Below are 57,671 nucleotides of genomic sequence, written 5' to 3'. Positions count from 1 at the left end.
TCGTCATGTGTGGCTGCCTGACGAATTTGTACTACCGCGTTCAGTAGTGGCGCCGCAGCCTGAAGTAATAGATTCTCATTGCCTGAGGGGGGCGCCTCACGCGCAGGGGATTCCACAGTCATTAATTAGTGATCTTCCAGCCAATGGCTAATCCCTGTACCCACAGCCCGGGACGGTGCTGCAGGCAATATGCGCCGGATTTCATATTCAGTCTAAGATCCATGTCGCGGTATCGTTAGTCCGACAGGCTTTGCTGTCACCGCCAACGGCTACGCAGACCTGCTTGGTTTTGCGGGGACGGGGACGGTCGCTCTGCACGGTAGCATCATAACGATCGCTCGCGACGCCTGCTTTTAGCGGCACATAGCCGATCAGTGGACCGTCAGCCTGGTCAGCAATGGCCAGCCAGTTGTGTTCCACATTACCCAATACTTCAAAGGGTTTACCCGTTTCGAGATAACGAACGACTTTGCCACCGTAGTCAGGCGAGGTCATCACTGATGCACCATAGAGCGCGCGCCAGGTCTGGTTAACGGGTTCAAATTCAGTCGGTGCCGCGACAGCGTGTCGATGGACCAGTTTGACGCCGTTAATTTCGCTGGTGACCAGCGTATCGTCAGTGACGGGCGGCGGCGGGGCCTTACAGCCTGCCAGGGTAAGGACCGCCAGCAGTGTTAACGCAAGACTCTTTTTCACCATGTTCCTCGTGATCTCATCAAAGTAACTGCATGTTGCCGGACCCGATGTCATGAGGCGCTGTTTGTCGCGCGGCATCGTGCCAAAATTCTGTGTTTCAAAAAAAGGTCAGTTTACATCGGGATAGTAACGCTTTTAGTCTACCTAAGACTTTTGAGAATTCAAACCATTGCACCCACTGCCGATGCGTGATAGTGGGCACTTTACGTGCGGGTTTTGAAGCCAGAAAAGCGCCAGCAGATATGATAGTTAAAACTAACTGAATTATCGCGGCAACAAACTGCCTGAGAACAGTGTCGCGCATTCTGACATGCAATTAATCCGATTGGAAACTATTAAGTTTTACTAATAACTTGTTGTCGAAAAATTTTATCGATTTGCGTTAAGAATATTATCAAAATCAGAATTTACGCCCTGTTCGGGTCCGCGTTTTTGCCGAAAGCGGCACGCCTTTTGCTTCTCAAAGCTTTTAACCGCACCGAGGTGAGCAATGAGTAATGCCATGACATGGCTGCAGGCATCGCGTGACAGTGATAATGCCAGTCTGCAACGGTTGCTTGAGACAGGCGAGTTGATAACCGCTATCAGTGAACTGGTTCATCGACTGCAGCGGGAACGTGGCGCAAACAACCTCTGGATCTGCTCAAATGGCGCGCTCTTCAGCGCCGAACGTCACGCCCGTCAGCAGGAGGTCAGTGCCAGCCTGCAGCATTTTTACCGGGCGCTACCGCCCGCCGTTGCGCAGCCCGGCTTTAGCCGCTTTTGCAATCTGATTGCTTCGGCGCTGCAGGCGCTGGACGGATTACCCGCGCTGCGTGAGCAGATCAGCCAGCGAGAGCAGGATCAGGCTGCAGCGATGTCCGCTTTTAATCAGGTTATTCGCACCTTACTTAATCTGGTCTTTGAGGCCGCCGACACGGCAAGCTATCCCGCGATTTCCCGTGCGCTTATCGCGCTGTTCAGTTTTATGCAGGGCAAAGAGCTGGCCGGGCAGGAACGGGCTATCGGTGCTGCGGGCTTTGCGGCGCGTCATTTCACACCCGATCAGCGTAGCCAGCTGGTGGCCCTGATTGCGGCCCAGGAGCAGAGTTTTACCACTTTCCAGGAATTTGCTGACAGCGCGACCTGCAAACGCTGGCAGCCGCTGTCTCAGGCCAGCCGGGACATTGAACGTCTGCGGCGCATCGCCTGTACCGGAGGGCCCTGTGATGAGACCGGCGCACTCCACTGGTTTTCCCTGCTCTCCAGGCGGCTCGATCAGATGAAAACCCTTGAGGATGCCCTGACGGCTACGCTGATGCAGCGCTGTCGTGAAGCGATTGCTCAGGCGCACCAACAGCCGATGTTTACGATGGCACAGGGCGACAGCAACTTTTCGCTTTATGTCTCCGGCGCTGACTGGCTGCATGGTGCAGCTGCGCTCAACAGTGACGGCCTTGCCCCGCAGCTCGGGCGCTCGGTGCTGTCGCTGATTGGTGAACAGTCGCAGCGTTTGCAGCAGCAGACGAATGAGCTGGCGTCAATGCGTGCCTCACTCGACGAACGTCGGGTGATCGATCAGGCCAAACACTGGCTGATGCAGCAGCAGGGTTTCACCGAAGAGGCGGCCTGGCAGACGCTGCGCAAAAGTGCGATGAATCAGAATAAGCGGGTACTGGAGATCGCGCAGGCGGTGCTGGCGGTGGCGAAGACTCTGAACACCTAACCCGGATGAGGTAGCTGCACAGCGTTTGTGCGTGATCTGCGTCAGAAACGTGCAAAAACGGTTAATTTATCACCAGTATTTTTCCGCAGAGCGGTATTCACGCGGCTTCGGCGATCTGGCACACCCTTTGCTTTAACCATACAGAGAGTACGCATTGCTCCCGCCAATGGCGGTGGGGTCAGTGCTTTGGATAAAGGCGTCCATCCGCAGGCTTCGGCTTGTCGGAGGACGCCTTTTTTTATTTCTGTTCAGGGGCAACATGATGAGCAAAACGCCTTTTTCACTGACACGACGTCAGGCGCTGATCTCCGGTGCTGCACTGGGTGCGGCCTGGATCGTTCCGGGATTACGAAATGCAGTCTGGGCGGCAGGTTCCGATGCGCCAGAAAAGTCACAGGTGCGGGTAGGCTTTATTCCGCTTACCGACTGTGCGCCCGTGGTCATGGCGTCGGTCAAAGGCTTCGACAAGAAGTATGGTCTGACGCTGGCGGTCAGCAAAGAGGCGAGCTGGGCGGCGGTGCGCGACAAGCTGACCTCCGGTGAACTGGATGCGGCACATGTGCTCTACGGCATGATCTACGCGCTGCAGTTGGGCGTGGCGGGACCGCAGCACGACATGGCGAACCTGATGACGCTCAATCACAACGGCCAGGCGATCACCCTCTCGAACCAGCTGAAAGCCAGTGGCGTCACCGATGCGGCCAGCCTGAAAAAAACCGTAGATGGCAGTCCCAAAGGCAGCCTGACTTTCGCGCATACCTTTCCCACCAGCACGCACGCTATGTGGCTCTACTACTGGCTGGCTAATGCCGGCATTCATCCGTTTAACGATGTGCGCACCGTGGTCGTGCCGCCGCCGCAGATGGTGATGAACATGAAGATTGGCAACATGAGCGGCTTCTGTGTCGGTGAGCCGTGGAATCAGCGTGCCATCAGCGACAACATCGGTTTCACCGCCGCCACCAGCCAGCAGATCTGGCCGGAGCATCCGGAAAAAGTGCTCGGCACCCGCGCGCAGTGGGTGAAAGAGAATCCTAATACGGCCCGCGCGCTGACCGCCGCGGTGCTGGAGGCGGCGCGCTGGATTGATGCCTCAGACGATAACCGCCGTGAAACCGCGCAGGTGCTAGCCGGGCGCGCCTGGATCAACACCAAAGTGGAAACGCTACAGGGGCGAATGCTCGGCCAGTATCAGAACGGGTTGGGGCAGTCGTGGCAGGACGCGCATCCGATGCGCTTCTTCGACAACGGCAACGTCAGTTTTCCGTGGCTCTCCGACGGCATGTGGTTCCTGACGCAGATGAAACGCTGGGGTCTGCTCGCCAGCGATCCCGACTACCTTGCCGTGGCCCGCCAGATCAACCGCATCGACATCTACAAACAGGCGGCCAGCGCAGTCGGGCAGATTGCACTGCCTGCCAGTGAGATGCGCAGCAGCACCCTGATCGACGGCAAAGTCTGGGATGGCAGCAATCCTGCCGCCTACGCCGCCAGTTTCGCTATCAAACGTTAAGAGAGGTTGTTATGAGAACTGACGCGCGCGCGCTGGCTCAGCCGGAGCAAACCCCCGACAGTGCCACCGTGATTCCGTTACAGGTCACCCCGAAAGCCGCCGTTCGTCCGGCACGTCTGCGTCCGTTTTTGCAGCGCTGCATTCCGGCTGCGGGCGGCCTGCTGCTGATGTTGCTGGTGTGGCAAATTGCCGCCTTGTTTGAACCCTCGTTTCCTTCGCCTTACGCGACCTGGCAGGCTGCACAGGTTCTGTTCGCTGACCCGTTCTACAGCAATGGCCCCAACGATCAGGGTATCGGCTGGAATGTGATGGCCTCGCTGCAGCGCGTCGCCATCGGCTTCGGCCTGGCCGCGCTGGTGGGCATTCCGGCCGGTTTTCTGCTGGGACGCTTTACCTTTATGGCGCGGATGTTCAATCCGATTATCGCTCTGCTGCGCCCGGTCAGCCCGCTGGCCTGGCTGCCGATTGGACTGCTGCTGTTTCAGCGCGCCGAGCCGGCCGCCAGCTGGACCATTTTCATCTGTTCAATCTGGCCGATGATCATCAACACCGCCGAAGGGGTGCAGCGCATTCCGCAGGATTACCTCAACGTCGCGCGGGTGTTACAGCTCTCTGAATGGACGGTGATGCGCCGGATTCTGCTGCCCGCCGTGCTGCCTGCGGTGCTCACCGGCGTACGTCTCTCTATCGGCATCGCGTGGCTGGTGATCGTCGCCGCCGAAATGCTGACCGGTGGTCTGGGCATCGGCTTCTGGATCTGGAACGAGTGGAACAACCTCAACGTGGCAAACATTCTGATCGCCATTCTGATTATCGGTGTCGTCGGGCTGCTGCTGGAGCAGGGTCTGATGCTGCTGGTGCGTCGTTTCAGCTGGGAAAAATAAGGAGAACATCATGCAGCAACACATTATTCGCGTTCAGCAGGTGAGCCAGCGTTTCAATACCGCCAGCGGCGAGTTCCTGGCCCTGGACAACGTCAGTTTTGATATCCACGAAGGGGAAACCCTGAGCCTGATTGGCCATTCGGGCTGCGGCAAATCGACGCTGCTGAACCTGATTGCCGGATTAACCCGTCCCAGCAGCGGCGTACTGCTGTGTGATAACCGCGAAATCACCGGACCGGGTCCGGAGCGTGCGGTGGTGTTTCAGAACCATTCGCTGCTGCCGTGGCTGACGGCGTTTCAGAACGTCGAACTGGCGGTGCAGCAGGTGTTTAAAGGGCGTTTCAGCAAAGCGGAGATGCGCGACTGGATCGAACACAACCTCAATCGGGTACAGATGAGCCACGCCATGCACAAGCGGCCTGGCGAAATCTCGGGTGGCATGAAGCAGCGTGTTGGCATTGCGCGTGCCCTGGCGATGAAGCCGCGTGTGCTGCTGCTGGATGAGCCGTTTGGCGCGCTGGATGCGTTAACCCGCGCTCACCTGCAGGACAGCGTGATGCGCATCCAGCAGGAGCTGAATACCACTATCGTGCTAATCACCCATGACGTGGATGAAGCGGTGCTGCTCTCCGACCGGGTACTGATGATGACTAACGGCCCGGCAGCACAGGTCGGCGAAATCCTGACTGTTGATCTGCCGCGTCCGCGCTCGCGGGTAGCACTGGCGGATGAGCCGCGCTACCACCAGCTGCGCCAGAAAGTGCTGCATTTTCTCTATGAAAAACAGACCACGGCGGCATAAGGAGCAGACCATGAGGCAACGGTTGCTGGTGATAGGCAATGGCATGGCGGGGATGCAGATGGTGGAGAGCCTGCTGCAACGTGCGCCGCAGCGTTACGCCATCACGGTCATTGGCCGCGAGCCGCACGGCAACTATAACCGCGTGCTGTTGTCGCCGGTGCTGGCCGGTGAAAAGTCCTTTGATGACACCCTGATCCATGATCAGGATTGGTATCAGCGGCACGGCGTCACGCTCCTGAACGGTGAAACCGTCCTGCAGGTCGATCTGGCTGTGCGAACCGTGCAGACCGATCGGCGCCAGCTCAGCTGGGATCAACTGGTGTTTGCCACCGGTTCGCAGCCTCGTCTGCCCGCGATTCCAGGCATTGATGCGGATTGCGTCCGGGTTTTTCGCAGCATTGCTGACGTCCGGCAACTGCTGTCAGGTCAGGGGCCGGTGGTGGTGGTGGGCGGCGGCTTTCTGGGCATTGAAGCGGCAGCAGCACTCCGCGCCCGTGGCCGGGACGTCACGCTGATCCACCACAAACCCTGGCTGCTGGATCGCCAGCTGGATGCAAAAGCGGGCGAACTCTTGCTGACGGCATTAGCGCAGCGCGGCATCCGCTGTGAACTCAACAGCGGATTTGTGGCGATTAACGAGACGGGCGTGACGCTGACCAGCGGCCACCACGTTGCCGCCACGCAGGTGGTCATCGCCATCGGCGTTCAGCCCGAAATAACGCTGGCGCAGGCGGCGGGTCTGCCGTGTCAGCGCGGCATTCTGGTGGATGGTCAACTGCGCAGCGCCATTCCCGGGGTTTACGCGGTGGGTGAGTGCTGTGAAATCGCGGGCGAAACCTTTGGTCTGGTCGCGCCCTGCCTGGCGCAGGCACAGATTCTGGCGGCGCAACTGGCCGGATCGCCGCTGGCGGATTTTGTCAGTGAGCCGCTGGCGACACGCCTCAAAGTGAGTGGCATTTCGCTGTTCAGCGCGGGCGACGTCAGTGAGGCGCCCTCTATCAGCAGTTTTGACCCGATCTCTGGCGACTATCGCCGTCTTTTTCTTCGTCAGGGCCGCCTCTGTGGCGTGCTGCTATCTGGCGACACCCGGCAAGGGCCTGCGCTGATGGAGCGTCTTCAGCACGCCGAACCTGTCACGTTCGCTGCCCTGTTCGATCACGATCAACCTGAACCGCAGCCACAGGCTGCAGAGAGTCCTGAAATGAGTAAACCGGTTTTAGCCGTGGTGGGTCACGGCATGGTCAGTCACCATTTTCTTGAGCAGCTGGTTGCCCGCGAAATGCATCAGCACTATCACATCGTGGTTTACGGCGAGGAGCGCCAGCAGGCTTACGATCGGGTGCATCTGTCGGACTATTTCAACGGCAAAACGGCCGACGACCTGTCGCTGGTCGACGGGGACCTCTTTGCCCGGCACGGTATCGAACTGCGGAGTGGCTGTTCGGTTGTCGCGATCGACCGCCAGCAGCGCAGCCTGCGTGACAGCACGGGCAGTGAACTGGCCTGGGATAAGCTGGTGCTGGCGACTGGCTCACGCGCGTTTGTGCCGCCGGTGCCGGGCCACGACGGCGATCGCTGCTTTGTCTATCGCACGCTGGACGACCTTGATGCCATTGCCACCTGCGCCCGCCACAGCCAGCGCGGCATCGTGATTGGCGGCGGCCTGCTGGGTCTGGAGGCGGCGAATGCGTTACGGCAGCTCGGGCTCGAAACGCACGTGGTGGAGTTTGCGCCGCGCCTGATGGCGGTGCAGCTTGATGAGGGCGGTGCGCTGATGCTGCGTCAGAAGATCGATGCGCTGGGCGTGACGGTTCACACCTCGAAACAGACCGAACTGATTGAGCGACAGCCTGACGGCAGCGTGGTGCTGCGCTTTGCCGACGGCAGCAGTTTACCCGGCGATCTGGTGCTGTTTTCCGCCGGTATCCGGCCGCGCGATGAACTGGCGCGTGAGGCGGGTCTGACGCTGGGACCGCGCGGCGGCATTGAGATTAACGATCGCTGCCAAACCAGCGATGACGACGTGTTTGCCATCGGCGAATGCGCGCTGTGGAACGGTCAGATCTTTGGTCTGGTCGCGCCGGGTTATCAGATGGCGCGGGTGCTGGCCGGACATCTGGCGGCTGAACCCACCGCATTCAGCGGTGCAGACATGAGCACTAAGCTGAAACTGCTGGGCGTGGAGGTCGCTTCGTTTGGTGACGCTCACGGCCGCACGCCGGGCAGTCAGCATTATCACTGGACCGACGGGCCAAAAGGCATCTACAAGAAAATCGTGGTCTCTGCGGAGGGCACCCGGCTGCTGGGCGGCGTGCTGGTGGGTGACAGCAGCGATTACGCCACGCTGCTGCAGATGATGCTCAATGACTTACCGCTGCCCACCGCACCGGAAAGCCTGATTCTGCCTGCACTTGCCGGTGCGCCCAAAGCGCCAGGCGTCGCGGCGTTGCCGGACAGCGCCCAGGTCTGCTCCTGCCACAACGTCAGCAAGGGCGATATCTGTGCGGCGGTGAAAGGGGGCTGTGGTGAGATGAGCAGCATCAGGAGCTGCACAAAAGCGGCCACCGGCTGTGGCGGCTGTGCAGCGCTGGTGAAGCAGGTGATGGAGTTTCAGCTGGAAAATCTCGGCGTTGAGGTGAAAAAAGATGTCTGCGACCACTTCAGCTATTCACGCCAGGAGCTGTATCACCTGGTGCGGGCTGGCGAGTTTAAAACCTTCGATGCGCTGCTGGCATCGCACGGTCGGGGGCAGGGTTGCGAGATCTGCAAGCCGCTGGTGGCATCATTGCTCGCCTCCTGCTGGAATGACTATCTGCTGAAACCGGCGCATCTGCCGCTGCAGGACACCAACGACCGCTATTTTGCCAACATCCAGAAAGATGGCACCTATTCCGTAGTGCCGCGCGTTCCGGCAGGCGAAATCACGCCGCAGGGGCTGATCGCCATTGGCGAGGTGGCGGCGCGTTACGACCTCTACACCAAAATCACCGGCGGGCAGCGCATCGACCTGTTTGGGGCGCGGCTCGACCAGTTGCCGGATATCTGGCAGACGCTGCTGGAAGCGGGTTTTGAAACCGGTCACGCCTACGGCAAATCGCTGCGAACGGTGAAATCCTGTGTGGGTTCAACCTGGTGTCGCTACGGCGTGCAGGATTCGACCGCCTTCGCCATTGCGCTGGAGAACCGCTACAAGGGGCTGCGCGCACCGCATAAGATCAAGATGGCGGTTTCGGGTTGTACCCGCGAGTGTGCAGAAGCGCAGAGCAAAGATATCGGGGTGATCGCCACTGAAAAAGGGTGGAACCTCTACGTCTGCGGGAATGGCGGGATGAAGCCGCGCCATGCTGATCTGTTCGCCAGCGATCTCGACGACGCGACGCTGCTGCGCTATGTCGATCGCCTGCTGATGTTCTACATCCGTACCGCCGATCGGCTACAGCGTACCAGCGTCTGGATGGACAATCTTGAAGGCGGTCTGGATTATCTGCGGCAGGTCATCATTGAGGATAGCCTCGGGCTGGGCGAGACGCTGGAGCAGGAGATGCAGCAGGTGGTAGATGCATACCAGTGCGAGTGGCAGACCACGCTGGCGGACCCGTCGCGCCGTGCGCTGTTTACGCCAACGGTTAACAGCGACCACGCTGATGAAACCCTGCACTACAGCCGGGTACGCGGTCAGCGTCAGCCTGAATCCGTGGCCGCGCGTCCGTTGCTGCAATTGCCCGCCGAGCCGTGGAGTGCTATCTGCGCACTGGAGGCGATTCCGCCGGAGGCAGGAATTGGCGCGCGACTTGGCAGCGAGCGTGTCGCGCTGTTCCGCTTTGGGGATGCGCTGTTTGCGCTGGAAGATCGCGAACCTGGCAGCGACGCCAGCGTGCTGTCGCGCGGGATCCTGGGCGATGTCGGCGGTGAGCCAGTGGTGATCTCTCCGCTTTACAAGCAGCGGATACGGTTGCGTGACGGCCAGAGTCTGGATAATCCGCAGCACCAGCTGCGCTGCTGGCCGGTGAAACTCGAAGCGGGGCAGATCTGGCTGGCAAATCGTCCGCTCAATCAGCTGGCGCAGGCATCATGAACAGCACCTGTCCCTATTGCGGCGTCGGCTGTGGCGTCTGCGTCACGCCGCAGGGACCTCATCAGGCAACCGTGACTGGCGACCCCCAGCATCCGGCCAATGCGGGCCGGTTATGCGTCAAGGGGGCGGCGCTGGGTGAGACGCTGACGTCGCAGGGGCGTCTGCTGACCGCCGAAGTTAACGGCCATCCGGTCAGCCTTGATGCGGCGCTGGATGCGGCGGCGGCGGGATTGCGTGCGGTGATCGATCAATATGGTCCGCAGGCAGTGGCATTTTATGGCTCCGGCCAGCTGCTGACGGAGGATTACTACGTCGCCAATAAGCTGATGAAAGGCTACATCGGTGCCGCCAACATCGACACCAATTCACGGCTCTGTATGGCGTCGGCGGTGGTCGGGTATAAGCGGGCGCTGGGAGCCGATGCAGTGCCCTGCTGCTATGAGGATCTGGAGCAGACCGATCTGGTGTTGCTGGTTGGCTCCAATGCTGCCTGGGCGCATCCTGTGGTCTGGCAGCGGCTGATGCAGGCAAAGCAGCAACGACCTGCAATGCAAATTGTGGTGGTTGATCCACGCCGCACGGCAAGTTGTGACCAGGCCGATCTCCACCTGCCGCTCCGGCCCGGCAGTGATTCGGCGTTGTTCTCCGGTCTGCTGCACTGGCTGGCTCAGCACGATGGCCTTGATAGCGACATGTTGCCTCACCTTAATGGCGTGAATGAAACGCTGGCTGCTACTGCGCAGTGGGATGTGGCACGGGTGGCTGATACCTGTGATTTAACGGAGCAGCAGGTCGCGCATTTTTTCCAGCTGTTCAGCCAGCATGAGCGTGTACTTACGCTGTGGTGTATGGGGATTAATCAGTCCGTCACCGGCAGCGACAATAACCAGGCGATTCTTAATCTGCATCTGCTGACGGGTAAAATAGGGCGCGTGGGCTGCGGACCTTTTTCGCTGACCGGACAGCCGAATGCGATGGGCGGACGTGAAGTGGGTGGCCTGGCAAATCAGCTGGCGGCGCACATGAGTTTTACGGCAGCAGAATGCGATCGGGTGCAGCGCTTCTGGCGCAGCCCGACGATTGCCCGCGAGCCGGGGCTGACCGCACTGGACCTTTTCAGGGCGATTGCGGCAGGCGAGGTGAAAGCGGTGTGGATTATGGGCACCAATCCGGCGGTGTCGATGCCGGAGGGGAATCGCGTAGCGCAGGCGCTGGCGGCCTGCCCGCTGGTGATTGTGTCGGATGTGATGGCGCAGACCGATACCAGCGCCTTTGCCGATATTCTGCTGCCGGCTCAGGGATGGGGCGAGAAGAACGGCACAGTAACGAATTCAGAACGGCGTATTTCGCGTCAGCGCGCTTTTGCCGCCGCGCCGGGTGATACACGGCCTGACTGGTGGCTGCTGGCGCAGGTGGCGCAGCGGCTGGGCTTTGGTGAGGACTTCAACTGGCAGCATCCGTCGGAGATTTTCCGTGAACATGCCGCGCTGTCGGGCTTTGAAAATCATGGCCAGCGCGCATTTGATATCAGCGGGCTGGCGCAGTTGAGTCAGGCTGAATGGGATGCATTGCGTCCGGTGCAGTGGCCGGTGAACAGTAATTTTCCGCAGGGTTGCGCCCGATTGTTTGGCGATCGCCGCTTTTTCCATCCGGACGGTAAAGCCCGTCTGCTTGTCCCGGCCACGCCTCTCCTGGCGCGGCGAGATTCAGCTTACCCGCTGCTGATGAATAGCGGTCGGGTGCGCGATCAGTGGCATACCATGACGCGCACCGGGCTGGTGCCGCGTCTGATGCAGCATTGCGATGAGCCCTTTGTAGCGCTGCATCCTGCTGACGCCGCGCAGTATGGCGTGACGGCGGGCGGTCTGGCGCGGGTGCAGTCGGCGCAGGGCTGGATCAGTGTCCGGGTGCGCATTGATGCGGGGATACGGCGCGGCGAGCTATTTGTGCCGATGCACTGGAACCGGCAGTTCAGTCAGCAGAGTCACGTCGATATGCTGATCGCCGGTCGGGCCTGTCCGTTTTCCGGGCAGCCTGCGCTGAAGCAGACGCCGGTACGGATTCGTCCGCTGGCGGTGACCTGGCAGGGCTGGCTCTGGCAGCGTGAGATTGCGCCGCTCGCGGGATTACGTTACTGGTCGCGCGCGCCTTATCCGGCAGTGCAGCGCTATGCCGTGGCGGGTCCGGGATCGCCGCAGGCGTGGCTGGCAGAGCAGATTGATCTGTCAGACTGTGACGTGCAGGTCGCCACTGGCAGCGGTGCTGTTTACCGGTTGCTGGCATGGCGCGAGGGTGCATTGCAGCTGGCCTTTTATGCCGGTAGCGCCTTGCCGTCGCTGGATAGTGCGTTTGTTGCGGCGGCGTTTGCGGATGCGCCGCAGGATGCAGCCGGGCGGCACAGCGTGCTGGCGGGGCAGGCGATGCAGCGGCGTGCGGCGGGACGGATTATCTGTAGCTGTATGTCGGTGGGTGAGCAGACGATTTTGCAGGCGATGGCGCAGGGGTGTCGCACTACTCAGGCGTTAGGCGAGAAGCTAAAGTGCGGCACACAGTGCGGCTCCTGTATTCCGGAGCTGAAGCAGTTGTTGCTGTCCGATGTGGTTGTGGAGGAATGATGACGCGAGCAATTGATTCTCTGGATAAGTTACTGGCTCCGGCCGGTGTGGCAAAGCCGCAGGGTGCAGTATGGCTGGTGGGTGCAGGCCCTGGCGATGTGGAGTTGCTGACGGTGAAAGCATTGCGATTACTGCAACGGGCTGAGGTGGTGGTGTATGACCGGCTGGTAAGTGAAGCGGTGATGGCAGAGGTGCCGGAGAGTGCGTTATGCATTGATGTGGGTAAGCAGCCGGGGCAGCATGGGCTGAAGCAGGCGCAGATTAATCAGTTGCTGGTGGATCTGGCGCGTAGCGGGCGCAATGTGATCCGCCTGAAGGGAGGCGACCCGTTTATTTTTGGGCGGGGTGGCGAGGAGATGGTGAGCCTGCAGGAGGCCGGGATTCGCTGTGAGGTGGTGCCAGGGATTACCGCGGCGGTTGGCTGTGCGGCGGCCAGCGGCATTCCGTTGACGCACCGGGATTGTGCGCAGTCGTTGCGGTTGATTACCGGGCATGGGCGGAGTGGCGAGCCGCAGCTGGATGCGGCTGCGTTGTCGGCAGAGAATCAGACACTGGTGTTTTATATGGGGTTGAGCTGGAGTGCGTCGATCAGTGCGCAGTTGCAGGCGCAGGGACGGGATGCGGAGACGCCGGTAGCGATTATCGAGAAGGGAACCCGGCCGGATCAGCGGGTGTTGATTACTACATTGGGCGGGCTGGCGGAGACGGTCGCGCGGGATCAGCCGGTGTCGCCGTCGCTGCTGGTGGTGGGTGAGGTGGTGCGGTTTTATCGGGCGGATTTGCAGGTTACGGGTGGGGAAATTGGGGAGAGGGGCGTCGTACAGGAAAGGCCTGCCTGATCGCAAAGGTGTCCCGCATCCCTGCGGTTTGTTCGGGTGAGCAGGCTGGGAGGGTTTGATGAGCGGGTGAGCCGTGCAGGAAAGGCCTGCCTGATCGCAAAGGAATCCCGCATCCCTGCGGATTGGGCTCGCCCTCCCTGGCTCGCACACTTTGCTCTTCAGGCAGGCCTTACCTGCACTGCTGGCGATGGTGCGGCGTTTTGCTGGAGCAGGTCTGGAGAGTGTGCGGGTTAGTTCAGGTGAGCAGTTGTGTTTAATATCAACCAGGGAGGGGCTAAAGATGCGCAGTGACTATAGGTGATTAATGTCCGTTATGAGCTAAGAGCGGAAGTATGAATGTTTGTTTAACTCTATTGGCTTTTAGCCACTCTTATCTCAGGTCTTCGCGAGTTGGACCTTGAAAGTAGATACTGCTTATATGACAACTACGTGGCTGAGTCAGCACAAAACGAATTGTTTCCCAGACTGAGCGCCCATTCATCAGACGTTCCCCCATTCTGAATTCACTGTCGACAAGCGTATCTAATCCTGTAAGTTCAAAATCAGGTGGATACAACCCGGTCACACGTATATTTTCTTCGGACAACTGCTGTGACAGTTTGGTGATAAACCCGCTAAGCCCATGTTTGCTGGCGAAAAAAGCAGGATGCGCAATTGAATCCGTAAAATTCGGGATCCCACATGAAGATATAATTGAGACGATATCAGCATTGTCTGAACGTCTTAACCCGGGCAGCAGAGCCTGAGTCAGTAGAATCGAACCTGTCAGACCTGAACTAACGGTATTGATAATTTCTGTGTCGGGCTGATCGTCTAATCTCCCTGACAACCACTGAGCTGCATTCAGGATTAAAATGTCTATAGGCTTGTCTGAAATTAACAGCTGTGAAGAAAACTGAGAAAGGGACTCAGGCCGGGTTAAATCACAGATATATCCTTTTGCAATGCCGCTTTCAGCAGTGATGATGCTGCAGGTTTTTTGAATATCTTCAGCCCGCCGTGCGCAAAAATCCACCTCGACGCCCTCTCGTGCCAGCCACACGCACAACGCCTGGCCAAATCCCCCGCCGCCACCGGTAATAACAGCTCTTTTACCTCTCAGCATCTTCATTCTTCCCTTTCCCAGATGACTATGTGTGGATGTAGATATACATGAGGAAGTTAATTGACATCTTTCTGTTAATGCTCTTTTTTACATGAGGAACAGAAATAAGCTGCACTGCAAACTGTTTGGCGTGTGTCAGGGGATTAGCAATGTCCGCTTCTGGCACGTAGCGGACTGACTTGGGTGCAAGGTCCGCTATAAGCGATCTGCGGACATTGTTAACAGCGTTCTGAGTGAACTAATAGGGGGCAGGTCAGAGGATCGGTTACCAGTGGAAGTGGAGATGCTTCCTCGTCAATTATGTATATTGTTTTACTTCTGTTGCATCAGCCTTCATAAGGTTTCAAAGAATTTTCGGCTAGAGTGCAAGGCAGATCGAGTTAGGAGCATAAGGAATGCAATTTATAACAAACGGCCCTGACATTCCTGAGTCTCTTTTGCAGGCTCATGAGGAAGGTCGAGTGGTATTTTTCTGCGGTGCGGGCATCTCATATCCTGCGCGTCTGCCGGGCTTTGAAGGGTTGGTTAAGGAAATTTACCGACTGAATGGAACAAAACCTTCGGAACTTGAACAAGCTGTATTGGATCGGGGGCAGTATGATGCCACATTAGATCTTCTTGAACGTCGTTTGCCCGGTCAGAGACTTACCGTTCGCCGCGCACTTGTGAGTGCACTGAAACCAAACACCCGCATCAAAGGTGCCGTAGATACTCAGGCAGCGCTGTTACGTCTGGCACGTAATCGTGAAGGGTCACTAAAACTGGTCACAACGAACTTTGACCGTATTTTTCACGTAGCCGCCAAACGTACTCGCCAAACCTTCCACGAATATTCATCCCCTATGTTACCTATTCCGAAAAATAGCCGATGGGATGGACTGGTCTTTTTGCATGGATTGATACCTGATAAGCCTGATGATACAGCCCTGAACCGGCTGGTTGTTACCAGTGGCGATTTCGGACTGGCATATCTGACTGAACGCTGGGCTGCTCGTTTTGTAAGTGAGTTGTTCCGTAACTATGTGGTTTGTTTTGTGGGGTACAGTATCAATGACCCTGTATTGCGCTACATGATGGATGCATTAGCGGCTGACCGTATGCTGGGTGAAATTACCCCGCAGGCCTGGGCTCTGGGGGATTGTGAACCTGGACAGGAAGAGCAAAAAGCCAATGAGTGGGAGGCTAAAGGTGTTACCCCTGTTCTCTATAATGTTCCGGCCGGTAGCAGAGACCATTCTGCCTTACATAAAACCCTACATGCCTGGGCAGATACATACCGTGATGGGGTCCAGGGAAAAGAAGCGATAGTTGTCAAACATGCTCCCGCACGGCCACAGGATACGACGAGGCAGGACAATTTTGTCGGGCGGATGCTGTGGGCGTTATCGGATAAATCAGGATTACCCGCGAAACGCTTTGCTGATTTCGATCCCGTTCCTTCACTGGACTGGTTACTGGAGACATTCAGTCTTGAGACTCTTGGGCATGAAGATTTAGCCCGGTTTGGTGTCCCTCCTCAGGAAGAGGTGGATACGAAGCTTCGATTTAGTCTGGTCCGACGCCCCGCTTCTTACACACGCGCACCATATATGTGTCTGGCCTCATGGGGCTCGACCGATAGTCAATGGGATGACGTGATGACTCACATTTCCCGTTGGCTGATACGCCATCTGGACGACCCCCGACTGATTATCTGGATAGCCGAGCGAGGAGGACAACTTCATGAACGCTGTATGTGGCTGATTCAGCGAAAATTAGACAATCTTGCTACTCTGAAGCTAAACGGGAAGGTCGCTGAACTGGATGAAATTCGTTTAAATGCCCCTAAAGCTGTTCCTGGCCCCCATATGTGCACCTTATGGAACCTTCTACTCAGTGAGCGGCTAAAATCAGCTGGACATAATTCTGATCTCTATAGCTGGTTTAGTCGGCTTAAAAGAGACGGCTTAACCACTACAATGCGTTTGAAATTGCGCGAGTTACTGTCTCCAAAAATTTTATTGAGGAAGCCCATTCGCTGGGATTACGGCGTAAGTGACACTGATGAACCACTCAGCATCAGACACTTAGTTGATTGGGAACTGGTACTCGCCGCAGACCATGTGTACTCCACTCTGGACGAAGAGGCTAAAGGCAACTGGAATACAGCTTTACCTATCCTGTTGAACGATTTTCAACAGCTTTTACGGGATGCGCTGGATCTTTTGCATGAGCTGGGTGAGGCTGATGAGTTTAGAGATCGTTCATACTGGGATCTTCCATCCATTACCCCACACTGGCAGAACCGGGGATTTCATGATTGGGTTAGTCTAATTGCGCTGCTGCGGGATTCATGGCTCGCAGTTCGGGCTAATGACATCCCACGTGCAGCAATCATTGCGCAAGGATGGATTGAACTCCCTTATCCTACCTTCAAGCGACTGGCTCTCTTTGCTGCCAGCCATGATAACTGTATCTCTTCCGAAGAATGGGCTAAATGGTTGTTGAGCAATGATTCATGGTGGTTGTGGTGTGTTGAGACCAAACGGGAAGTCAACAGGTTGTTTGTGTTACAGGGGAGGCATCTGAGCGGACTCGCGCAGGAAAACCTAGAAACCGCAATCCTTGCTGGGCCACCACGCAGAATGTATCGGGATAATCTTGAGGATGAAAGGTGGCAATCTATTACTAATCATTCTGTCTGGTTGCATCTGGCTAAACTAAAAACTTCTGATCTGGAACTGGGAGAATCGGCAACGGCACGACTGGCAGAATTATCCAACAGGTATCCAGCGTTTAAGCTGGCTGACAACGAGCGTGACGAGTTTTCTCACTGGATGAGTGGGACAGGCGATCCGGATTATGAGGACAGCCAGGACATTGAACCGGCCCCCCGAAATCGACAGGAGTTGGTTATATGGCTCAAAAAAACCGAACCTGAACACCGACCTATTTACGAAGATACCTGGAGAGATGTTTGCCGTACTCGATTCTTTCATAGTGCGTATGCACTTTGCGATCTGGCCAAAAGTGATATCTGGCCCCCTGAACGATGGCGTGTAGCTCTCCAGGCTTGGGCTGATGATGGTCTGGTGTCACTCTCGTGGCATTATGTTGCACCTGTGGTCCAGACCATGCCTGATCATTTTCTTAAGGAGATTATCCATAGTGTGGCATGGTGGATGGAAACGGCTTCTAAGGTTATAAACCACCACAAAGATATACTTATCGGACTCTGTCGCAGAATACTGGCATTACCACTTGAAGCTGGTACCGATGCAAATATTGTCAGCAACGGCATTAAATCATACAGTCCGGTCGATGCTGCGATAAATCACCCCATCGGACATGTTACTCAGATTCTGGTCAACCTGTGGTTCAAGAAAGATCCAAATGATAACGAGCAACTGCCCGATTATCTCAAATCCATTTTCAGTGCGCTGTGTGATCCTGATATCGAGCGATTTATACATGGGCGGGTGTTGTTGAGTTCACAGCTAATTGCACTTTTCCGTGTAGACCGCCCCTGGACAGAACAATATCTTTTACCATTCTTCAACTGGGACAATCCGTTTGAGGCGAAGTCCGTTTGGGAAGGCTTTCTCTGGTCGCCTCGCCTTTACCAGCCATTGATGACGGCCTTTAAATCTCAATGCCTTGATAGTGCAAACCACTATGCAGAACTCGGCGATCATCGTCAGCAATACGCAACTTTCTTAACATACGCAGCATTAGGCCCGACAGCGGATTACACAACCGAAGAGTTTCGTGCCGCTTTTAACGCACTTCCGTCAGAAGGTCTTGAAAAGTGTGCTCTGGCACTCTGTCAGGCGCAAGAAGGGGCGGCTGACAAGAGAGAATATTATTGGAAAAATCGAGTCCGGCCATTGTGGCAAAACATCTGGCCGAAATCCCGGGATCTGGTCACTTCTCAAATGACTGTTTCACTGGCCCGGCTAATCATTGCTACTGGCGACGAATTTCCCTCTGCTTTGGATGACGTACATAACTGGCTGATACCTGTTGAACATCCATATTATGTCGTACACCGGCTACTTGAATCGGGACTGTGCACGCGCTTTCCTGCCGAAGCAGCATTGCTACTGGGTTACGTAATTGCAGGTGAGAAACGCCAATGGTTATCTGAAGAGTTGGGTACTTGCCTGGATGACATTATCCAGGCTGCTCCAAACCTTGAGCAAGACGTGCAATACTCACGGCTAAGAGACTATTACAGGAGGAACAGCGCCTAATAGGCGTTCGATAAATAATCCTAAGTAACAGTCAGCAAGAGTTCCAATGTAGCTTTAGTGACGTCCGCTTCTGGCACATAGCGGCCTGACTTGGAGCAAGGTTCTCTCTGAGCAAACAACTGACATTCTCATTTGTTCTTTAGAAGGTTAAAGCTTTTCAATGAAGTCGTGTATCAGTTAACAGGGAGCAGTTCAGCAGAACTGGTTTATCATTGAGAGTAACATCGGTTTTAAGTTGCTTAACTCTTCCAGATGGGCTCGTGAGAGCGACTCAAGCCGTTGTTCTGCTTCCTCCGTCAATCGCAAAAAGGTTTTGCGCTGGTCGGTTTTATCCTGCTCGCGTATCACCAGTCCTGCCTCTTCTAAGCGGCTCAGTAAGCCCGATGCACTGTGCGGTTTTAACATCAGACGTTCTGCTACATAACCCACTGTGGCGTTGCCTGTAGCAGTCCCGCGTATTGTCAGCAGGGCCTGATGCTGCTGCGGCGTCAACCCCATGCTGCGTGCCTTCGTTTCACTGAAAGCCGTAAAGGCACGTAATGTGGCGCGAAAATCCGCGAGAAGGGCGTAATCGACATCTTTCATTTTCGGTTGTGACATGTTGAAAACCTTCCCTCATTGAATTTGTATCGTATTGCGATGTAAATTGCGCGTTTCAACATTGTAAAGAGGTGCAATATGATGCGAGACACGTTATCCGATTCCCCACATCGCCCTAAACTTTCTGACCACTCTGTAACAAGGCGCGTGATTATACTTGCACTGATGGGCATTCTCATAGGATCGGGTGGCGCGTTCGGTGCCATTGTGCTGATGCATCTGATAGCCCTGATGACCAATCTGTTCTGGTACCATCAGTTTTCATTTACTGAGCACCTGATGCCGGGTAACGCGGACGCGCTACACATTGTTGCGGCACCCGTGCTGGGCAGCCTGATTATTGGTGTTATGGCGCGTTTTGGTTCGGAAAAAATTCGCGGCCACGGCATTCCGGAAGCGATCGAGGCCATTCTCTACAGCGAAAGCCGGATGTCGCCCAAAGTTGCAGTGCTCAAACCGCTCTCCTCGGCAGTGTCGATTGGCAGTGGCGGCCCGTTTGGGGCAGAAGGACCGATCATCATGACCGGCGGTGCGATTGGTTCTTTGTTTGCTCAGTTATTTCATCTCAGCGCAGCCGAACGTAAAACCCTGCTTGTGGCAGGGGCGGCGGCGGGCATGACCGCTATCTTTAATGCGCCGCTCGCGGCGGTAATGCTGGCACTTGAGGTGCTGTTGTTCGAGTGGAAACCACGCAGTTTTATTCCCGTGGTCAGTGCAGTATTAGTGTCCTGGTGCTGGCGCAACGCGCTGATTGGCACGGGTGCCATATTTCCTTTACAGCTGGAATTTCATCTGCAGCCAATGCAACTTTTCGCGGCGATCGGTATAGGCGCACTGACTGGCGTGGTTGCCGTAGCGTTATCAAAAAGCCTGTATCGACTGGAAGAGTGGTTTCATCAGCTGCCAGTCCACTGGATGTGGTGGCCCGCGCTGGGTTCCGTCGTTGTAGGTGTAGGAGGCATTATTCAGCCACGGGTGCTGGGTGCAGGCTATGCCAGTATTCAAAACCTGTTAGATGGCTCGCTGGCAGTTAACATCATCATTTCGCTGTTGCTGGTAAAAAGTATAGTCTGGCTGGTATCACTTGGCTCAGGCACCTCTGGCGGGGTGGTGGCACCGTTGCTGATCATTGGTGGCGCAGTAGGTGCAGTGGCGGCACATCTGCTGCCTGGCTACGGTGGCATGCTAGTCATGGCAGGCATGTCCGGGATTCTCAGCGGTGCGATGCGTGCACCTTTGACAGGAACGCTTTTTGCGGTGGAAGTGACGGGCCGGTTTGAGCTGCTGCCTGTGGCATTAGGTGCAGCCGTGGCGTCTTATGCGCTGAGCGTATTGATGATGCCACGCTCAATCTTTACCGAACGTCTGGCGCGCCGGGGGCACCATATTGTGCAGGAGTTTGCCACTGATACGCTGGAAACCACCAAAGCACAACACATTATGACTGCCGCGCCCGCAACCTTACCTGACTCTATGCCGCTGTATCAGGTTATTGACTTGATGAGCGATTTACACGCGCATCATCATTATCCCGTAGTGAATGCGCAGGGCCAGTTTATTTCGGTGGTTTCGCGCAAAGAGATGATTCAATGGCAGTTGCAGCAGCGTGCCAGCGAATTAACATTGAAGGAGTTGATTGGCGGGGAACCTCAAATCAGCGCTCATGCTGACACCTTATGCAGCGACATCGCAGACCATCTCTTTAACGAAGAAACAGGTATGGTAGTGGTAACCGAAACCGGGTCAGGGCAGGTTAAAGGTGTGATTACGCGACATGATATTTTCCGTGTGCGTTATCTGTCAAAAAAGGCAGAAGTTCACAAGATGAAATATCTGCAATTACGCAAATCAGACTAGATGCAGTTTATTCAACTGTTTAAGGTTTCCCCGGCTCAATGCTGGGGAAATATGGTAACGTCTGAGGCGCTCCTTCAGCTTGCTTGCTGTCCGCTATGAGCGAAAAGCGGACGCTGACAGTCTTTGTAAAAATCCGGTTTGCGTTTTATTGCATCAGTCGAGGGAAGAAAAATATTGCGTCGGTGACTTCCCGAGCGCTTTTCTGAACATGGTGATAAACGCACTGACCGAATCATAACCCAGCATACCGGCTACGCGCTGCACAGACAGCCCTTCAGCCAGATGGCTCAGGGCAATCATTAAATGCAGTTGCTGACGCCAGCGACCAAAGCTCAGTCCTGTGGCAGTTTTTATCAGCCTGGCCAGCGATCGCTCGCTGGTTGCCAGGTGTACAGCCCACTCTTTTAATGTCCTCCGGTCTTCAGGGGCCTTAAAAAGTCTCTCAGCCATAGCCTGGATTTTAGGATGGCCGGATACCGGCAGGTGGAGCGCTTTAACCGGCACGTCCGGTATATGTTCCAGCAGCACCGCTGCCAGCCTCGCGGTTTTACTGTCAGGCAAATAAGCATGTTCCTGCTCCGCCAGAAACAGAACAAGTTCGCGGACCAGAGGACTAATCGCCAGGGTACAGCAGGTTTCCGGCATCGCTGCCGCGCCGGGTTCGATAAACAGAAAGCAGGTCTCTGCATTCTTTGTGACCCGGCAGCTGTGAGGGATTTCACCCGGTACCCAGACAGCATGTCCAGGTGGAACAAGCCACAGCGCGTCTTCAACCTCACAGCTTACTGCTCCTCGCAAAGAGAGAATAAGCTGGCCTTTACGATGGGCATGCGGACTCTGCCCGGCATACTCGCCAGATGAAGATACATGCAGGGCGACAGCAGCCTGACTGAATACATCGGCTGTAAATTCTTCCGGCGAGGTCACCGGTTTCTTATGAGCTGGCATGATTTAGTTATATGTTGTCAGATTATCTGTATTCTGTAACTCATGCGTACTTTAAAGTCTTTCTTTTTTTCAGAGAAAGCACAGTTTATGTCCCACACTACGAACAAGTGGTCTTCAGTCATACTTGTGACCGGTATCCTCTTTATCGCCATTAACCTGCGTGTTCCTTTTACCGCTGTTGCACCCGTTTTAGAGTCAATTCGCCATGATTTTGGGCTAAGTATTACTGCCGTTGGGTTGCTTAACTCACTGCCTTTACTGGCCTTTGCTGCCTTTTCACCCCTGAGCGCCTCCGTATCCAGGAAGTACGGTCTGGAACGCACCCTTTTTGGTGCACTCGCCGTGATTTCAGCCGGCATTCTGCTTCGCTCCACAGGCAGTGCCTGGGCGCTTTATGGCGGAACCCTATTGATAGGTATCGGGATTGCCCTGGGCAATGTCCTTCTGCCTGGCCTTATAAAGCGTGACTTTTCCGGCAACGTGGCTTCCGTTACGGGGGCATATTCCATCACCATGGGCGCGGCTGGTGCCATTGGCTCTGCCTTTATCATTCCTCTGACGCAGCGCTGGGGCTGGAACATCGCATTAGCCATGCTGGTTATTGCACCACTCCTTGCGCTGTTTTTATGGTTGCCCCAGTTAACGAAGAAGCATCAGCTGCCAGCAGCAGGTGTGAAAAAAACTGCGACCATCGCGGTCTGGCGCTCGCCTCTGGCATGGCAGGTCACCCTGTTTATGGGCCTGAATGCGATGCCGTTTTATGTTGCTGTCGGCTGGCTGCCAGCCATTCTTACGGACAGCGGACTCTCCTCAGCTCAGGCTGGTGAGGTACACGGCATCCTTCAGCTGACCACCGCCATTCCCGGCCTGATTCTGGCCGCCACGCTGCGCCGTCTTAACGATCAGAAATTAGCTGCTGCTGGCGTCAGCCTGGTAACCGCGGTGTCCTATATCGGCATCCTGTATTTGCCGAATCTGGCGATGCTGTGGGCGGCGCTTCTCGGCTTCGGCTCTGGTGCCAGCATGATGCTGGGTCTGACCTTCATCGGGCTGCGTACCAAAAATGCCGGTGATGCTGCCGCGCTGTCAGGCATGGCACATAGTGTCGGTTATCTGATGGCGGCAATGGGGCCACTGTTGCTGGGTAAAGTACGGGAGCTGTCCGGAGGCTGGACGGTACCGTTACTGATGACCGCAGCAATCGCGGTCGCAGGTGCCTGCACCGGAATGGCTGCAGGAAGAAATGCGCACCTGGAACCTGCACAGCAGCCGGATTGAGATCTCAGACACAGCAGGGGAGCGCTCGGTTTTGTGTTATGAATGCTCATAACTGTCGCTCTGAATAATTTTACTGCTATCGGGACCGTTCTTAATCCCAAACAGCGGGCTTTACGCTGATGGGCCGTTTAAAACGAGGATAGCCTAAGCGACCGCCCCGGAACTCGGGGCGGTCGCTGGCTGTAAATGTAATGAGAAGCAAATCTTCCGGCCTACCTTGCAACGATGTATCGCTTTTCGTCGCTCATAAAGGCTTTTTCTGCAGCGGGTGAAAGGATGGCACCGAAATTCATATGCGCGCGGAGTTTCCAGGATGAAGGAACATTCCACCCGATGCGAACATCGTCGTCGATCAGAGGATTATAATGTTGCAGGTTGGCACCGATTCCTTTTTCCGCCAGCGCCAGCCAGACAGCATACTGTGCAATACTAGTGCTGTGCTCAGACCATACCGGGAAACTGTCAGCATAGGCCGCAAACTGCTCCTGAAGTGCCTGAATAACATACTGATCCTCGAAAAAAAGTATTGAGCCAGCAGCCGCTGCAAATCCATCTATTTTGTCTGAAGTTGCAGAAAAACTCTCTGCAGGGACAATTTTTCGTAACTGCTCACGCGTGAGTTCCCAGAAGCGAGCATGCTGCTCACCCAGTAAAATCAGAAGCCTTGAGCTTTGCGAGTTAAAAGCAGAAGGAGCCTGCTTCACTGCTTCAATTACAGTGCCTATCAGCTCGTTCTCCGGGACAGGAATATCTTTTCCAAGTTCATAAATGGTGCGCCGTTTTCTGGCAAGTTCTAAAAAGTTACCTGTCATGAATTAGCCCTCAGATGAATTGTCTGACATCATATTTTTCCCCATCTTGCCCTCTAACCGGACTGGTAGGGTCAGCATGCAGTAATACACGCTGACTCATTAGTTCATTCTTTTCGAAGGATTGCGAACAGGATGCAACACTGGTAAAAGTCTGGACTGTAAATAAACATGCTTCATCAGTCCACGTCTCTGAAGCGTTAACGGCTCAGCATCTAATTAATCTGAATATGCCTCCGAAGACACGGTCAGTGTGACATTGTCGCTTACATATGGAACGTATTTATCAATTTTAAAGTCGGATCTCTTAATCATACCAGTGACATTAAACCCTACTGCGTTTTTCTTCTCCATAGCCTGGAAACCTGCTTTATTCAGGGTTGCATGAAGAATAACCGGTCGGGTTATGGATTTAATAGTTAGATTGCCGTACACATCATATTTATCGCCATTACTTTTTATACTGGTGCTTTTAAAATTTGCGACCGGATACTTCTCCGCATCAAAATAATCTGGCTGGACAAACTCTTTATTCAGTGCTGGAACGCCAGTATCGATGCTGGCTACAGGAATATTGATATCAACCAGCGATAAAGTTTTCGTTGCCGGATCGAACTCAACTGTGCCATCCACGTTATGGACGGATGCTGTCGGGTTCGAAAAACCCAGGTGGTTCCAGCTGATAACCACAGACGTATGCGATTCATCAAGCTTATAACTCGCTGTTTTCGCCTGTGCAGCAGTAGTAAAAAGAAGTGAAAATAGCAGTGAAGCAGAAAGTACATGATATTTCATTGATATAACCCGAGTCATAAGGATTGATTTTTATTAGCGCAGGCGCTTATATAGCAAGCCAGCTTATTTGATAAAACTATCGTTATTACAAAAAAATTATTTTTTTTCGTGCTGGCGGCTAATGGCTATCAGTGTCCGTAAGGTTTGACGCTATCGAGTCACAAACTCAGCATTACCAACTCATTATCTGGCTATTTCAATAATTACGATGGTTAAGCCGCAGCAGCATGGCATATGCAAATCTCTTGATTTGAGCGCTATAGTAGATTTAGACTAACTTACCTTCAAGTACCCACCTAAAGGTAAGTATGGAAAAATATACACCCTGTTTTACGCTTGATAACAGAAATCCCGGTGATATATTAAAAGAAGCTTGTCCTGCACGGGAAGTTCTGGAGGTTCTGATCAGCAAATGGACATTGCTCATTATTCATGCCCTTTCTGACGGTGCATCGAGGCCGGGTGATTTGCGAAGAAAAATTCAGGGCATATCAGAAAAGGTGCTGTCACAGAATCTTAAGGAACTTGAAAGCAGGCATCTTGTTACGCGCACTGTCTTTCGTGAAGTACCGCCCAAAGTCGAATATGCACTCACGGAGCTGGGAACATCCCTCTGGCAGGCAGCAAATGAACTCAACCGGTGGGTAGAACAAAACTGTCACTTTCTGGTTAAAGACACAGATCCTTCTCTTTGATATGCCATTGTTCATTTATGAGTGCTGCGGGCTGACAGGAGCATATAGGAAGGCAGGCTGCAGGCGTCGAAAGCGGCTTCCCTTGCTGGCTCAGAGGCAACATTACTTGCTGCTGGTCATAAGGGAACAGAAAGGCATTTTAACAACCAGCACCTGCAGTTTGTTGTACCAGTACAAAAAGCACTCGTGTATCAGTCTTTGCCCGGACCATGGTCAAAGCGGGTTCCTTTGCCGATGGCATAAAACTGCCCCCCGGCGACATAGTATATGGTTCGTAATTCGTCTGGTGCTTCATCAAATATCCAGTGCCCATTGCGAAAAACCCGATCGTCACTCCACGCGCCGGCAATTTCTCCCATAAACAGATTATGTTCCAGCTCATATGCCGCATTGGGCATTACCTTACATACAAGCCAGCCAGCACAGCCCTTTACCAGCGGAATATCAAACTCTTTCATATAGAACATCGGTATTTTATGATTCTTGTCAGGCCTGTCACGGTAGCTGTGCTCACCTGCGTACAAAACGGTTTCCATCTGGCTGACTACGGGTATCTGTACGGCAAACAGACCACTTTCTTTCACCAATCCACGGGTGTAAGCCTGTGGACTGATATACGCCATGACTTTATTGATCCCCACCAGACTTACCCATGCGGCGGCCATTACATTGGCATTACCATTGTGTTTAGCGGAAATCATTGTAGTTGGGCCGACCTGCAATAATCGGTATGCTTTATTCAGTTCAACTGGCTGTAAAGACACAGGATTTCTCCTTCCCACAGATGAAAAATGTGCCGTTAACGGCAACGGCACATTTAAAACACTGATGGTCGCCCGAAGGTAATCAGGCTAATACCGTTTTGTATCGTCCGACCTGAGCTGCGATTTCTTCGTCAGTTATCGTCGCGCTTCCGCCTGTAATAAACGGCTTGATGTAGTTCATACCCAGATACCCGGAGATGGTTTCAAAAGACAGCAGGTACTCGCCTACCGTATGTCCGGCAGCGCCATCAGACTGATAGGCAGACTCTGCACCACCCAGCGAAACAGCCAGCATGAGTTGCTTGGCGCGCAGCGCCTGTGTTTCTCCACCATGTGACCAGCCGTACGTCAGTACATCGTCAAGCCACTGTTTAAGAAGTGGCGGCGTGCTGTACCACTGCATAGGAAACTGCAGCACGATACGATCCGTCTTTTCCAGTGCAGCCTGTTCAGCGGCCACGTCGATTTTGCCATCCGGATACAGGTCATACAGATAACGCACTTCAACGTCGGTCAGTGATGCTGCACCTTTTGCCAGGGCTGAGTTTACCCGTGACTGATTAATGTTGGGGTGGGTAACAAATACAGTTGTTTTCATGTCGATCTCTTATTTTTCAGAAAAATGTTTCGTCAATTTCAAGCCGGGATAAAGCTTCATTGATATCATTTAATTCAGCGTCACTGAGCTGAACATTTGCGGCGTGAAAATTCTCTTCGAGCCGATGTAATTTCGTTGTTCCCGGGATCGGTACGATGTAAGGCTTCTGAGCCAGCTCCCAGGCAAGAACAATCTGCGCTGAAGTTGCGTTGTTTTTTTTCGCGATTTGAGCAATCAAATCCAGTAGCGCCTGGTTATGTTCCATTACTTCAGGTTTGAAGCGCCCCATCATGCCCCGGTAATCGCCTTTCCCGTAGGTTGTATCAGCGGTCACCTGACCACTCAGGAATCCATTACCCAGCGGGCTGTAGGCCATAAAGCCAATATCAAGTTCATCGCAGACTTTAAACAAATCCTGCTCAGGTTTACGCCACATCATTGAATACTGGTCTTCAACCGCGGTGACCGGGCAGATGGCATGAGCGCGGCGTATGTAAGATACAGGCGCATTGGATAAGCCCCAGTACTTTATTTTTCCCTCCGCGATCAGCTCTTTCATTAATCCCGCCACCACTTCCGGCTCAACTTTTGGATCGACACGATGCTGATAAAACAGGTCGATATGGTCGGTTTGCAGGCGACTGAGTGAACCTTCAAGTTGCTCTCTGACAGACGCCGGACGGCTGTCTAATACCGGCACCAGCTGTCCATCAATGTTTTCCATGCCGGTCACGCCAAATTTGGTCGCGATGACAACGTTGTCCCTGTGTTTGCTGAGCGCAACACCCAGCAGTTCTTCGTTTTCAAATCCGTAAATGGGGGCAGTGTCGAAAAGGTTGCAGCCCAGTTCTACAGCCTTGTCTATCAGCTTTGTTCGCTCACGGATTTCAACTGAATAGCCATAGCCATGGTCCATGCCCATGCACCCCAGCCCCATTTCCGAGACATGAAGTCCCTGGCTGCCTAACCTTCTCATTTTCATGATTATTTAACCCTTTTTTAAAGCATTTATGATTCTGAGGCGTTAAGTATACGGCTGGCTTTGTTGCTGAAAAATTGTTAATTTTGAAAGTCAGAATTGCTAAAATAACAACAATGATGAATAAACTTGATGCGCTGAAATTTTTTGTTGCCGCTGCAGAAACGATGAACTTTCGTGAAGCAGCAGTCAGACTGGCCATTTCTCCTTCAGTAGTGACGCGGACTATTGCCGAACTGGAAAATCAGCTCGGCGAGCCACTTTTTAAGCGGAATACCCGATCAATTGTGCTGACCAGCTTTGGTGAGCTTTTCCTGCCGAAGGCCATGCGGCTGCTTGAAGACTCAGAGGCCCTTTTTCAGACGGCCAGAGATGACAATGACATGAAGGGAATTGTGAGGATCACATTATTCCGGTTTCCCGGCCACGAGCAGGTGTTATACGAGCTTCTTACCGCCCTGGATCCTTATCCTGAGCTGTTTATAGACTGGCGGTTAGACATGATGAAGCTGGATACTGTCCAGAACCGCATTGACATGGGGATCCGTATAGAGCGGGAGCCAAACCCGAATTTTATCGTCAGGCCCATTACGCTGGTTCATCATGCGCTGATGACATCACCCGGACTCATTGAGAAGCTGGGTGCGCCGGAAAATTTCGACGATCTGCGCCAGCGCTACCCTTTCAGTGGCCTGCTGAATCCTGAAACCGGCAAAGTATTCGAATATATGCTCGATGGCGTCGATACTTTTGTACCGCGTAACCTGGAGTTTTTTACCACTGACTCCCAGTCTGAAATCCAGGCTGCGTTAGCCGGTAAAGCCGTCATTCAGTCAAGTAATCTGGCCTGTAAGGAATACCTGGAAGACGGCAGGCTGGTGAATGTCCTGCCGGAACTGAAACTGGAAACCTGGCAGCTATATCTTTACCGGCCCTATCAGACCCTGGTACCGCAGCGCATCAGGACCGTTTTTCACATTCTTGAAAATATTTTACTCAGACACTTCAGTTAAAAGAGGGCCCTGATGCGGATGGTGCTCTTAGCCGGCGTCCCCCATAAACCGGACTGGTGACAGTCTTTCTCCGGGAAGTTGCTGCTCCGGGATGCCTGGATCCGCAGAAACAAAGTCTGCCGTTCGTTCATGCTCCCTGAATACGGGCGACTTTTAATGTACAACGGGAAGCTGTGACAGACGTATCAACTGAATATTTCATCTATCCAGTCTGCAAATGCACGTACAGCAGGGGAAAGAAAACGTTGATGAGGATAAAGTAGCGTGACTGGGACAGACGGCGGCTGCCAATCGGCCAGAACTTCAACCAGCGTTCCTTTCTCCAGGTGTTCTGCTACAACATTTTCAGCAAGCTGCGCCAGTCCGAACCCTTCAAGGCACATTTTTATATAAAGCCCCGTCTCGTTGACGGCTGCCTGCCCACTGACGGATACGGACAGCGTTTCTGTTCCCTTTACAAAACGCAATTCGTCTGTACGCCGGCTTTGTCCGGAAAAATAATGAATAGCCCGGTGATGAGATAAATCTTCAGGTGACTGCGGAGTACCGTACTCCCTGAGATAGTCGGGAGAGGCGCAGGTGATCCAGCGAAATTCTCCGAGCGGGCGGGCTACAAGCGTGGAGTTAAGTAACTCTCCGGTTCTGATCACGCAGTCCACGCCCTCCTGAACCAGGTCAACCTGCCGGTCGCTGACGCCGATCATCAGGTAAATATCAGGATAACGGCTGTAGAACTCTTTCAGGTTTGGCATAACGATGAAGTGCGCTATACCGCCAGGCATATCAACGCGTAAACGGCCACGGGGGCGCCTGTTCAAATCGGCCAGGCTGGCTTCCGTATGTTCAATTAAGGCCAGAATTTCCCGGCACTGCGCCAGATACTGCAGACCTTCCGGAGTAAGGCTGACCCGTCTTGTGGTCCGGTTCAGCAGACGCACCTGCAGATACTTCTCCAGATTTTTGATGGTGCTGGTAACAGTAGAAGAAGGCAGGGACAGTGTTTCCGCTGCCCGGACAAAGCTTCCGGCCTCAGCCACCCTTATAAAAACCTGCATAGCCTGAATTCGATCCACCTGACTGCACTCCTTAATAGCATGTAACGTTGATAATACTCATTATTCGCAAATCCTGAATGATGAAAACGCGTTAGTCATCTTTTTCAGTTTAAACAGGAGGCGTATTGTTTTCCTTCTGAACCTGAAAGAGACAATTCAAATGACCGATTACATCAGAAATATTGTTAATAATCAGACGGCGAATGCGCCGGTAACACTGATCCGCGGTGCAACCATACTGAGTATGGATGAGAATGTTGGTAACCTTGAACGTGGCGATATTCTTGTCACAGGTTCAACCATCACTGCCATTGGTAAGGACCTGAACGCCGAGGGTGCTCACGTCATTGATGCCAGAAACATGATTGCCATGCCGGGGATGGTCGATTCTCATCGTCACGCCTGGGAAGGTCAGCTGCGCCGCATCAACCCCAACGCCACCTGTCTGGACGACTACAGCAATGCCACGCATTTCTCGTTCGCGAAATATTACCGGCCCGCCGATATCTATGTCGGTAATCTCCTGACGGCGCTGGGCGCGATTGATGCGGGTATCACTACCATGATTGATAATTCGCACAACAGCCGTACCGCAGCGCATTCAGACGCCGCCGTTGAAGCCCTGCTCGATGCCGGTATTCGCGCTATTCATGCGTCCGGCGCGCCGGTAGCTGGCGAATGGGATAAAGCGCACTGGCCTGGCAATTGGCAGCGACTGCAGGAAAAATATTTCAGGGATAATCCTGAGAGTCTTGTGACGCTGGGCGTCATGGCACAGCTGGAGCCGGAATTGTGGGCTGAGGCCCGCAGGCTGGGGCTGCCGATCGTGACCGAGTTCTTTGGTGCTGAGATGGCCTCCGAGCTTGAATCTCTGCATCAGCAGGGCCTGTTGGGTCCGGACAATATCTTTAACCACTGTACCGCGCTGCCTGATGAGGGCTGGGAAATCCTGCGCGACGCCGGCGTGCGGGTAAACGTCTGCCCGCGCTCAGATTCGCACTACGGCATTGAAAGCGGGATGTTTGCCATTGAGGCTGCGCAGCGTCATGGCATCACACCGGGTCTGAGCGTGGATAACGAAACGTCTTACAGCACCGACATGTTTATGGAAATGCGCGTGGCGTTTTATCTGCAGCGCGTAATGGGTATGCATAAGCAGCACTGCTGTGATTCAGCGCATTCATTGACTACGATCCCGGCAGCGCAGTTGCTTAAATCGGCAACGGTCGATGGTGCATTTTGTGCCGGTCTGCAGGATAAAGTGGGCAGCCTGACGCCGGGCAAACAGGCTGATCTGATCCTGATTAACGCGGCTGACCTCAACCTTTACCCGAACGGAAATGCATTCGGAACGGTGGTACATGCAGCTGAACGCAGCAACATCGATACCGTGATGATCGGCGGGCGCATCGTCAAGCAGAACGGCAAAGTGCTGGGTGTGGACAGTGAGCGCCTTCGCGCCGCCATTGATGAATCACGCGAGCACCTGTTTGCGGCTGCAGGATATGAGCCAGACATCTTTGCGGAAAAATTCCTGCCGCTGGTCCAGGCAAACTGACAGGGAATAACAGCATGAGCGCGATTTATTACGTAATAGCTTTTGCAGCGGGCCTGGGTATTACCCTTCAGACGACCCTGAACAGTCAGCTTGCAAAAGGGCTCGGCGGGGATCCGGTCACCGCCGCGTTGTTTTCCTTTACGGCCGGGGCGTTCGGCCTTGGAATTTACTCGCTGCTGCGTGGAGGGTTATTCACCTCCCTTGCTGCCATTCCTTCGCAGCCTGTGTGGAGTCTGGCGGGCGGACTGATTGGTGCCTGTGCGTTATTCAGCTACGTTGTACTCGCTCCCAAAATCGGTTTTTCAGCCCTGCTCGGTCTGGCAATTGTCGGACAGCTACTCTCATCACAGGTGATCGACAATTTTGGCCTGCTGGGCGCGATAAGGCGGCCAGTCTCGTTGCTGAAGCTGGGAGGAATGCTGGTCATGTTGATTGGACTCGCCATCATGCTTTTTGGCGACCGGTTTACTGAGCGTTTTATGCATTAATAAGGCAATACTGCCGGTTGCGGACGTATGCCCGAATGCAGGCGTCCGTGACCTTCAGTTCAGCCAGAATGATAATTTTATCTCTTCCGGAGAAATCACATGTTTTCATCAGCGGCCAATGTCAGAAATTTGCTGGGCGAGTGTCCCCTCTGGTGCGAAAGAACACGCAGGCTTTACTGGACTGACATTGAAGGCAGTGAGCTGCTCGCTTTAGAAGAAGGTACCGATATCGTCATGCGATGGGCACTTCCTGAACGTCTTGGATCATTTGCACTGACTGAAAAAGAGAACGTCCTGCTGATGGCCCTGGCCTCCCGGCTGGCCTTCTGTAACATCGATACCGGTGAATTTATCCCGTTAGCAGACTCGCCGGGAGAGCCGGGAACCCGTACAGGAGACGGGCGATGCGACCGAGACGGCAACTTCGTCTTCGGAACAATGGATGATGGTTTTCCCGCGAAAGTCATCGGTAAATTTCACAGGCTTAATGCGGTGACGCTCAGCATTGAGACGCTTCCTCTGCCAGAGGTAGCTATCCCGAACAGTATCTGTTTCAGTCCGGACGGCGGCACGATGTATTACTGCGACTCCATGCAGCACCGTATAATGTGCTGCGATTATCCTTCTCTAGATCATCAGCGTGTGTTCACTGAAACAGAAGGTGATGGCGCGCCTGATGGCTCATGCGTGGACGCAATGGGCTATGTCTGGAATGCTGAGTGGGGAGGAAACCGTGTAGTACGTTATCGTCCGGATGGAACAACAGACTGTATCCTGCCATCTCCCGGTATTCAGAGCACCTGCCCGACACTCGCGGGAGAGGCATTCAAAACGCTCTATTGCACCAGTGCCAGCGTAGGCCTGTCTTTACCGTCAGAGCATGATGGAGCACTGTTGAAAGCGGATTCAGCTGTATCTGCCGGTTTACCTGAGAGCCGGTTTTCAGCGCACCTGCCATAACCTTTATGCTTTCATCGCCATCAAGGCGACAGCGTATTTTGATATTTAAACGGTATTTTCTGATGCTGGTTGAAGATAACGAAGCCTGTGAAAGGGGGGATAAAGTCTTTTTCATCCCCCACAGGAAAAAGGTTTAGTCGTTGACTATAGCAGCGCAGATAAGACTAAATTGAGTTGCTCTGGATAAGGTTTGCATTAATCCAGGAGTCTACATTAGTAACAGGAATGTTATGGCGTTCATTAAATGTTTGTTCTTTACTCCATGCGACTCCCCGCCCTTGCGCAAAAACAGCACGATACTTGGACATCATATCCTGCGGGGAAAGCGCCAGCTTATCCATCAGATATTTTTCGCTCCATTCTGTGCAGCTGAAAGGACGGCCAAGTGCTGATTGCAGCTTACCTGCTACCTCTGCGTAGGTCAGTGTATCTCCTGCGATATACACAATTTCATTCCGGATGCGCGGAGTTGTAAATACGATCGCTGCCGTCAGCATTCCGATATCATCAGGTGTTGTCAGCGTCATGGTATTATCAATACTGCCGAGTGCGTGAACAGTATCGTTCTGAAGATCGACCACACCGAAGTCTGGTTCGAACAAATAGCTCATGAAGATGCCGGTCGAAATGATGACCCACTCAGTTTCATGCTGGCTGCGTAGTAAATCACGCACGTCAATCTGCGCGTCGAAAATGTCTTGAGGACTGCCGCGCCCTATGGCATCAAAATCGGCACCAAACTGCCATGGAAAATATCGTGGAATCCGTGCTTTAAGAGCAGCCTGCGCCAGTTTCATCGGCGTATTTATTCCGGCTGCGTACCCGGTGCAGCCAACGACTGTATCAAATTGCGAAAAAAGGGCGGCCAGTTCGTCGACTGAACTCATGACGAGATCACCCGTAACTATATTGATTCCGAGGTTTCTGATTTCTGTAATAACGAGTTGTTTGCCAGGTTGATCTGACATTATGGTACTTTCGCGCAGCAGTATGCTGATTTTCGCTCCTTCCACCTCTTTTGCCCGAAAGGCAAGATTTCGCAGAACAGGGAGTCCCAGCTCACCGGCACCGAGTACAAGGATATTTTCAGACGTAGTATTAAGATCAGTTTTATTCATAATCAGGCCTCACATGAATTGTTGTACCACTCTAGCAATTCATAACAGGCCTAAAAAGAAGGTACATGCATGATACCGGGAAGTGATGAGGTGGATAGAGACGATATTCTTAAGTATTCTCAGGCTGTTTGTCAGGGGCTGAGAGACGATGATGATGGCTTGCGGCGGGAGTTGCTGGCTCATGCAGGAAGTCGCTGGTCACTGGGCATTATCAACACGCTTGGCGTTTATGGCAGACTGCGTCACGCGGAAATTGGCAGGCGTATGCATGGGGTGACTCAGCGCATGCTGACCCGTACATTACGACAGCTTGAGCGTGACGGACTGGTTATCCGACATGATTTCAATGAAATTCCGCCACGTGTAGAATATGAGCTGTCCGATACAGGTATGGAGATGCTTGTACGGATGATCCCGCTGTGGACCTGGATTGTCGATAATGCTGAGCGCTTTCGTGAAAATCGGTTGATATATGAAAAAAATAACATTAACCCCCGGGATATAAGTGGCCGTGAATATAAAAAATGAATGTGCAATCATTCATAAACAATTGAAGTTTTGCGATTTGTTATCTTCTGATAATTATGCTTAAAGTAGCCATCCGGAGACAGGGCGGATTTTACCGGGCCAGCACGGTAATTATATGTATTTATAATTTATTTATTGCTGATTTCAATGTTGGCCAGTATATATTACATTTGGGTGTTAAACCGAATTTAGCTTCGCTATCATTAATTCTGGATTGAAGGTTATCTGACAGGGCTGCTCGCCGATTAATAATGGGTGAAGCGGATGATTGATATTTTTAGAATGGTGTTTTTTATGTGCTCTAAAAAGAATAGTGAAAATTCATCTGAGTTAAAAAATATCCCAGGCTATGTTCATGGGGCGGAAATCATTCAGGTCAACTTGAATCGAACCCCTATAGACAATATCAGTGATGTGGTATATGAGGCAGTAAAAAAGACGCGCTCGGTCAGGCAGTTGCATATGTCTTTTCTGGTTCCTCGCACAAGTGATTTGAAACCAGCCATCATCTATTTTCCTGGGGGAGGATTTATGACAGCTGAATACAATAAATTTCTGGAAATGCGCATGGCCTTAGCGGAGGCTGGCTTTGTTGTTGCAGCGGCAGAATACAGGACAATTCCGGATGTTTTCCCTGCGCCATTGATAGATGCTAAAGCAGCAGTAAGGTACCTTCGTCAACATGCCCCCGATTATGGTATTGACCCCTCGCGAATTGGTGTATTAGGTGATTCAGCTGGAGGATGGCTGGCTCAGATGCTTGGTACCACTAATGGCGATAAATCATTCGATTACGGCAATTTTCTCAGCCAGTCCGCTGATGTGCAGGCTGTGACCACGCTTTATGGAATATCAGACCTTCGTAACATAGGTGACGGTTTTCCTGAGGATCGTCAAAAGGTGCATCAGTCGCCTGCAGTCACTGAATCACTGCTAATTAATGGGGTGGCTTTCAGGGACTTTGAAGGTTCCTCCATCTGCTCCACACCTGAAAAGGCGATAAATGCAAGCCCTATAGGACGTATTAAAGGACGTACACCTCCGTTCCTGATAATGCATGGAAGTAAAGATACGCTAGTATCACCTAATCAGAGCAAAATTCTTTACAAAGCCCTTTTAGAATCGGGAAACAAAGCAGATTACTTACTTATCGAAGGTGCAGAACACGGTGATGGTCACTGGTATCAACCCGTAGTCATAAATAGGGTTGTTGATTGGTTCCTCACTAATCTTGGTCCTGAAAATAAATGATGGCCAGCTTGACCTGTCCCCCAGGATTAAATACAACGCTCACATTAGTAATGTCAGATCCTTTACTATCAGAATTACCCTTTCTCCAGGCTGCCGCAAATTCAGACGGCGTCTGATAATTGAGCGCAAAGTACGGGCGGCACTCATTATAATCCTGACGTCATTCACTGATGGTTTTCCTGGCACGACTGACGTCACTGAACCAGTGCTCATTCAGACATTCATCGTGAAAGCGTCCAGTAAAACTCTCAATAAATCCGTGCTGTGTAGGTTTATCGGTCTGAATAAGCTGCAGCTCCACACAATGCTTAAAGGCCCACTGGTCAAGTGCTCTACAGGTAAACTCCGGCCCATGGTCAGTTCTTATCGTAGCCGGATAGTCGCGAAAGAGCGCGATGCTGTCCAGAATTCGCGTGACCTGAACACCTGAAATCCCAAAGGCAACAGTGACCGTCAGGCATTCCTTCGTGAAGTCGTCCACGCAGGTCAGGCACTTTATTCTGCGACCGGTGGCCAGCGCGTCCATGTCGAAATCCATCGACCAGGTCAGGTTAGGCGCATCCGGGCGAAGCAGCGGCAGACGTTCCGTTGCCAGTCCTTTACGACGTCATCTGCGTTTTACGCCCAGCCCGCTGAGATGATAAAGGCGGTATACGCGCTTGTGATTAACCAGAAGGCCTTCACGGCGCAGTAACTGCCAGATGCGGCGGTAGCCAAAACGCCTGCGCTCCAGTGCCAGCTCTGTGATGCGTAGAGATAGCTGCGCATCAGCCGCCGGACGCTGAGCCTCGTAGCGGCAGGTCTACAGGGACAAACATGTAAGCCTGCAGGCACGACGTTGCGACAGACCAGTCACATCACACATAAACTCAACGGCTTCCTGCTTCTGGCCTGTCGTCAGCACTTTCGACCCAGAGCCACCTGAAGTGCCTCCTTATCCAGTATGGCTTCTACAGGCAGCTTCCTGAGTCTGGCGTTCTCTTTCTCAGGCGACTTCAGGCGCTTAACCCCGTGCACCTGCATACCGCCATACTTCTTGCGCCAGGTGTAAAAGGTGGCGTCAGAAATGGCGTGCTTACGGAAGAGTTCACGGGCAGTAACCCCGGCTTCAGCCTCGCGGAGAATACTGATGACCTGTTCGTCGGAAAAACGCTTCTTCATGGGATGTCCTGATGTGGTTTATGAAGACATCACTAACATCGCGGTGTGTTGATCAACGGGCGCAGGTCAGTTAAATGATTACAGAATGAGTCTTTTATGCGATTTGACCATCTATTAGACACTTTGATACCAGCCTCTTAACATCCTTAATTGTTTTAAATAATTACTTAAAACAATTTAGGATGTTACCTCTACTAAAAAACCCTCAAAAATTACGCAATAATCTGCCTGATCACATTTTTGAGACCATCTTCACAATTGCAGTGTTGATTTAAATTGATATAAAGTGCAATTATTCGGGTGACTAATCATTGGGTACAGAGGCGGGAATGATTTACTCATGCTCCCGCACCATCTGACTGAGTCATGCTGGCAGGACATTGCTTGCGTCCGTGACTCAGGCCTGCCTGCATAGTTCATGAGACCAGGCGTTACCCTCATTGAAGTAACCCTCAAAGAAAAGGTCGCAAAATGATTGTTACTGTAAATCCCGCTACTGGCGAAAATATCACCGAGCACCCCTTACATACCCGGCAGGATGTTCAACTTATTCTGGATTCTGCAGCACAGGCACAGAAAGCATGGGGCAAAAAATCCGTTTCTGAACGTGTGCGGCTTCTTCCTCGTCTCGCTGGTGTTCTTCGTCGTAATAAGGCCACCTATGCCGCCCTAATCACCGCAGAAATGGGGAAACCCATCGCGGAATCAGAAGCTGAAATCGAAAAGTGCGCGGTTACCTGTGAGTTTTATGCTGAAGCAGCACTCAAATATCTGGACGATATTCATGTCAAAAGCAATGCCACAGACAGCCGTGTTGTATTTGATCCCCTTGGTGTTGTACTGGCCATCATGCCCTGGAACTATCCTTTCTGGCAGTTCATACGTTTTGCTGCGCCTGCACTTGCTGCAGGTAATGGTGCGTTGCTTAAGCACGCAAACAATGTTGCTGGTTGCGCGCAGGTCCTTGAAGAAGCGTTCCGCGAAGCGGGTACGCCTGAAGGTCTGGTTTCAACTCTGATTGTTAACGCTTCAGATGTTGCAGGCATACTGGCAGATGACCGTGTTGCCGCTGTAACGCTAACAGGCTCTACTGAAGTGGGCAAAATTATTGCTGCGCAGGCGGGCAGCCTGATGAAAAAACAGGTACTGGAACTGGGTGGTTCAGATCCATTCATCGTACTGGCAGATGCGGACGTCGAGCTGGCTGCAAAAATGGCTGTCAAAGCACGATTCTCAAATACCGGACAAAGCTGCATTTCTTCCAAGCGTTTCATCGTAGACGAAAACATTGCCGATCGCTTCGTTGAGTTGTTTGTTGCGGGCGTGGAAAAACTGAAAACCGGTGAGCCAACCGATCGCGCCACCCAAATCGGACCGATGGCGCGGGAAAACCTGCGCAGCAGTCTTCACTCTCAGGTGGAGCGAAGCGTCAAAGAAGGGGCGGTGCTGCTCACAGGCGGGCAGGCAAAAGAAGGCCCAGGCTATTACTACCTGCCAACAGTACTGGATCATGTTAAACCGAATATGACAGCTGCACTTGAAGAAACTTTTGGCCCCGTTGCTGCCGTTATCCGTGTACGCGATGAAGAAGAGGCAATTGCTGTCGCAAATGCTACAGAATTCGGACTGGGTGCTGCCGTCTGGACCAGTAATGTTGAAAACGGCTACAAAATTGCCCGTAAAGTTGAAGCTGGCGCCGTATTTGTTAACGGTCTGGTAGCATCTGACGCTCGTCTTCCGTTTGGTGGTATTAAACAGTCTGGCTATGGCCGTGAGCTGGGAGAGTTTGGTATACGCGAATTCACTAACGTGAAAACGCTGTGGATCGGACCAGCAATTTAACCGAGGATTATCATGCGTAAAACTGAATCAGATTCCTGGCTTTTACATCCAGAAGAAATTAAGAAACATGATCGTGGTGGCGGTGCCAGTACCACCCCTCTGGTAACCAAAAGTATGGGTGCATCTGCGTTTATTACGGGTTATACGGAATTTGCCGGCGGTGCAAAAATTCCCTTCCACTTCCACAACTGTGAGGAGAGCGTGCTGCTAATTGAGGGTAACGCTATCTTTGATATTGATGGTAACGAGTTCCCAATCAAGCCTCAGGATGTAACCTTTATCCCGGCAGGCGTAGCACACCGTTTTCGTAACGCATCTGAAACAGAACCAATGAAAATCATGTGGATCTACGGTTCTCCAGATGCGAACCGCACGCTGGTAGAGACAGGCGAAACACGCCCAATCGCTGCTGAACATAAAAACTGACTGACAAGGGAAATACGATTATTAGCTGTATTTCCCTTTTTATTAAGGGTATTGCTTGTTCAACCTCGCTATTCTAAAAATCGCTTATGGTATTCGTTAAGATATCCTTGATCCGCATTTTTCACGGTCAGGCGAAGGAAAATTGCGTGATAAAGCCCAAATGCTTGCCGATAAATTTACTACCATTTTTGACAAGCTTACTGATAGCTAACTGGGCCAGACGCTGGCACAATTCGTCTCTGAAATCCGATAAAATACAGGTAAGTCAGAGAACAAGAATACTTGTCCAATTTTAAACATCACCTGGACGTTACACAAACTGAATGCTCAGATCTTCATGTTGTAATATCCTGTCTATAGTAATCCCTGCTCCTAAACTGAACCCTGAGCGAAGTGAAGATGAACCTGACTCCCTTACAATCCCGCATCCTTCGGGAAATTGTGTCTTATGTCCGCCGCGAGCAGCTTCCTCACGGAACACATGTTGTTGAGTCGCAACTGGCACGTGAGCTCGATTCCTCACGCTCACCAGTCAAGACTGCTCTGAAATACCTTACTCAGCAGGGGATGTTCATTTATGACAAGAATCGAGGCTACTTTCTGGCGCAGAACGCCAGCGAACTGGGTCATATGGCTGAGCACCTTTCGGCAACAAGCGAAGATCCTATTTATCAGAAAATTGCGGAACTCCGTCTGACGCGGCAGCTTCCGGAGCTTTTCACGGAGATCGAGTTAATGCGCGAACTAGACGTGTCGCGAGCCGTGTTGCGCAATGTACTTACCCGCATACAGCAGGAAGGCTGGCTGGAGTTCCGTGCGGGTCAGGGCTGGAAGACTCTCCCGGCAATTGATTCCATTGAGGCTTATCAGGAAAGCTATGCCCTGCGTATTATGATCGAACCTGCCGGGCTGATGTCGGATGCATTTAATATAGACCGTGAACGCCTCGAAGAATGCCGCCGTCAGCACCAATACATTGCTGAAGGCGGCTTTATGACAATGACACCGCTTGAGCTCTTCGAGGCTAATTCCGATTTTCACGAAATGCTCGCCAGCTGCTCAGGAAACCGCTTCCTGTTACAAACAGTTAAACGTTTAAATCAGCTTCGCCGCCTCGTCGAATACCGGCAGGCACAAAAAAAACGTCAGCAGCGTAAAAGCCATTCTGTTGAACATATTGAAATTATCGACTTACTGTTATCTGGTGACAGGCTGGCTGCAGCCAATAAATTGAGATTGCATCTCGAAAGGGCGAAGTCCAACAAAGTACAGTCCGACATTTTCAGCGGTCAGGTAACGGAATTTCCGCTATCGACAACGGCATGAAGATAACGGCGCACTATAAGGCGCCGTTTTCCTATGCTTACCAGCAAATCATCAATTTCCCTTCTCTCTGTGCCCGCAAAAAATTCAGAATATTTGTCCTGAGCTGAATAAAACTTGCTGTATCGCTATTGTATTTAATTATCATATAATGCAATCATCACTGAGTGATGGTGAGGCTTCTTTTACAGCTCAAATGGCTACGCCTGACCATAATCCCGATTTTTAAAAGCAGCTGAGATAACACACCATGACCTTATCCCTACGCCCCAATCTGTCTTTATCTAAGGAAAAAATTAAAATTTTACTGCTGGAAGGTATCGATCCTTCAGCAGGCAAATTACTCAACGATGCTGGTTATACGAATGTTCACAAAATCTCGCACGCTGTTCAGGGTGAGGAACTCAAAGCGCTGATTCAAGATGTCCATTTTGTTGGGGTCCGCTCCCAGAGTAAGCTCACTGCAGATGTACTTGCTGCAGCGGAAAAACTGGTCGGCATTGGCTGCTTCTGCATAGGAACAAATCAGGTAGACCTGACTGTGGCTTCTGAAAAGGGGATCCCAGTGTTTAACGCCCCTTTTTCTAATACCCGGTCAGTGGCTGAGCTGGTGATTGCTGAGTCCATCATGCTGCTGCGCGGCATTCCGGATAAGAGCCGCATAGCGCATAATGGTGGATGGCTGAAATCAGCGAAAAATTCCTATGAAATTCGCGGTAAGACGCTGGGGATCGTAGGCTATGGCGCTATAGGTGCACAGCTTTCCGTTCTCGCCGAGGCTGTAGGTCTTGAAGTCATTTATTATGATCTGGAAAACAAACTGCCGCTGGGTAATGCCCGACAGATCCCCCGTCTGGAAAATTTGCTGGCACAAAGTGATATCGTTTCACTTCATGTACCGGAAGATAAAACAACCGAATGGATGATTGGTGAGAAACAGATTCAAGCCTGTAAGCCGGGCTCCATCCTGATCAATGCCTCGAGAGGCCGCGTTATTTGCATTGAGCCGCTCGTTGAAGCCCTCAAAAGCGGGCATCTCCTGGGCGCGGCGCTGGACGTTTTTCCTGAAGAACCGGGCAGTAACAGCGACCACTTCGTTTCTCCGCTACAAGGAATGGCAAACGTTATCCTTACCCCACATATCGGCGGCTCAACCATTGAGGCGCAGAAGAACATTGGGGTTGAGGTGGCGCAGAAATTCATTATGTACAGTGATACCGGGGCAACCACCGGGTCAGTAAACCTGCCGGACGTACGTCTTCCTCAGCATGAAGGAAAACATCGTCTGCTCCACGTTCACCGCAATGTCGCAGGTGTGCTCTCTGCCGTAAACGGCATTTTATCCTGCCATAACGTCAACGTATCTGCTCAGTATCTGCAAACCAGGAATGGCTTGGGTTACATGGTAATGGATGTAGATAGCAGCTATCCATCGGCGGTGATTGACGAACTCAATCAAGTCGAGGGAACCATCAGGACGCGCATTCTTTACTGAAAATTATGGGCTGCGGATAAACAAACAGGGTAGGAAAACAATGAAATTTCTCATATTGCCAGGCGACGGAATAGGTCCGGAAATTATTGCGGCTGCAATCAGTGTACTGAAGGAGGCAGACAAGCACTTTGGGCTGAGTATCCAGTATGACTACCAGGAGATTGGTTTTACCAGCCTTGAGCGATATGGCACTACACTGCGGCCAGAGCTGCTTGAAAGTGCCCGTGACTATGACGGCATTCTCCTCGGCACTATTTCCCATGCAGACTATCCCCGGCCTGAACTGGGAGGAATTAACGTCTCTGCTGCTTTTCGCACAGGCCTCGACCTCTATGCCAACGTCCGGCCTGCGCGCACTCGCCCCTTCCTGACAAGCAACCTGCGTGAGGGGCGTAGTATGGATCTGGTGATCATGCGCGAAGCGACAGAAGGCTTTTACCCTGACCGAAACATGGCACGAGGCTGGGGTGAGTATATGCCGACTCCTGATATAGCACTCTCCACACGCAAAATCACTCGTCACTGTAGTGAGCGTATCGCACGAAGCGCTTTTGAACTGGCTTCCCGGCGTCGCAACAAAGTAACGGCAATTCACAAAGCCAATAGCTTTCATATGACTGACGGGCTTTTTCTGGAGGCTGTAAGATCCGTCGCGCGGGAGTATCCATGGGTTGAACTTGACGAACTTCTGGTCGACGCAGCCACCGCTCATCTGGTGCGTAACCCGGAGCGATTTGATGTACTGGTCACAGAAAATTTCTATGGTGACATTTTGTCCGATCTCGCGAGTGAACTGGCTGGTAGCCTGGGGCTGGCGGGTTCGGTCATGGCGGGTGATAAGCAATGTTGTGCTCAGGCGCAGCACGGTTCGGCTCCGGATATTCAGGGACAGGACAAAGCAAATCCCACTTCTATGATTTTATCTGTAGCTATGTTGCTTGAATGGATTGGTGAGAAAAAAACACAGACTCAATTCTCCGATGCAGGACGTGCAATTCATGATGCGATCGACGCTGTTTTGGCCGATGATGTTAACCACACCCGCGATCTGGGCGGACAGGCCGGAACTAATGCTTTTACACAGGCTGTTACCCAGGCTCTGTGTTTATATTAAAACCTGATAAGCAGTAGCGGCATTAAAGCCATGTCATCACACCATGGCTTAACGGATAAGATAAAGCCACATAACTTACTGATGGCTGAAGAGGCGATGGCTCAGCGTATTGACCTGTGAGCCTTTAACAACGCATTCGTCCGCTGCTTTACGCCATTCGGCAAAGTGTGGCGCTGCACGGTGTGCATCTACTGCAGCTTCATCGTTGTAAAGTTCGTAGAAAACGAAGTGGAGTGGATCTTTCAGATCCTGCGTTACATCGAAGTACTGGCACCCTGGCTCATCATTAAAAGTGGCTCTGGCATTAGTCTCAATTGCTTTCAAAAACTTTTCCAGCTTGTCTTCATGTACCTGTACTGAAACGATGAGTGCGATCATATTTTTTCCTTTTATTTAGTGTTGAAAGGCTGAGGTAAAGGTACTGAAGTCTCTTCAGCCAGTCTGGCGAGGCTTTCCCATGTATGCTCTGCAATGCTGATGCCCGAGGCAAGGTTCTTCTCGGTGTTACGGTCTTCAATTTCACCCGGATAGAAGATTTCAGAAATGCCGTGCGCGGTCGGTACATCTTTAACCTGATCAATTAGCTGGTTAATGCGCGTATTAAACGCTTCACTATCCATTATGGCTTCTATGTCAATAGTGATAAGAAGATGTCCACATCCACTGCGCTTGTTCGCCTGATATGGGCCATTTACATCTTTACCAAACTTACTACCAGTAAGGACACCGGCAAGCACGTCCATCATGAAGGAAATGACATAACCTTTGTGACCCGCCATAGGCAGGATAAGCCCATTAATTGCATCACTTGCGATATTGGTTGGTACGCCATGTTCATCAGCTGCCCAGCCATCAGGTATTGACTCACTGCGCTCAGCTGCAAGGTAAATCTTGCCGCGAGCTACGGCTGTGTTGGCAATGTCCATTACAGCTACACCACGCTTGCCAGCAGGAGCGGCGATTGACCAGGGATTGGTTCCAATCAGCTTTTCTTTTCCACCCCATGGTGCCATTGCCGGGCTGGCGTTTGTTGCCAGAAACGTTACAAAACCTTTTTCAGCAGATTTTCGTGTAAAATATGCAGCAGTACCGAAGTGGTTAGAATTACGCACAGCAACCGCACTGATCCCATGGGTTTTGGCACGAGACATACCGAGATCAACAGCTTTCATGGTCAAAACCTGGCCAATACTGTGATTACCATCAATTACTACGATTGCGCCGACATCGGATTCAATGGCGCTCATGTCGGCTGGTTCCATTGCGCCATGACGCAGACGGTTCACATACCACGGCAGACGAAGCATGCCGTGAGAAGAATGCCCCCAAAGCTCAGCCGCAACCAGACTATCAGAAATCATCAGCGCATCATGTTCTGGAACGCCAAGCGCCTGAAAAATGCTTTTCCCGAACTTTCTTAAATCATCCGGATGAACCACTTTAGACATATCTTACTCCTGCAAATCTTCAGTTTTATGCCGGGTGGGTGTGCGACTAGTGAATGAAGCCGCGCCCTGGCCTGACGGATTAGGCCTTTCCTTCGTGGAGAAGGAATTTAGCATCCGATTCCATTGGTCTTCTGGTCATGGTCATCACGACTGAAATACCGGTTAAAAGCAGAAATTCGGCAATACCGAATTTCCACTTATATCTACCTTTGGTCAGTACCACATAGCCGGTGGCGATCGTGCAAAAAATGTTTCCGCCTACGACTACAAATACCATCGCCACATCTTTAGAGGCAGGTCACATGTCACTTAACAATGCCAAATTAAGAGATGCTATTGAAGCGACTCCCGTTAGATCAATAGAAAGCACGATGAGGATGACTGTGGGTTCAATGGTAAAATGGACTAACAGAATGGTTATGCCCACGAGCATTGAAAGCGCCACAGTGTTACACCTGCATATGCAAAATTATGTGCGCTATCGTACTTTAACCCCGACCTTGTGCATGCCGACTTTCAGGACCCGCCTGAAATGAGATCAACGGTCATGTCCCCTGAGCTGACATTCATGTCGACCTGTTTGAACATGTTTAGTTTATGTATCGATCACACGGGTTAATTGAATTATATTACTATAAAGTACAATCATCAAGCCGTCTGAAGGCTCCTGTCTATACGGATTGTGAACTGGATCGCTAAATTTATAATTTTAGTGAATGCAGGGCGTCCCGTTTAACGTTCTGATATAATGGTTTTTTTAAAGCTAAAGATATAAAGAGAAATTGAGCAATCGCTACTGATAAGTGTATTAAAAGCCATTTTAAAGTTAAGCTTTTATTGTTTTATAATTTAATTAAGATCATGATGAAAGGCCGACCTTTTGGCCGGCCATGAGATTCAATGATAGAAGGGAAATGCGCCGAAAAGGAGTCCGCCAGCCAAAAGAGCCAAACTCGCTATGATCCCCCACTTTATAGAAAATTTCTGATGGTCCCCGATATCCACTTTTGCCAACCCTACCAGCAGATACAGAGATGGCACCAACGGACTCAGCAGGTGGAATGGTTGCCCCACAATTGAAGCCCGAGCAATTTCCTCAGCAGAAATACCAAAACTTGCTGCTGTTTGTGCAATGACTGGAAGGATCCCAAAATAAAATGCGTCATTGGACATAAAGAAGGTAAATGGCAGACTGATGATGGCGGTAAATACTGCCAGGTACGGGCCAAAGCTCGGCGGGATAATGGCTAACAGAGACTTAGCCATAGCATCTACCATGCCGGTTCCGGACAAAATGCCCGTGAAAATACCCGCTGCAAAAATGAGTGATGTAACGGCTAAAACGTTAGCCGCGTGAGCACCTATACGCTCTTTTTGTTTGTCGAGCTGGGGATAGTTAAGCAGTACGGCGAATGCGAAACCAAGCATGAAAAGTACCTGAATAGGCATAATGCCAATTACCAGCAAAACCAGCAGCATGGTTGTCAGTAGCAGATTGAGCCAGAACATTTTTGGCCGGCGATTTTCCTCACATTCTTCTGCAGACCCATTCCCCAGAGTGACTTTGCTTTCATAATGATCGCCAACATGGATAGTGCCGAGGCGCTTACGCTCTTTCATGCCAAAGTAGAAAGCCATCATTATCAGACTTGCACACCCCATCAACATAGCGGGGATCATTGGCACAAAAATATCGAGTGCATCAACGCGCAGGGCTGCAGCCGCGCGCGCAGTCGGTCCGCCCCATGGCGAAAGATTCATGATGCCGCTGGCAAGGTTTACCAGACAGGTCATCATCAAAATATTCATTCCTAGCTTCTGATAAAGCGGCAGGAATGCGGCAACAGCTATCATGTAGGTGGTTGAGCTATCCCCGTCAAGAGAAACCAGTAGGGTCAGTATGGCAGTACCAAGCAGCACCTTAAGCGGATCACCCTTAACTAGTTTCAGAATGAATTTGACGAGAGGATCAAATAGTCCTGCATCAATCATGATCCCAAAGTAGAGAATTGAAAACGTCAACATTACACCAGTGGGAGCCAGGGTTTTGATGCCATCCATCATCATTCCCCCTAGTCCGTTCAGAAAGCCACCCAGAATGGCAAATATCACCGGGATCAGTATCAGCGCGGTCAGAGCAGACATTCGCTTACTCATGATGAGATACATGAAACAGACTACCATTGAGAAGCCAAGGATCGTTAACATGGCACTATCCTTCTAATTGTGTAGGTTTTCAGTACTGCTGTACCGAAAAACAGAGGGAGCAGAGTGACTTTTCCTTTTTTCATCAGTCCTTAAACAACTTACCGGTCAATCTCAACTCTTTATTGTTCAATGTATGTATAAAATACAATTTGAGTATCATTGATGAATGTAACAGGCATGAAAATTCTTTGTAACCATAGTGAATGCCAGGTTTGTTTATTTTTCTTAAATTTTGATCTTGATCTATGTTCGTCAAATGAACAATTTTAGAAAGGTTGTTTATACCGAGTTACTACGGGCTATTTCTGGCATCACGCCCTGTCCTGGTTTTGACGGGGGGAACTCGAAGCAGAGCAGATTTTGGGATTTCATGCGTGCAGGTCAAGCGTACTGGGCTCAGCATTGCGCTATTTAGCAGCTTCTGGCGACGATAAGAACTGATTAAGGGACGGGATTTATCTGCCACCCACTGGGGCGATGGGTCGTTGAGTAGGGTGTTGAGTTGCGCTTAATCAAGGCGGGCAGACCAACGCATAACGGATTTATTGAGAGTTTTAACGTTCGATCTCAGGATGAATGTCTGAATCAGCACTCGTTCAGCGATATCGTTCACGCCAGGGAAATCATTAATGACTGAGATCGTTTCTCCTCAGGTTAGTTCATGCAGAAGTTGGAAACGTCCGCTTCTGGCACAGGGCTGCTGTTGCAGCCCTCACAAATTAGACTTCAATAGACTCGGATATCTCCAGGGCATCATCCACTTCAATACCGAGATAACGGACTGTACTTTCTAGTTTTTTGTGACCTAATAGTAGCTGGATCACTCGAAGATTCTTCGTTTTTTTATAGATCAAATATGGCTTGGTTCTTCGCATAGAATGCGTACTGTACAGAGTCTCGTCGAGACCCAGCTTATCAATCCATCCATGAAAGATACGGTTATATTGCCTGGTTGAGATATGTCGTGAAGAACCGACGCGGGACTGGAATAGATAGTCGCTACTACGTAGATGAGCCATTTTGATCCACGCTGCTACAGCCTCTCTGGTTCCCTTAGTCAGTTCAAACTGAACGGGGCTTCCCGTTTTTTGCTGCAGCACTGTCGCTCTGCCCGAAACAGAGTGCCCATAGGCCACATCAGAAACTTTTAGCTTAACCAGATCACAGCCCCGAAGTTTACTGTCCAGAGCCATGTTAAACAGAGCTAAATCGCGTACTTTTCCTTCCAGTTCAAGTCTGATACGGATTCCCCAGATATGAGAAATCTGAAGAGGCCGTTTCTGGCCAATAATACGGCCCTTGTTCCAGGGGGATGTTGTCATGCTCAATCTCCTTTGGGTTAGGAGATGTGATTATGGTTGTCCCATATGAGCGAAAAGCAGAAGTTGACTATGATGCTCAACTGGGGGTTAACAACGTTCACTCCATGCATAAAGCAGATACGCCAACTACCGAACAATAAGACAATATTCTTAGATTGATCTTACTGATTAGTTTTCAACTGCACAGATTTACACAGAATATGAACTGAAACTTTTAAACCGCTTACGCTTGTCATTTAACCCCCTCCTTCTAACCTGAAGCATGTTGTGAGACAGCAAGCGCTCCTACCGCTGGCTGAAATGATGTCTGGCTGGCTCGCCAGGCACTTTTGTCATAACACTCAGAAGCCGCTTAAGAGTTTCAAAATCTCCACCGCGATTTATGCCTGCTGCCTACCTCAGGCGCAGGTATTTTTTTATCGTATTTTTAAGGCAAAGAAATCCCGGCAACATCCGCTTATGGCGCAAAGCGGACGCTATCCGGCTCAGTGTCTGCCCCAATGTCCGCTATGAGCGAGAAGCGGACATTGCAGATATCGCCATGTATAAATCTGTAGAAAGCAGGTCACAGACTTATATTCTGATATCCCCGCTAAGAGTTATCCCAGGCTAATTAGCCATAAAGATTAAAACGTCGGCTCATGAAGGAGTTTTTTTATCTGCTGCCTCGCCACGTATGACCATCCAGATCCCGAGAGAAGAGATCGCCATACCGAAAGCCATCTGCCAGGAAAGGGGCTCATTGAACATAACCCATGCCCAAATCATTGTGACAGGTGGGCTGAGGTACAGCACTGTGGTAACACGGGTTGCTGAGCTCCGGCGTAGACAAATCCAGTAGAGACCGTAGCCACCAAAAGTTGGCAGAGTTGCAGTCCAGAAGACGCTGAGCGTGAATCCCAGTGTGGGGATTGGCGCCAGGCTACCGTTGAAGCTTTCAATAACCGCAAAACCTATCACCGCGACGAAACACTGTAGCCAGAGATTGGGCAGAATATCCATAGATTGTGATTCATTACTGCGTTTCTGCCAAAGCGTTGCAACTGCAAGCGACAGCATACCCGCAACCGGCAAACCATAAGCCCAGAGTGGGGCGTTGCCAAACGTAAGCACGTTGTGGGTCACCCATATCACGCCGAGCAGTCCCGTGAACAGCCCAAGCCAGACCCGGATGGCTAACCGTTCCCTCAAAAATGCTGTCGACAGCAGCGCCATTCCCAACGGAAGGAGATCAGCACACAGGGCTGCGAGTCCCGCCGGGACACCTAATGCAATTCCTTCGGTCACACCGATCATGTATCCGACCATGGCCAGCAGACCGATTCCGGCATTTATCATTAGCACCCTGGGAGGTGTTTTTAACAGGGATCGGAACACGAACGGTAAAAGGACCAGCGTTAACAAAACATAGCGCCAGAACACGACCAGTAATGCCGGGGCGTAATTAATTGAAAAGCGTGCGCCGATGAAACCTGAACTCCAGGAAAAAAGTAAGGCAACCTCAAGCAGGGGCAAAGGAACGGTATATAGCCAGTTAAGGCTTAACGGATTTTTTCTTTGGGATTGATTTATTTTGCTCATTTAAAGAAGGTAATAGATTAGTGTAATCTGTTAAATCAAAATGATATGTAGGACTGGTTTAAAGAAGGTAAACATTGACCACAACACTTTCTATCGAGCTACTTCGCACCTTTCATGCAGTCGTACGAACAGGAAAATTCAGCGCGGCAGCTAATCTCCTCCACAAGAGTCCTGCAGCTGTCAGCATTCATATTCAGCGTCTGGAGGCCGTTGCAGGTGGGCAGTTACTGCACCGCGACAATCAGTCTGTGATGCTGACTGCTCTGGGGAAAAAGCTTCTGCGCTCAACAGCAGAGCTCCTGCGCTCGCACGATCGGATACTGGCTGACCTTCATGGTTCGAATCTTTCCGGACGGATCAGCCTTGGCATGCCCGATGAATATGCTGCTCAGGTTATCCGGGAGATACTTCCTTCATTTAGTGCGGCATGGCCGAACGTAGTAATGGAGTTGAAAATGGGGCCCAGTACCGAGCTTGAAGAGTGGATAGAGCGAGGAAAACTGGATGCGGCAGTGGTTGTCCAGCCTAAAGAAAAAATCAGTCCCGCTGCGCAATTGTTAATGTCAACCACGCCCGTCTGGGTGGGTCCTCTGAACAGTAACGTGGCGCTTGAAAATCCCTTGCCTCTGGCTGTCTACGCAGCGCCATGTATTTATCGGGAGGCTATTACCGCCTCCCTGAAAGCTTCAGGTCGACGTTCGCGTATAGTGCTGGAGAGCCATTCGAGTAAGGCGGTCCGGGCGTGTGTCGAGGCAGGACTGGCGGTAAGTTTAATGGATCGGGGTAAGGTATCAGGCCGCATGCAAATTCTTGAGAATATGCCTGCTATTCCTGACCATAATATCGTTTTCATACGAAGCGCCGCATCATGTGAGGACCAATCTGTGGATCTGCTTTCAAAAGCGCTTTGTCAATTATTTCGGTTTTAAATGGCTGATAAGATGTCTGGAATCAGATGTTCTTATTTCCTCATGGCTGTGTGAAAGATTTCCGCTGACATGCGCCTTAATGATGCAAACAACCCTTTTTTGCAATGTCCGCTTCTGGCACATAGCGGACGTTAGCCCTATCTCCCAATCGTAGTTGAAACAACTCCTTTACAATCTCACTTTTCAACAAGGGAAATACTCCTGTCGCTGTTCGGGAGCACTGAGCTCTGCTTTTATCTCTGTATTACAGCTCACAGCCGAGAGTACAGCGATGTATAAAAGTGAATGGATATCCCTGCGGATTGGGCTCGCCCTCCCTGGCTCGCACACGTTGTTCTTCAGTCAGGCCTTACCTGCACTGCTGGCGATGGTGCGGGGTTTTAGTGGCTAACTGAAATGTCCACGCTTTCCTGTGCCTCACATTTTCGTTTCTCACCGCTCTGGAATCACTCACTTTAGCTGGGTACGAATTTTAAATTACATCGCCCGCTTCAGCGGCAGTGGGGCCACCAGCACTTTTACGCCCAGGGCTTCAAACGCTTTAACCTGCGCGGGGCTGATGCCGCTGTCGGTGATCAGGTAGTGGATGTTGCTCCAGTCACAGGGCAGCGCGAACATGGATACCTTGTCGATTTTGCTGGAGTCCGCCACCACATACACTGTGCTGGCGGATTTGATCATCGCCAGTTTTACTTTGATATCCGTTTCACTGGGGAAACTCAGGCCCAGACGCGGCGAGATGCAGGCGGTCGCCAGGAAGAGTTTTTCAGCCAGCACGTTTTCAAAAAAACTGGCCGCTTTCTCGCCTGAGGTGGAGAGCGTCGGAAATTTAAAGGTGCCGCCGGTCAGCAGGATGTTGATCCCCGGCTCGCCACCCAGTTTCAGGGCGATATTGACTGCCGTGGTCACCACTGACAGACGGCGGATGTGGCTGATGGCGTCAGTAATCGCAGTAGTTGTGGTTCCGGAATCGAAAATCACCGTGTCGCCATTTTCGATATGCTGCGCCGCCAGCCGGCCAATTGCTTCTTTCTCTTCCAGATGGGTCTGCCGCTCCAGCAGCATCGCCCCTGTATTCTGCTTGCCCGTCATCAGCGTTGCGCCACCGTGGTAGCGCTGCACAAAGCCCTGTTTCTGCAGCATGCGCAGGTCGCTGCGTAATGTGGCTTCGGTCAGGCCAAAGGTCTCCGTCAGTGCTTTGACCGTGACCGTGCCATCCTCACGGATCATCTCCAGAATTTTCTCGCGGCGTTGCTGCATGTCAGCGAACTGCTCACTTTTGCTTTTCAATCGAAATGCTCCCTTTTCCAATAACCTGAGAGGTCGGGCAAACAAGGTCTCTGTGGCTGAGTTTAACGCGCCATTTTTATGAATGCGAGATAGCCAGATAGGCCATTGGTTTTCGAACGAAAATTAGCAATCCGCATGTTATTGAATCTCTCAGGATTTCCCGATTGCAGCAGTGCGGCTTTATTTCGGGACTGGAAGCCAGATCACGTCTTTTCAATCAGATAAAAGGCTTTGAGAGGCAGATGGTCGAAATTTGATCTGCTCCACACATCATTTCTTTTCGATAGCATATATTTTTGTTCGAAAATGAGTGAATCAGCTGCATCAGCAAAAATCTGAGGGGAAAAGTGGGATGAGTGGCGAATATGACGTAAACCTGCGCTACGGCGTAGATACCGCAATGAATCTGGCTGACAAAGTGGCGGTAGTGACCGGTGGTCTGGGCGGTATCGCCATGGCGACGAATGGCATGTTGCTGGAGAAGGGTGCGCGTCTGGCTCTGCTCTTTCCGCCGTTTGAAGCGGAGAAGGTTGCCAGTCTGCAGGCGGAGTTTGCGGCCGATCGGGTGCAGTTTGTCTGCTGTGATGTCACCGATCCCGCATCGGTGGAAGAGGCGTTTGACGCGGTCGTTTCACATTATGGCCGCATCGATATCCTGGTGAACTGCGCGGGCTACGTGATGCTGCAACCCGTGATTGAAACCGATTTTGCCGAGTGGCAGAAGCAGATCGCGGTGAATCTTACCGGGCCTTTTCTCTGCTCGCAGGCAGCTGCAAAGCTGATGATTCGTGCCGGTGCGGGCGGCAAAATTATTAATATCGCCTCTCAGGCGGCGTCCATCGCTATCGACAACCATGTCGCCTACACCTCCGCCAAAGCAGGTCTGCTGGGCATGACCAAAGTGATGGCCAAAGAGTTTGCGCCGCATCGCATCAACGTGAACACCCTGTCGCCCACCGTGGTGCTGACGCCTATGGGCGAGAAAGCCTGGCGCGGCGAAAAGGGCGAGCAGATGAAAAAACTGATTCCGCTGGGTCGCTTTGCCTATACCGATGAAATTGCCGCCGCCGTTCTGTTCTTCGCCAGCAACGGCAGCGACATGATTACCGGTGCCGATTTAATGATCGATGGTGGATTCACTATCTGGTAATGCCAGCCCAACACCCGGGACTTCATACCCTGCCATAACGATAAGAGAGAACATCATGAAAAAACGTACCCTGCTTTGCACTGCCGTGGCTGCCTGTCTGGTTTCGCAGGCGGCGTTTGCCGCCGAAAAAGGCACCATTATGATTCTGGTTAACTCACTCGATAATCCCTACTACGCCTCCGAAGCCAAAGGCGCCAATCTCAAAGCGCAGGAACTGGGTTACAAGACCACGGTGCTGTCGCATGGCGAAGATGTGAAGAAGCAGAGTGAACTGATTGATGCCGCTATCGGTAAGAAAGTGCAGGGTATCGTACTGGATAACGCCGACTCCACCGCCAGCGTGGCGGCAATTAAAAAGGCCAAAGATGCCGGCATTCCGGTGGTATTGATCAACCGTGAAATCCCGGTCGATGATGTGGCACTGGCGCAGATTACCCATAACAACTTCCAGGCAGGTTCCGATGTAGCCAACGTCTTTGTTGAGAAGATGGGCGAAAAGGGCAAATACGCCGAGCTGGCCTGTAACCTGGCCGACAATAACTGCGTCACCCGTTCAAAATCGTTCCATCAGGTGCTGGATCAATATCCTGATATGCAGAGCGTGGCGCGTCAGGATGCGAAAGGCACGCTGATCGACGGCAAGCGCATTATGGACAGTATTCTGCAGGCGCATCCGGATGTAAAAGGGGTGATCTGCGGCAACGGCCCTGTTGCGCTGGGCGCGATCGCTGCGCTCAAGGCAGCCGGTCGTAACGACGTGATTGTGGTGGGTATTGATGGCAGTAACGATGAACGCGATGCAGTGAAAGCGGGCACGCTGAAAGCCACCGTGATGTTGCAGGCCCAGGCGATTGCCGCCGAAGGCGTCACCGATCTCGATAATTTCATTCAGAAGGGCGTGAAGCCGGAAAAACAGCGTGTGATGTTCCGCGGCATTCTGATTACCCCGGAAAATGCTAAAAACGTCCAGGACTTCAACTACAAGTCGTAACTAACCGCTGCCGCGCCTGCGTAAGCGGGCGCCAGGGAGAAGAAGATGTCCCGAAGAGTCTGGCTGACGCTGGTGGTCTTGCTGTTAAGCGGCTGCAAAATTGTGTCGCAGCAGGAGCTGGCTGACCTGAAAAATCCACCCAATCCAAAAATGGCTAACATCGACCAGCTGTGGCAGCAAAAACTGGTGCCGCAGGTCCAGGCGGAGGCGAAACCGCTGGCGACGCTGATGAAGTCGCTGCAGTCTGCCAAAGACTTTGACAGCGCCTGTCAGACTTATGGCTATCGCAGTCAGGCTGAGAATCCCTGTGTCTTTAGCGTCTCGGTTCGCGGTGAGGTGACCGCGGTAAACACAACGTCGCGCAGCGGAAAAATGACGGTTAAAGACGAATCAGGTGACAGTGTCACTATTCAGACGGGACCGATTATTCGCGGGACCGCGTTGCGCGATGCCTATAAAGGTGCGAGCTATCAGGACTTTAATGACCAGGTGCTGTTTGGTGACTACGGTAAGGCGATCAACCAGCACGCTTCCACCCTGATGCAGCAGTTCGCGCCGAAAGTGGGCGATAAAGTGAGTGTTTCCGGTGTGTTCAGTAGCTGGGATATTCCGCAGCAGTTGCCGGATATCACTCCGGCTGCGATTACCCGGCAATAAGGAGCGGCAGATGCAAAACCCTCAACCGCAACCGTCCGGCGACGTGATTATCGAAACGCGCAATGTGTCGCGCCTCTATCCCGGTGTGACCGCGCTCGATCAGGTCAGCTATCGGGTCTACCGCAACAAAGTGAATGTCCTGATCGGGGAAAACGGGGCCGGTAAGTCCACCATGATGAAGATGCTGGCGGGGGTGGAAACGCCGTCGTCGGGCGAGATTCTGCTGGATGGCAAAGTGGTCTCACTCAACTCCACACATCAGGCAGAAAAACAGGGTATCAGCATCATTTTTCAGGAGCTAAACCTGTTTCCGAACATGAACGTGATGGACAACATTTTTATCGCCAATGAGTTTTTCCAGCGCGGTGTAATCAATGAAAAGTATCAATACGCGCTGGCGAAGTCGCTGCTGGACCGTCTCCAACTGGATGTCGATCCCTACGCGCCGCTGGGCGAGCTGGGCATTGGTCATCAGCAGCTGGTGGAGATCGCCCGCGCGCTGTCGAAGGATACCCGGGTGTTGATCATGGATGAGCCGACCAGCGCCCTGAGCCAGTCGGAAGTCAAAGTGCTGTTCAGCGTCATCGACCAGCTGAAGCGGCGCGGCGTCACCATCATCTACATCTCTCACCGGCTGGAAGAGCTGATGGAGATTGGCGACCACATCACCATTTTTCGCGATGGCCGCTTCATCAGTGAGCGTGAGGTGCGCGACGCCAGCGTGCCCTGGATCATCGCTCAGATGGTGGGTGATAAGAAAAAACAGTTCGACTATCAGCCTGCGCCACAAGGAGAAACGGTGCTGGAGGTCGAGGGACTGACCGCGCTGCATCAGAACGGCGGCTACAAGCTGAATGAGGTCAGTTTTACCCTGCGCAAAGGCGAGGTGATTGGCATTTATGGACTGCTGGGGGCCGGACGTACTGAGTTGTTCAAGGGGCTGATTGGCCTGATGCCCTGTCAGTCGGGCCGGGTTCGGCTGGCCGGTAAAGATCTGGCGAAACGCAGTTTTCAGCAGCGGCTGAAAAGTGGCATCGCGCTGGTGCCTGAAGATCGCAAGGGCGAAGGGGTCATTGAACTGATGTCGGTGACGGCCAACATGACGCTTTCTGACTTCAGTCTGCGCGGTTTTCGCCGGGCGCTGGGGCTGCTGAATCCGGGCCGGGAGCATCAGCGGGTGAATGAAATGATCGGCCATCTGGCGATCAAAGTCAGCGATCCTGATCTGCCGGTGACGGCGCTGAGCGGCGGTAATCAGCAGAAGGCGGTGCTGGGGAAAGCGCTGATGACCGGACCGCAGGTGGTGTTACTCGATGAGCCAACGCGCGGCATTGATGTGGGCGCTAAAACCGACGTCTATCACCTGATTGGCAACCTGGCGCAGCAGGGGCTGGCCGTGATGTTCTCATCATCCGAACTGGATGAGGTCATGGCGCTGGCAGACCGCATTTTAGTGATGGCCGATGGCAGGATCACGGCCGATCTGCCGCGCGCAGTGGCGACGCGGGAACATCTGATCGCGGCATCAACCCCGCAGGATTAAGCGCCTTATTTTATTTGTCAGTCTGAAGCGGGGCAGTGCTCACCATCCTCACGTACTGCGTGTACGTTTCGGTTGTTATGCGCTGTCCCTGTCCGGACTGCCTGCAACGATTACGCGAACAGGAACAGGCTCTAAGCTGGCCGGAGAATGTCATGAACCAAAAATATCTGCTTTATATGTATTTGCTTAAAGCGCGCACTTTTATTGCATTGCTGATAGTGGTCGGCTTTTTCAGCGTGATGGTGCCAAACTTTCTGACGCCCTCCAACCTGTTGATCATGACGCAGCACGTGGCGATTACCGGACTGCTGGCGATTGGTATGACGCTGGTCATCCTCACCGGCGGTATCGACCTTTCGGTGGGCGCGGTCGCGGGGATTTGCGGCATGGTGGCGGGTGCGCTGCTGACCAATGGCATTCCGTTGTGGGGCGGCAATACGCTATTTCTCAACGTGCCTGAAGTGATTCTGGTGGTGGCCATCTTTGGCGTGCTGGTGGGACTGATTAACGGCACGGTGATCACCCGTCTGGGCGTGGCGCCCTTTATCTGCACCCTGGGAATGATGTATGTGGCGCGCGGTGCGGCGTTGCTGTTCAACGACGGCGGCACCTACGCCAACCTGATAGGGCTGCCCGCACTGGGCAACACCGGTTTTGCGCTGCTTGGCTCCGGCACTGTACTGGGTGTTTATCTGCCTATCTGGCTGATGCTCGGCTTTTTACTGCTCGGCCTCTACCTGACGCGCAAAACCCCGCTGGGTCGTTATATCTATGCCATTGGCGGCAATGAGTCCGCCGCGCGTCTGGCGGGCGTGCCGATTATCAAAGTGAAAGTCTTCGTCTACGCCTTTTCTGGCCTTTGTGCCGGTCTGGTCGGGCTGGTGGTCGCCTCGCAATTACAGACCGCACATCCGATGACCGGCAATATGTTTGAGATGGACGCCATTGGTGCCACGGTGCTGGGCGGTACGGCGCTGGCAGGCGGCCGTGGGCGGGTTTCCGGCTCGATTATTGGCGCGTTCGTTATCGTCTTTCTGGCGGATGGCATGGTGATGATGGGCGTTAGCGATTTCTGGCAGATGGTCATCAAAGGCCTGGTGATTGTGACTGCGGTGGTAATCGACCAGTTCCAGCAACGTCTGCAAAGCAAAGTGGTGCTGCTGCGTCGCCATGAAAAAAAGCAGCAGGCAGCGCCTCTCACTGATGTCCGTCACACATAACAGGAGCAATTATGAGCCGCGAACAACGTGGAAAAACAGTGGTGATTACCGGTGCCTGTCGCGGCATTGGTGCCGGGATTGCGGCGCGTTTCGCCCGCGACGGGGCCAGGCTGGTGATGGTGTCAAATGCTGACCGGGTCTTCACGACCGCCGACCAGATTCAGCAGCAATACGGCAGTGAGATTCTGGCGCTGCAGGTCGATGTCACGGA

General features: G+C 52.3%; 47 protein-coding genes and 2 pseudogenes (2 of these 49 running past the window's edge). 30 read left to right on the top strand and 19 right to left on the bottom strand.

Annotation, left to right across the window (positions count from 1 at the left end):
• Both icmH and P2R09_RS14010 read right to left on the bottom strand, forming a co-directional pair.
• On the bottom strand, positions 1-122 hold the beginning of the coding sequence (gene icmH / locus P2R09_RS14015) for a type IVB secretion system protein IcmH/DotU (protein ID WP_275770576.1). It extends 1,096 nt beyond the left edge of the window; 122 of the gene's 1,218 nt are visible here — the first part of the coding sequence; the start codon lies at positions 120-122; its stop codon lies beyond the left edge, outside the window.
• 85 nt (positions 123-207) lie between these two features.
• Positions 208-699: an SH3 domain-containing protein gene (locus P2R09_RS14010; RefSeq protein ID WP_275770574.1), complete on the bottom strand. Its 492-nt coding sequence runs from the start codon at positions 697-699 to the stop codon at positions 208-210.
• 487 nt (positions 700-1,186) lie between these two features.
• Between P2R09_RS14010 and P2R09_RS14005 the strand changes: the two genes are divergently transcribed.
• From P2R09_RS14005 to cobA, 7 genes are all read left to right on the top strand, one after another.
• Positions 1,187-2,401, top strand: a complete 1,215-nt coding sequence (locus tag P2R09_RS14005) for a nitrate regulatory protein (protein WP_275770571.1) — start codon at positions 1,187-1,189, stop codon at positions 2,399-2,401.
• A gap of 262 nt (positions 2,402-2,663) precedes the next feature.
• Entirely contained in the window at positions 2,664-3,914 is a 1,251-nt protein-coding gene (locus P2R09_RS14000; RefSeq protein ID WP_275770751.1) for a CmpA/NrtA family ABC transporter substrate-binding protein, read from the top strand.
• A gap of 11 nt (positions 3,915-3,925) precedes the next feature.
• Positions 3,926-4,798, top strand: coding sequence for a nitrate ABC transporter permease (gene ntrB, locus P2R09_RS13995; protein ID WP_003853116.1), 873 nt, complete (start codon positions 3,926-3,928; stop codon positions 4,796-4,798).
• Between the two features lie 10 nt (positions 4,799-4,808).
• Positions 4,809-5,600, top strand: coding sequence for an ABC transporter ATP-binding protein (locus P2R09_RS13990; protein WP_003853115.1), 792 nt, complete (start codon positions 4,809-4,811; stop codon positions 5,598-5,600).
• A 10-nt stretch (positions 5,601-5,610) separates the two neighbouring features.
• On the top strand, positions 5,611-9,675 hold the full coding sequence (gene nirB, locus P2R09_RS13985; RefSeq protein ID WP_275770567.1) for a nitrite reductase large subunit NirB: 4,065 nt from the start codon (positions 5,611-5,613) through the stop codon (positions 9,673-9,675).
• Positions 9,672-12,290: a nitrate reductase gene (locus P2R09_RS13980; protein ID WP_275770565.1), complete on the top strand. Its 2,619-nt coding sequence runs from the start codon at positions 9,672-9,674 to the stop codon at positions 12,288-12,290. Before nirB ends, P2R09_RS13980 begins: the two co-directional genes overlap by 4 nt.
• A complete protein-coding gene (gene cobA, locus P2R09_RS13975) occupies positions 12,290-13,129 on the top strand; it encodes a uroporphyrinogen-III C-methyltransferase (protein ID WP_275770749.1) in 840 nt (279 codons plus the stop codon). The genes P2R09_RS13980 and cobA overlap by 1 nt, the downstream gene beginning before the upstream one ends.
• Positions 13,130-13,499: 370 nt before the next feature.
• Here cobA and P2R09_RS13970 read toward each other — a convergent pair whose 3' ends face one another.
• Entirely contained in the window at positions 13,500-14,234 is a 735-nt protein-coding gene (locus tag P2R09_RS13970; RefSeq protein ID WP_275770562.1) for an SDR family oxidoreductase, read from the bottom strand.
• A 395-nt stretch (positions 14,235-14,629) separates the two neighbouring features.
• On the opposite strand from P2R09_RS13970, the gene dsr1 reads away from it, so the two are divergent.
• Complete coding sequence (gene dsr1 / locus P2R09_RS13965; protein WP_275770559.1) at positions 14,630-18,466, top strand: anti-phage defense-associated sirtuin Dsr1; 3,837 nt, start codon at positions 14,630-14,632, stop codon at positions 18,464-18,466.
• A 192-nt stretch (positions 18,467-18,658) separates the two neighbouring features.
• On the opposite strand, the gene P2R09_RS13960 is transcribed toward dsr1, so the two are convergent.
• Positions 18,659-19,066: a MarR family transcriptional regulator gene (locus P2R09_RS13960; protein ID WP_275770557.1), complete on the bottom strand. Its 408-nt coding sequence runs from the start codon at positions 19,064-19,066 to the stop codon at positions 18,659-18,661.
• A gap of 147 nt (positions 19,067-19,213) precedes the next feature.
• Between P2R09_RS13960 and P2R09_RS13955 the strand changes: the two genes are divergently transcribed.
• Positions 19,214-20,923 carry a chloride channel protein gene (locus P2R09_RS13955; protein WP_275770555.1) on the top strand — a complete coding sequence of 570 codons (1,710 nt, stop codon included), beginning with the start codon at positions 19,214-19,216 and terminating at the stop codon, positions 20,921-20,923.
• A gap of 153 nt (positions 20,924-21,076) precedes the next feature.
• Here P2R09_RS13955 and P2R09_RS13950 read toward each other — a convergent pair whose 3' ends face one another.
• Entirely contained in the window at positions 21,077-21,871 is a 795-nt protein-coding gene (locus P2R09_RS13950; RefSeq protein WP_275770553.1) for a helix-turn-helix transcriptional regulator, read from the bottom strand.
• 87 nt (positions 21,872-21,958) lie between these two features.
• Between P2R09_RS13950 and P2R09_RS13945 the strand changes: the two genes are divergently transcribed.
• On the top strand, positions 21,959-23,149 hold the full coding sequence (locus P2R09_RS13945; RefSeq protein ID WP_275770551.1) for a CynX/NimT family MFS transporter: 1,191 nt from the start codon (positions 21,959-21,961) through the stop codon (positions 23,147-23,149).
• A gap of 212 nt (positions 23,150-23,361) precedes the next feature.
• Here the strand turns inward: P2R09_RS13945 and P2R09_RS13940 are convergent, their stop codons facing one another.
• On the bottom strand, positions 23,362-23,961 hold the full coding sequence (locus P2R09_RS13940; RefSeq protein ID WP_275770549.1) for a nitroreductase family protein: 600 nt from the start codon (positions 23,959-23,961) through the stop codon (positions 23,362-23,364).
• A 216-nt stretch (positions 23,962-24,177) separates the two neighbouring features.
• Positions 24,178-24,753 carry a YceI family protein gene (locus P2R09_RS13935; RefSeq protein WP_275770547.1) on the bottom strand — a complete coding sequence of 192 codons (576 nt, stop codon included), beginning with the start codon at positions 24,751-24,753 and terminating at the stop codon, positions 24,178-24,180.
• 308 nt (positions 24,754-25,061) lie between these two features.
• Between P2R09_RS13935 and P2R09_RS13930 the strand changes: the two genes are divergently transcribed.
• On the top strand, positions 25,062-25,448 hold the full coding sequence (locus tag P2R09_RS13930; RefSeq protein ID WP_275770545.1) for a helix-turn-helix domain-containing protein: 387 nt from the start codon (positions 25,062-25,064) through the stop codon (positions 25,446-25,448).
• 191 nt (positions 25,449-25,639) lie between these two features.
• Here P2R09_RS13930 and P2R09_RS13925 read toward each other — a convergent pair whose 3' ends face one another.
• The 3 genes from P2R09_RS13925 to P2R09_RS13915 form a co-directional block, all read right to left on the bottom strand.
• The gene (locus P2R09_RS13925) at positions 25,640-26,212 is read right to left on the bottom strand and encodes a flavin reductase (protein WP_275770543.1); all 573 of its coding nucleotides are present in this window, start codon (positions 26,210-26,212) and stop codon (positions 25,640-25,642) included.
• Positions 26,213-26,294: 82 nt separating this feature from the next.
• Entirely contained in the window at positions 26,295-26,810 is a 516-nt protein-coding gene (locus tag P2R09_RS13920) for an NAD(P)H-dependent oxidoreductase (RefSeq protein ID WP_275770540.1), read from the bottom strand.
• A gap of 16 nt (positions 26,811-26,826) precedes the next feature.
• Positions 26,827-27,792 (bottom strand): aldo/keto reductase, encoded by a 966-nt coding sequence (locus P2R09_RS13915; RefSeq protein ID WP_275770537.1) that lies wholly within the window; start codon positions 27,790-27,792, stop codon positions 26,827-26,829.
• Positions 27,793-27,908: 116 nt separating this feature from the next.
• On the opposite strand from P2R09_RS13915, the gene P2R09_RS13910 reads away from it, so the two are divergent.
• The gene (locus P2R09_RS13910; RefSeq protein ID WP_275770747.1) at positions 27,909-28,802 is read left to right on the top strand and encodes a LysR family transcriptional regulator; all 894 of its coding nucleotides are present in this window, start codon (positions 27,909-27,911) and stop codon (positions 28,800-28,802) included.
• A gap of 185 nt (positions 28,803-28,987) precedes the next feature.
• Here the strand turns inward: P2R09_RS13910 and P2R09_RS13905 are convergent, their stop codons facing one another.
• A complete protein-coding gene (locus P2R09_RS13905; protein WP_275770534.1) occupies positions 28,988-29,875 on the bottom strand; it encodes a LysR family transcriptional regulator in 888 nt (295 codons plus the stop codon).
• A gap of 142 nt (positions 29,876-30,017) precedes the next feature.
• On the opposite strand from P2R09_RS13905, the gene P2R09_RS13900 reads away from it, so the two are divergent.
• From P2R09_RS13900 to P2R09_RS13890, 3 genes are all read left to right on the top strand, one after another.
• Complete coding sequence (locus P2R09_RS13900) at positions 30,018-31,415, top strand: amidohydrolase family protein (RefSeq protein WP_275770532.1); 1,398 nt, start codon at positions 30,018-30,020, stop codon at positions 31,413-31,415.
• A gap of 14 nt (positions 31,416-31,429) precedes the next feature.
• Positions 31,430-31,903 carry a DMT family transporter gene (locus P2R09_RS13895; protein WP_006121696.1) on the top strand — a complete coding sequence of 158 codons (474 nt, stop codon included), beginning with the start codon at positions 31,430-31,432 and terminating at the stop codon, positions 31,901-31,903.
• 99 nt (positions 31,904-32,002) lie between these two features.
• Complete coding sequence (locus tag P2R09_RS13890) at positions 32,003-32,863, top strand: SMP-30/gluconolactonase/LRE family protein (protein ID WP_275770529.1); 861 nt, start codon at positions 32,003-32,005, stop codon at positions 32,861-32,863.
• A 164-nt stretch (positions 32,864-33,027) separates the two neighbouring features.
• Here P2R09_RS13890 and P2R09_RS13885 read toward each other — a convergent pair whose 3' ends face one another.
• Complete coding sequence (locus P2R09_RS13885; RefSeq protein ID WP_275770527.1) at positions 33,028-33,981, bottom strand: aromatic alcohol reductase; 954 nt, start codon at positions 33,979-33,981, stop codon at positions 33,028-33,030.
• Between the two features lie 69 nt (positions 33,982-34,050).
• On the opposite strand from P2R09_RS13885, the gene P2R09_RS13880 reads away from it, so the two are divergent.
• Complete coding sequence (locus P2R09_RS13880; RefSeq protein WP_275770525.1) at positions 34,051-34,509, top strand: helix-turn-helix domain-containing protein; 459 nt, start codon at positions 34,051-34,053, stop codon at positions 34,507-34,509.
• A gap of 294 nt (positions 34,510-34,803) precedes the next feature.
• Positions 34,804-35,760 (top strand): alpha/beta hydrolase, encoded by a 957-nt coding sequence (locus P2R09_RS13875; protein WP_275770745.1) that lies wholly within the window; start codon positions 34,804-34,806, stop codon positions 35,758-35,760.
• Here the strand turns inward: P2R09_RS13875 and P2R09_RS13870 are convergent.
• Positions 35,735-36,921, bottom strand: a pseudogene (locus tag P2R09_RS13870) (IS3 family transposase). The gene P2R09_RS13875 and the pseudogene P2R09_RS13870 sit on opposite strands and share 26 nt — an antisense overlap.
• A 471-nt stretch (positions 36,922-37,392) precedes the next feature.
• Here P2R09_RS13870 and P2R09_RS13865 point away from each other — a divergent pair.
• The 5 genes from P2R09_RS13865 (at position 37,393) to P2R09_RS13845 (ending at position 43,121) form a co-directional block, all read left to right on the top strand.
• Positions 37,393-38,763 (top strand): NAD-dependent succinate-semialdehyde dehydrogenase, encoded by a 1,371-nt coding sequence (locus P2R09_RS13865; RefSeq protein WP_275770523.1) that lies wholly within the window; start codon positions 37,393-37,395, stop codon positions 38,761-38,763.
• A 12-nt stretch (positions 38,764-38,775) separates the two neighbouring features.
• Entirely contained in the window at positions 38,776-39,189 is a 414-nt protein-coding gene (locus tag P2R09_RS13860) for a cupin domain-containing protein (protein WP_275770521.1), read from the top strand.
• Between the two features lie 399 nt (positions 39,190-39,588).
• Positions 39,589-40,515, top strand: coding sequence for a GntR family transcriptional regulator (locus tag P2R09_RS13855; RefSeq protein WP_275770519.1), 927 nt, complete (start codon positions 39,589-39,591; stop codon positions 40,513-40,515).
• Positions 40,516-40,762: 247 nt separating this feature from the next.
• Complete coding sequence (serA, locus tag P2R09_RS13850; RefSeq protein ID WP_275770517.1) at positions 40,763-42,007, top strand: phosphoglycerate dehydrogenase; 1,245 nt, start codon at positions 40,763-40,765, stop codon at positions 42,005-42,007.
• A gap of 40 nt (positions 42,008-42,047) precedes the next feature.
• The gene (locus P2R09_RS13845) at positions 42,048-43,121 is read left to right on the top strand and encodes an isocitrate/isopropylmalate dehydrogenase family protein (RefSeq protein WP_275770515.1); all 1,074 of its coding nucleotides are present in this window, start codon (positions 42,048-42,050) and stop codon (positions 43,119-43,121) included.
• Between the two features lie 75 nt (positions 43,122-43,196).
• On the opposite strand, the gene P2R09_RS13840 is transcribed toward P2R09_RS13845, so the two are convergent.
• From P2R09_RS13840 to P2R09_RS13830, 3 genes are all read right to left on the bottom strand, one after another.
• On the bottom strand, positions 43,197-43,499 hold the full coding sequence (locus P2R09_RS13840) for a putative quinol monooxygenase (RefSeq protein WP_275770513.1): 303 nt from the start codon (positions 43,497-43,499) through the stop codon (positions 43,197-43,199).
• 11 nt (positions 43,500-43,510) lie between these two features.
• The gene (locus P2R09_RS13835) at positions 43,511-44,569 is read right to left on the bottom strand and encodes an Ldh family oxidoreductase (protein WP_275770511.1); all 1,059 of its coding nucleotides are present in this window, start codon (positions 44,567-44,569) and stop codon (positions 43,511-43,513) included.
• Between the two features lie 897 nt (positions 44,570-45,466).
• On the bottom strand, positions 45,467-46,777 hold the full coding sequence (locus P2R09_RS13830; RefSeq protein WP_275770509.1) for a CitMHS family transporter: 1,311 nt from the start codon (positions 46,775-46,777) through the stop codon (positions 45,467-45,469).
• A 359-nt stretch (positions 46,778-47,136) separates the two neighbouring features.
• Between P2R09_RS13830 and P2R09_RS13825 the strand changes: the two are divergent.
• Positions 47,137-47,411, top strand: a pseudogene (locus tag P2R09_RS13825) (integrase core domain-containing protein); the annotation flags it as partial.
• 85 nt (positions 47,412-47,496) lie between these two features.
• Here the strand turns inward: P2R09_RS13825 and P2R09_RS13820 are convergent.
• Both P2R09_RS13820 and P2R09_RS13815 read right to left on the bottom strand, forming a co-directional pair.
• Positions 47,497-48,099 carry a site-specific integrase gene (locus P2R09_RS13820; protein ID WP_275770507.1) on the bottom strand — a complete coding sequence of 201 codons (603 nt, stop codon included), beginning with the start codon at positions 48,097-48,099 and terminating at the stop codon, positions 47,497-47,499.
• A gap of 639 nt (positions 48,100-48,738) precedes the next feature.
• On the bottom strand, positions 48,739-49,680 hold the full coding sequence (locus tag P2R09_RS13815; protein WP_275770505.1) for a DMT family transporter: 942 nt from the start codon (positions 49,678-49,680) through the stop codon (positions 48,739-48,741).
• A 74-nt stretch (positions 49,681-49,754) separates the two neighbouring features.
• On the opposite strand from P2R09_RS13815, the gene P2R09_RS13810 reads away from it, so the two are divergent.
• Positions 49,755-50,609, top strand: a complete 855-nt coding sequence (locus tag P2R09_RS13810; RefSeq protein ID WP_275770503.1) for a LysR family transcriptional regulator — start codon at positions 49,755-49,757, stop codon at positions 50,607-50,609.
• A gap of 477 nt (positions 50,610-51,086) precedes the next feature.
• On the opposite strand, the gene P2R09_RS13805 is transcribed toward P2R09_RS13810, so the two are convergent.
• Positions 51,087-51,899: a DeoR/GlpR family DNA-binding transcription regulator gene (locus P2R09_RS13805; protein ID WP_039660387.1), complete on the bottom strand. Its 813-nt coding sequence runs from the start codon at positions 51,897-51,899 to the stop codon at positions 51,087-51,089.
• Between the two features lie 352 nt (positions 51,900-52,251).
• Here P2R09_RS13805 and P2R09_RS13800 point away from each other — a divergent pair, with 352 nt between their 5' ends.
• The 6 genes from P2R09_RS13800 to P2R09_RS13775 form a co-directional block, all read left to right on the top strand.
• A complete protein-coding gene (locus P2R09_RS13800) occupies positions 52,252-53,049 on the top strand; it encodes a GolD/DthD family dehydrogenase (protein WP_275770500.1) in 798 nt (265 codons plus the stop codon).
• 55 nt (positions 53,050-53,104) lie between these two features.
• Positions 53,105-54,040, top strand: coding sequence for a D-ribose ABC transporter substrate-binding protein (locus tag P2R09_RS13795; protein WP_003848377.1), 936 nt, complete (start codon positions 53,105-53,107; stop codon positions 54,038-54,040).
• 45 nt (positions 54,041-54,085) lie between these two features.
• Positions 54,086-54,697, top strand: a complete 612-nt coding sequence (locus P2R09_RS13790; RefSeq protein ID WP_003848375.1) for a DUF2291 domain-containing protein — start codon at positions 54,086-54,088, stop codon at positions 54,695-54,697.
• Positions 54,698-54,707: 10 nt separating this feature from the next.
• Positions 54,708-56,240, top strand: coding sequence for a sugar ABC transporter ATP-binding protein (locus tag P2R09_RS13785; RefSeq protein ID WP_275770498.1), 1,533 nt, complete (start codon positions 54,708-54,710; stop codon positions 56,238-56,240).
• 152 nt (positions 56,241-56,392) lie between these two features.
• The gene (locus tag P2R09_RS13780; RefSeq protein WP_110411497.1) at positions 56,393-57,460 is read left to right on the top strand and encodes an ABC transporter permease; all 1,068 of its coding nucleotides are present in this window, start codon (positions 56,393-56,395) and stop codon (positions 57,458-57,460) included.
• Between the two features lie 11 nt (positions 57,461-57,471).
• On the top strand, positions 57,472-57,671 hold the 5' end (the start) of the coding sequence (locus tag P2R09_RS13775) for an SDR family oxidoreductase (RefSeq protein WP_003848368.1). The gene runs 598 nt beyond the window's last position; 200 of the gene's 798 nt are visible here — the first part of the coding sequence; the start codon lies at positions 57,472-57,474; the stop codon falls past the right edge of the window.

The organism is Pantoea sp. Cr_R13, assembly GCF_029222565.1.
Lineage (GTDB): Bacteria > Pseudomonadota > Gammaproteobacteria > Enterobacterales > Enterobacteriaceae > Pantoea > Pantoea eucalypti.
The sequence above is the reverse complement of the archived record's forward strand: the minus strand, read 5'-3'. Positions and strand labels throughout refer to the sequence as shown.

What these genes read in the sequence shown, in the direction of transcription:
- P2R09_RS14010 (WP_275770574.1), bottom strand. Translation starts at nt 699, where the DNA reads ATGGTGAAAAAGAGTCTTGCGTTAACACTGCTGGCGGTCCTTACCCTG.
- P2R09_RS14005 (WP_275770571.1), top strand. Translation starts at nt 1,187, where the DNA reads ATGAGTAATGCCATGACATGGCTGCAGGCATCGCGTGACAGTGATAAT.
- P2R09_RS14000 (WP_275770751.1), top strand. Translation starts at nt 2,664, where the DNA reads ATGAGCAAAACGCCTTTTTCACTGACACGACGTCAGGCGCTGATCTCC.
- ntrB (WP_003853116.1), top strand. Translation starts at nt 3,926, where the DNA reads ATGAGAACTGACGCGCGCGCGCTGGCTCAGCCGGAGCAAACCCCCGAC.
- P2R09_RS13990 (WP_003853115.1), top strand. Translation starts at nt 4,809, where the DNA reads ATGCAGCAACACATTATTCGCGTTCAGCAGGTGAGCCAGCGTTTCAAT.
- nirB (WP_275770567.1), top strand. Translation starts at nt 5,611, where the DNA reads ATGAGGCAACGGTTGCTGGTGATAGGCAATGGCATGGCGGGGATGCAG.
- P2R09_RS13980 (WP_275770565.1), top strand. Translation starts at nt 9,672, where the DNA reads ATGAACAGCACCTGTCCCTATTGCGGCGTCGGCTGTGGCGTCTGCGTC.
- cobA (WP_275770749.1), top strand. Translation starts at nt 12,290, where the DNA reads ATGACGCGAGCAATTGATTCTCTGGATAAGTTACTGGCTCCGGCCGGT.
- P2R09_RS13970 (WP_275770562.1), bottom strand. Translation starts at nt 14,234, where the DNA reads ATGCTGAGAGGTAAAAGAGCTGTTATTACCGGTGGCGGCGGGGGATTT.
- dsr1 (WP_275770559.1), top strand. Translation starts at nt 14,630, where the DNA reads ATGCAATTTATAACAAACGGCCCTGACATTCCTGAGTCTCTTTTGCAG.
- P2R09_RS13960 (WP_275770557.1), bottom strand. Translation starts at nt 19,066, where the DNA reads ATGTCACAACCGAAAATGAAAGATGTCGATTACGCCCTTCTCGCGGAT.
- P2R09_RS13950 (WP_275770553.1), bottom strand. Translation starts at nt 21,871, where the DNA reads ATGCCAGCTCATAAGAAACCGGTGACCTCGCCGGAAGAATTTACAGCC.
- P2R09_RS13945 (WP_275770551.1), top strand. Translation starts at nt 21,959, where the DNA reads ATGTCCCACACTACGAACAAGTGGTCTTCAGTCATACTTGTGACCGGT.
- P2R09_RS13940 (WP_275770549.1), bottom strand. Translation starts at nt 23,961, where the DNA reads ATGACAGGTAACTTTTTAGAACTTGCCAGAAAACGGCGCACCATTTAT.
- P2R09_RS13935 (WP_275770547.1), bottom strand. Translation starts at nt 24,753, where the DNA reads ATGAAATATCATGTACTTTCTGCTTCACTGCTATTTTCACTTCTTTTT.
- P2R09_RS13930 (WP_275770545.1), top strand. Translation starts at nt 25,062, where the DNA reads ATGGAAAAATATACACCCTGTTTTACGCTTGATAACAGAAATCCCGGT.
- P2R09_RS13920 (WP_275770540.1), bottom strand. Translation starts at nt 26,810, where the DNA reads ATGAAAACAACTGTATTTGTTACCCACCCCAACATTAATCAGTCACGG.
- P2R09_RS13915 (WP_275770537.1), bottom strand. Translation starts at nt 27,792, where the DNA reads ATGAAAATGAGAAGGTTAGGCAGCCAGGGACTTCATGTCTCGGAAATG.
- P2R09_RS13910 (WP_275770747.1), top strand. Translation starts at nt 27,909, where the DNA reads ATGAATAAACTTGATGCGCTGAAATTTTTTGTTGCCGCTGCAGAAACG.
- P2R09_RS13900 (WP_275770532.1), top strand. Translation starts at nt 30,018, where the DNA reads ATGACCGATTACATCAGAAATATTGTTAATAATCAGACGGCGAATGCG.
- P2R09_RS13895 (WP_006121696.1), top strand. Translation starts at nt 31,430, where the DNA reads ATGAGCGCGATTTATTACGTAATAGCTTTTGCAGCGGGCCTGGGTATT.
- P2R09_RS13890 (WP_275770529.1), top strand. Translation starts at nt 32,003, where the DNA reads ATGTTTTCATCAGCGGCCAATGTCAGAAATTTGCTGGGCGAGTGTCCC.
- P2R09_RS13885 (WP_275770527.1), bottom strand. Translation starts at nt 33,981, where the DNA reads ATGAATAAAACTGATCTTAATACTACGTCTGAAAATATCCTTGTACTC.
- P2R09_RS13880 (WP_275770525.1), top strand. Translation starts at nt 34,051, where the DNA reads ATGATACCGGGAAGTGATGAGGTGGATAGAGACGATATTCTTAAGTAT.
- P2R09_RS13875 (WP_275770745.1), top strand. Translation starts at nt 34,804, where the DNA reads ATGTGCTCTAAAAAGAATAGTGAAAATTCATCTGAGTTAAAAAATATC.
- P2R09_RS13865 (WP_275770523.1), top strand. Translation starts at nt 37,393, where the DNA reads ATGATTGTTACTGTAAATCCCGCTACTGGCGAAAATATCACCGAGCAC.
- P2R09_RS13860 (WP_275770521.1), top strand. Translation starts at nt 38,776, where the DNA reads ATGCGTAAAACTGAATCAGATTCCTGGCTTTTACATCCAGAAGAAATT.
- P2R09_RS13855 (WP_275770519.1), top strand. Translation starts at nt 39,589, where the DNA reads ATGAACCTGACTCCCTTACAATCCCGCATCCTTCGGGAAATTGTGTCT.
- serA (WP_275770517.1), top strand. Translation starts at nt 40,763, where the DNA reads ATGACCTTATCCCTACGCCCCAATCTGTCTTTATCTAAGGAAAAAATT.
- P2R09_RS13845 (WP_275770515.1), top strand. Translation starts at nt 42,048, where the DNA reads ATGAAATTTCTCATATTGCCAGGCGACGGAATAGGTCCGGAAATTATT.
- P2R09_RS13840 (WP_275770513.1), bottom strand. Translation starts at nt 43,499, where the DNA reads ATGATCGCACTCATCGTTTCAGTACAGGTACATGAAGACAAGCTGGAA.
- P2R09_RS13835 (WP_275770511.1), bottom strand. Translation starts at nt 44,569, where the DNA reads ATGTCTAAAGTGGTTCATCCGGATGATTTAAGAAAGTTCGGGAAAAGC.
- P2R09_RS13830 (WP_275770509.1), bottom strand. Translation starts at nt 46,777, where the DNA reads ATGTTAACGATCCTTGGCTTCTCAATGGTAGTCTGTTTCATGTATCTC.
- P2R09_RS13820 (WP_275770507.1), bottom strand. Translation starts at nt 48,099, where the DNA reads ATGACAACATCCCCCTGGAACAAGGGCCGTATTATTGGCCAGAAACGG.
- P2R09_RS13815 (WP_275770505.1), bottom strand. Translation starts at nt 49,680, where the DNA reads ATGAGCAAAATAAATCAATCCCAAAGAAAAAATCCGTTAAGCCTTAAC.
- P2R09_RS13800 (WP_275770500.1), top strand. Translation starts at nt 52,252, where the DNA reads ATGAGTGGCGAATATGACGTAAACCTGCGCTACGGCGTAGATACCGCA.
- P2R09_RS13795 (WP_003848377.1), top strand. Translation starts at nt 53,105, where the DNA reads ATGAAAAAACGTACCCTGCTTTGCACTGCCGTGGCTGCCTGTCTGGTT.
- P2R09_RS13790 (WP_003848375.1), top strand. Translation starts at nt 54,086, where the DNA reads ATGTCCCGAAGAGTCTGGCTGACGCTGGTGGTCTTGCTGTTAAGCGGC.
- P2R09_RS13785 (WP_275770498.1), top strand. Translation starts at nt 54,708, where the DNA reads ATGCAAAACCCTCAACCGCAACCGTCCGGCGACGTGATTATCGAAACG.
- P2R09_RS13780 (WP_110411497.1), top strand. Translation starts at nt 56,393, where the DNA reads ATGAACCAAAAATATCTGCTTTATATGTATTTGCTTAAAGCGCGCACT.